Below are 56300 nucleotides of genomic sequence, written 5' to 3'. Positions count from 1 at the left end.
CGAGACCGACACCTGGCCGCGGGCGCCGTACGTCCCGGTGGCCGGGTCCCAGATCTCCGGCCCCTCCACCGTCACCCCGGTGGCCGCCCGCGCCTCGGTGGCCGGCCCGAGGCCGAGCGGCAGCACCGAGAGCGCGGCGACCACGGCCAGGGCGAGCGTCAGCGCAGGCAGCCTCCTCCGCCACCACCCCTGATGTCTCGGGTCTGGCTGGCGGACTCTCATGGCGGGCACCTCCGTGGAGCTGCGCACGGACGTGCGCGGGGCGATGGACGGATCTGTGGGCGTACCGACGGTTCCGGTGCGTCACTATTCGGCCAGCCGGACATGGCCGGTTCCGGTCGACAGGGTGTACGAGGCCACAACACGTCAGCGCTGCAAGCGTGTTGCGGATATCGACCAGCTGCTGAAGGGCACGCCGACGAGCCCACGCGCGTCGGCGCGTGGGCCCGCTGCGCATTCGTGGCAGGGCGGGGGATCCTCAGCCGGCCGGCGTGAAGGTGATCGAGAGCGAGCCGACGGACTGGCCGCCCTGGAAGAAGGTGGTGCCGAGCTTGCCGTCGACGTACTGGGCGCCCTGGGCGTCCACCTTGAGGTCGGAGGCCTCCAGCGACTGCGTGGTGCCGGTGCGGGTGATCTGGTTGTCACCGGCCGGGTCGAGCAGGTTGACCGGCGCGGTGGCGCCCAGCGGCACACCGGTGAGCTTCCAGGTGTCGGCCTGGAAGGCCAGCTGCTTGAAGATCGCCGTCTTGCCGGTGAGCAGGTTGACGAACAGCAGGCCGCCGCCCAGGTCGATCTTGTCGTAGTAGGCCTGCAGGTTGGCGTCGCCACCGGTCGCCGGGAAGGTCGCCGAGAACCCCGTGGCACTGTCGTAGCCGGGCTGGCCGGCGGGGAGCGGGACCACCACGACACCGGCCGCGGCCGTCTGCTGGATGAACGAGGTGCTCTCGTGGACCACGACGCTGCCGCTCGCCGCGGTGGCCGGGGCCGGGGTGGTGTCGGCGGCGGCCGCACCGGAGAGACCGGTGACGGCGAGGACCGCGGTGGCGGCGGTGGCGGCGAGGCGAACGCTGGTGCGGGACATGCTGGTCTCCTTGGGATGCGCTCTGGGCGGGGTGGAGCATGGGGCCGGCCGGCCACCGCGGGGCGGTGGCCGCGTCCGACCCCTGCCGTCAGGTGGTGCCGACGGACGATGAGTGGGCGGGAGGGTGCCGCACAGGGTCGGGGCGGCGCCAGGAAGCCGTGGCTCCGGATGTCGGCGGCGCCGTTCGCGCGGTTCCGGCCGGTCGGGCCGAAGATGTCCCGCGGCGCGGCGCCGTGGGCGTCGGCCCCGGACCCCTCTGCGGCGCGGACCACGTGGTGGACGTACCGGTGGACCTGGCCGACGTGGTGCCCGACCGAGAGCGCGCCCCGGCCCCGTGGCGGCGGGGGCGGAGCGCTCGGTGCGGCCCGTCGGCCGGGGGCGCGAGGCCCCCGGCCGACGGTGTGTGACGGTGGATCGGATGTGCGTGGTGGTGGATCAGATGTGCGTGGTGCTGCCGCAGCCGCCGATGGTCAGGAAGCCGTAGCTGGCGATGTCGGCGGCGCCGTTGGTGCAGATCCAGCCGCTGGTGCCGAAGATGTTGCGCAGGGCGATGCCCTTGGTGGTGGCGGCGGTCCACTCGGCGTTACGGACCACGTTGTACAGGGTGCGGCCGTAGGTCGGGTTGGCGAAGGTCGGGTTGATCGTGTTGCTCGCGGTGAGCGGGGCGACACCGTTGATCGAGCGCAGGCTCAGGACACCGGCAGCGTCCGTCCCGGAGGAGTGGCCGCCGTAGACCTGGCCGACGTAGTGACCCACCGAGTAGGGGAAGATCACGTTGGCGTCGTTGAGCGCCGCGTCGGTGCCCTCGTTCTCCTCGGGGCCGGTGACGACGTTGGCACCCAGGGTGGTGACGCCGATGGCCTTGAGGAAGAAGGAACGGGTGCCGGAGCTGGCCTGCGGCAGGTACGGCTTGATCGTGACGTTCGGGCCGGTGTAGCCCGCGATGTCGGTGATCTGGTTCCAGGTGGTGTAGGTGCCGTTGTAGATGTTCTTCAGGTCCGCCGTGGTCAGGTTGGCGGGGGCGTTGCTGCCGGTGGACTTGGCGGACCAGGTCACCGCGTCCTTGGCGAAGCCGACGAAGATGTCCGTCGTCAGGTCACCGGTCTGCGGGGCACGCGAGGAGCGCGCGAAGTCGATCGGCAGCACCGACGGGCTGGTCTGGTTCAGGGCGGTGATGCCGGCGCCGGAGCCGTTCGGGCGGGCGAAGGCGGTGGTGCCGGCCTTGGCGGTGATGGTCGCCGAGCCGGTCGCGTCGAAGCTGTAGAGGCGCGGGGAGGTGGTGTCGCCCAGGCCCGTGAGGTAGGCATTGTAGTCGGTCGAGAACTGGTTCAGAACGGTCTGCGTGGTGTCCGAGCCGACGCCCACGATGTCCTGGGTGGCCGGTACGACGGACGGGTCGGCCATCGCCGTGCCGCTCGCGACGGAGACGAGCGAGGTCGCGAGGGCGGCGGCGGTGAGCAGCTTGGCAGCGGTCTTGCGCATGTTCCGATTCCTCCGGTGGGAGAGACGTACATCGCTACCCGTGACCCTGATGAGGCCCGGGGCCGGAGTCCGCGGCGGCCGCTCCGGCAGACCTGATCCTGTCCGCCGGGCCGTTCCCCCGGAAGGGCCGGCCGGCCGGCGGCGGCGCCCGGCGCATCGGACGGCGCACGGGCGTCCGCGCAGGTCGCGGAGGGGACGGCGGGCGGCCGGGAGGCACCGGAGGCCTGTCGACGTTCTTCTCTCGGTGGCGGTTCGGGACCTTGCCGGAAACCTGCGATTCACCAGGGCCACCGGTCGCCCTGTCCGGTGCGGCGCAGCTCCCGGCCGAGGGCCTGGAGGGCGGTGAGGAAGCTGTCGACACCGCCCTGGCACTGGTCGCGGCGCAGGTAGCCGCGCGCGCTGCGGGCGATCGGCTCGGCCTCCTCGGCGCCCGGCCTGGTGCTGCGCGGGGGGAGGTAGGCCGTCCAGACCCAGAGCCGGGCCTCCGACTGCCCGACGGTACACCGCAGGGCGGCCCGTTCGATGAACAACTGTCTTATGGCGGAGGAGAGTTCCGCTTCGCCACGGTAGCTCCGGGCGCCGACGGCGAGCTGGCGGCCGTTGGCCGCGCGCATCGCCCAGCCGACCCCGCGATCCGCCCCGTGCACGGTCAGCAGTCGCGGCCCGCGTGCCTCAGCGGGCATCGGTGGGTCTCGAGCGTCTTCTGCCCTGGGGGAGTTGCGCCGGATCCTCGGTGGGATCGGCCAGCTTGCCGAGCAGCACGACGAACCGGCGGAAGGCGTTCTGGCAGGTCGCGTACCGCTCGTAGGGGCGGCTGGAGCGGATCTCGGGCAGGCCCCTGGCGCCCGGGACGACCCAGATCCAGCCGATGCCGTCCCGGACATGGGTGATCCGGGCGACCAGCTCCGGGGCGGCCGTCCGAAGGTTCTCGAAGCTCCGCTCGGCCTCGGCGGGCGTGTCGAAGGCGGCCGGTGACACCGCGACGAGCCGCCCGTTCGACGCCTTCAGCTGCCACCGGTACCGGCCGTCGGGCCCCCGCTCGGTCCGGAACCCACCCCTCGGCCCTGCTTTGCCTAAACCTGGTGATACGGCGCGACCGCGGGCCGACGCGTCCACTGCTCCCCCCGTCCGTTCAGCGAGACGAGGCAAAGCTATGTGTGCACACAAGCGCTCTGGAAGGGCAGCAAATGCACAACTTGCTCCGTTGGCCGGGAAGTTCTCCCTCGTTAAACTTTCACCAAGTGCACACTTCGCGTTGCCTGCGGCGTCGTCAGAGCCGGGCCGTCCAGCGCACCGAGGTGCCCTTGCCGTACGGCCCCGGCTCGTGCCAGGCGTCCCCTCCCAGCGCCTCCGCCCGGCGGGCCAGGTTGCGCAGCCCGCTGCGCCGGCCGCCCTCCGGGATCCCCACCCCGTCGTCCGTCACCGACAGCAGCACCCCCGGGCGCCCGGCCCGGTCCAGTGAGTCAGGATCACCGGAGACGGGCCGCCCCTCGTCGTCCAGATGCACGGTGGCGTCGACATCCACCCGCACCCGGGAGGCTCGCGCGTGCCGGGCCGTGTTGGAGAGCATCTCCCGCAGCGCCGCGAGCAGCTGACGGCCCGCCTTCTCCCCCACCAGGCTCTCCACCGGCCCGGTGAAGGCCACCGAGGGCTTGAACCCCAGCGCGGCGGCGGCCTGGCTGCCCTCCCGCAGCACCCGGGTCCGCAGGGTGTCCGGCTCGTCGCCCTGCCCGTCGTGCTGCAGGGCGTAGATGGTGGTGCGGACCTCCTGGATGGTCGCGTCCAGCTCGTCCACGGCCTTGCCGATCCCGGTCTGCACCTCCGGCACCACGGCCCGCCGGGCGGCGCTCTCCAGCATCATGCCGGTCGCGAACAGCCGCTGGATCACCAGGTCGTGGAGGTCCCGGGCGATCCGGTCGCGGTCCTGGAACACCGCGAGCCGCTGCCGGTCGCGCTGCGCCTCGGCCAGCCGCAGCGCCAGCGCGGCCTGCGAGGCGAAGGTCTGCGCGAGCTGCTTCTCCGCCTCCGTGAACGGCGCCGCGCCCTTGCTCCGCCACACCCCCAGCGCACCGAGCACCCGCCCGGCGGCCACCATCGGCACCGCCATCGACGGCCCGAAGGTCCGGGCGAGCCTGATCTCCACCGTGGGGTCGCCCGACATGTCGTCCAGGTAGACGCTCTCCCCCTCCAACAGCCGCGCCGCGAACCCGCTCTGCGGCACCAGCTCGCCGGTCACGAACTCGGCGGCCTCCCCCGAGGCGTGCGAGACCCGCAGCTGCCCGCCGCCGGTCGGCAGCAGGATCATCCCCAGCGCCGCCCCGGCGAGCTCGCGGACCTGCTCGGCCGCCACCGTCAGCGCCACCTGCGCCTCGTCGGTGGAGAGCAGCGCGGTGGTCACCGCGTTCGCCCCCGCGATCCACCGCTCGCGGCGACGGCCCTCCTCGTAGAGCCGGGAGTTCTCGATCGCCACCCCGGCCGCCGCCGCCAGCGCGTGCAGCACCTGCTCGTCCTCGGGCGTGAAGGCCCCGCCGCCCGCCTTCTCGGTCAGGTAGATGTTGCCGAACACCTCGCCGCGCACGCGGATCGGCTCGCCCAGGAAGGACGTCATCGGCGGGTGGTGCCGGGGGAACCCGGCGGAGCGCGGGTCGGCGGCCAGGTCGGTCAGCCGCAGCGGCTCCGGGCGGTCGATCAGCGCCCCGAGGATGCCCCGGCCGGCCGGCAGCTCGCCGATCCTGGCCGCCGTCTCCTCGTCCACCCCCACGTGGATGAAGTCGGCCAGCCCGTGGCCGGTCGGCGCGATCACGCCGAGCGCGGCGTACCGGGCGTCGACCAGTTCGGCCGCCCCGATCGCGATCCGCTGGAGCGTGGCGTGCAGGTCCAGCCCGGCGCCGACCGAGACCACGGCCTCCAGCAGCCGCTGCATCCGGTCGGTGACGGCGGCGGCCGACTGCAGCCGCTCGGCCACCTCGGTGACCAGGGTGTCCAGGCCGAGCGAGGCGATCTCGGGCACCCGGTGGGTGGCGGGGTGCGGCCCGGGGGTGAGGTCGCCGGCGGGGGCGGAGGCGCCGGCAGGGTCGCGGGCGGGGTCGGGGTCGGGGCCGGGGTGCTCGGGGGCGGGATCGCGGTCGGGGGTGCGGGCCATGGGACGAGCCTAGTTTGGGTGGATTTGGACGGCTGGACGGACGGGGGAGCGGCGCGTCGGCCGAGGTCGGCGCAGGAAGGAGGGGGCGGGAAAGGGCGGAGGGGCGGAGGCGAGGGCGGAGGGCGGGAAAGGGCGGAGGGGCGGAGGCGAGGGCGGAGGGCGGGAAAGGGCGGAGGGGCGGAGGCGAGGGCGGAGGGCGGGAAAGGGCGGAGGGGCGGAGGCGAGGGCGGAGGGGCGGAGGCGAGGGCGGAGGGCGGGGGGGTCAGTGCGCGTCGAGCAGGAGGAGGCCGTCGGCCTCCTGCTCGCGCTGCCACATCGCGTGCAGCCGGCTGCCGGGGTCGGCGGTCAGGTCCGCCCAGCCACCGCGTTCGACCACCCGGCCGCCGTCGAGGACGAGGATCTCGTCCACCGCCCCCGGGGCGGCCAGGCCGGCCAGCCGGTGGGTGATCAGCAGGGTGGTGCGGCCGGCCGTGGCGGCCAGCAGGTCGGCCGTGAGGGCGTCGGCGGTCGGCAGGTCGAGGTGCTCGGCGGGCTCGTCCAGCACCAGCACGGGGAAGTCCGCGAGCAGCGCCCGGGCCAGGGCCAGACGCTGGCGCTGGCCCCCCGAGAGCCGTCCGCCGTGCTCGCCGACCATGGTGTCCAGGCCCGCGGGCAGGGTCTCCACCCAGTCCAGCAGCCGGGCCGACGCCAGCGCCGCGCACAGCTCCTCGTCGGTGGCGCCGGGCCGGGCCAGCCGCAGGTTCTCGCGCAGCGAGCTGTCGAAGACGTGCGCGTCCTGGGCGCACAGGCCGATCACCCGGCGGACGTCGTCCGAGGCGGTCAGGGCACTGTCCACAGCCTGTGGACAGCCGTCGGCCAGCGTGACCGTCCCCGCCGTCCGGTCCAGGAACCGCAGCAGCGTCAGCGCCAGCGTGCTCTTGCCCGACCCGGACGGCCCCACCACGGCGATCCGGCGGCCCGCCGCCAGGGTGAGCGAGACGTCCGAGAGCGCGTCCCGCTCCCCGCCCGGGTACCGGGCGCTCAGCCCCCGGACGGCGATCGGCAACGGCTGCGCGGGCAGCGGCGCCGGGGCCGCAGGCTCGGCCACCGGCAGCGGGGACTCCAGCACGTCCGCCAGCCGGGCCCGCGCCGCCCTGCTCCGCTCCCGCGCCTGCACCGCGAGCGGCATCCCGGCCACCGCCTCGAATGCGGCCAGCGGCGTCAGCACCACCACCGCCAGGCAGACCGGCGCCAGCGCCCCGCTGGCGACGCCCCGCAGGCCGGCCGCCGCGGCCGCCGTCAACGTCAGCCCGGTCAGCAGGGCCACCAGCCCCGCGCCGAGCGCCGTGGTCGCGGCCGACCGCCCCGCCAGCGCGGTGAGGTCGGCGTCCGCCGCCCGGACCGCCGCCAGCCGGCGCGGCAGCGCGCCCGCGACGGTCAGCTCGGCGGTCCCCGTGAAGGTGTCCACCACGGTGTTGGCCAGCTCGCCCCGGGCGGGCGCCTGCCGGCGCTCCGTCCGCCCCGACAGCCGGGCCGCCAGGGCCGGGACGACCGCGCCCGCCAGCAGCAGGCCCAGCGCGAGGACCGCCCCCGCCGCCGGGAGGAACAGCCCGAGCCCGACCGCCGACACCACCGAGACGGCGGCGGCGATCGAGACGGGCAGCCGCCAGCGCAGGTAGTGGTCCTGGATCGCGTCCACGTCCGCCACCAGCCGGGAGAGCAGATCGCCGCGGCGGAAGGCCGGCAGCCCCGCCGGGGCCAGCTGTTCGAGGCGGGCGTAGACGGCGGTGCGGAGCGTGCCGAGGGTGCGCAGGACGGCGTCGTGCGAGACCAGCCGCTCGGCGTAGCGGAAGACGCTGCGGCCGATGCCGAAGGCGCGGACGGCCGTGACGGCCATCATCAGGTAGAGGACCGGGGGCATCTCGGAGGCGTACGAGATGAGGTAGCCGGAGGTGGCCATCAGGGCTACGGCGGAGAGGAGGGCGGCGGTGCCGAGGGTGGTGGCTGCTGTGAGGCGGGGTGCGCTGCGCGTGGGGCTCGGGCGGTGGTTGCTCTCGGGTGGGTGGTTGCGGGGCCGGCTCCCGGGGTGGGCACTACGGGGGGCTGCACGATTATCGGACTGCCGACCCTCGTGTGCCGGGTCCTCGCCGTTGGCAGTCCGATAATCGCGCACCACGCCCCCCTCCGTACCCACCCCGTCCGCCGCCCCCTCGCGCAGCGCACCCTCGGTGGGGGGAAGGGGGTGGGGGTGGGGGTGGGGGATGGGGAGGGTGGTGGGGCTCAGGGGGGTGGTGGGGGCGGTGGGGCTCAGGGGGGTGGTGGGGGTGGTGGGGCTCAGGGGGGTGTTCAGGTGGGTGTGGTGGTCGGCCACGGCCAGGAGGGCGGGGCGGTGGGCGATCAGCAGGACGGTGCGGGTGGGGTCCTCGGCGAGGGTGCGGACGGCGGCGACCACGGCGGCCTCGCTCTCGCCGTCCAGGTTGGCGGTGGGCTCGTCCAGCAGGACCAAGGGGCGGTCGGTGGCGAGCAGGGCGCGGGCCAGGGCGAGGCGTTGGCGCTGGCCCGCCGAGAGGCCGGTGCCGCCTTCGCCGAGGAGGGTGTGGATGCCCTGGGGGAGGCGGGTGGTGAAGTCCAGGGCGTGGGCGGCGGCCAGGGCGGTGCGGACGTCCTCGTCGGTGGCGGCGGGGGTGGTGAGGCGGACGTTGTCGGCGATGGTGCCGGCGAAGAGGTGGGGGTGCTGCGGGATCCAGGCGATCTGGCGGCGCCAGGTGGTGGGGTCCAGGTCGGCGAGCCGGTGGGCGGTCCCGTCCGGGGTGGTCACGGTGACGGTCCCGGCGTCCGGGGTGGTGAGGCCGAGCAGGACGGAGAGCAGGGTGCTCTTGCCGGCGCCGCTGGGGCCGGTGAGGGCGGTGGTGCTGCCGGGAGTGAGGGTGAGCGCGGCGTCCTGGAGGGCCGGTGCGGTGCGGCCCGGGTGGGTGACGGTGAGGCCGGTGACGGTGAGGGTGGCGCCCGCCAGGGCCGGGGCCGGGATGGTGCCGGTGGCCGGCAGCGGGGTCTCCAGGACCTGGAAGATCTCGTCGGCGGCCGTGAGCCCCTCCACGCTGGAGTGGTAGAGGGCGCCGACCTGCCGGATCGGGAAGTACACCTCGGGGGCGAGGATCAGGATCAGCAGCCCGGTCTCCAGGTCGAGCGTCCCGTCGACCAGCCGGAAGCCGATCGAGACGGCGACCAGCGCGACGGAGAGGGTGGAGAGCAGCTCCAGCGCGAAGGAGGAGATGAAGGCGATCCGCAGGGTGCGCAGGGTGGCCCGGCGGTACTCGGCGGTGATCCGCCCGATCGTCTCGGCCTGGGCCTTGGCCCGGTTGAAGACCTTGAGGGTGGGCAGGCCGGCCACCACGTCCAGGAAGTGGTGGGAGAGCCGGGACAGCCCCGCCCACTGACGGTCCATCCGGGCCTGGGTGGCCATCCCGATCAGCGCCATGAAGAGCGGGATCAGCGGGAGGGTGCCGGCGATGATCGCGGCGGAGGTCCAGTCGGCGCCGACGATCCGCAGCAGCACCACGACCGGGACGACCACGGCCAGCGCCAGCTGCGGCAGGTAGCGGGCGAAGTAGTCGTCCAGGGCGTCGACGCCCCGGGTGGCGAGGGTGGTGAGTTCGCCGGTGCGCCGGCCGGCGAGGTACGCCGGCCCGAGCGCCGTGGCGTGGTCGACCAGCCGGCGGCGCAGGGTGGACTTCACCCTGGCCACCGACCGGTGCGCGGTCAGTTCGGTCAGCCAGGCGACCAGCCCCCGGCCGACGGCGGTGAGGGCGAGCAGCAGCAGCGGGCCGGTCAGCTCGTCGAGCCCGGCCCGCTGCTGGAAGCCGCGGACGACGATCTCGGCGATCAGGCTCGCCTGGGCCACCACCAGGGCCGCGCCCGCCCCGCCGAGGATCACCGATCCGGCGAGGAAGGCACGGGTCGTGCGGGCGTAACCCAGCAGCCGTGGGTCGACGGGCTTCACGACGGTTCTCCTTGGCGGTGCGGCGGGAGAGGGAATGCGGCGGGAGGGGCGCGGACGGCGCTACGAGCGGCCGGGAGGAGCGTTACGGCCGGTCGAGCGCGGCCGCCGGGTCGTGCCCCGGGATGTGCTGGACGCCGATCCGCTTGCGGAACACCCAGTACGTCCAGGCCTGGTAGAGCAGCACGATCGGGGTGAAGATCGCGGCGACGATCGTCATCAGCTTGAGCGTGTACGGCGAGGACGAGGCGTTGCTGACGGTCAGGCTCCACTCGGGGTTCAGGGTGGAGGGCATCACGTCCGGGAACAGCGCCAGGAAGAGCATCGCGACCGCCGCCACGACGGTCAGCCCCGAGAGGCCGAACGCCCAGCCCTCGCGGGCCAGCTGGTTGGCCACCAGCGCCCCGACCAGCGCCAGCACCGCGACCACCAGGGCGGCCAGGCTCCAGCCGTCGCCGCTGTCGGCCTGCGTCCAGATCAGGAAGACCAGCGCGAGGACGGCCGTGGCCAGCCCCAGCTGGAGGGCCATCGCCCGGGCCCGGCCCCGGATGTCGCCGACCGTCTTGAGGGCGGCGAACACCGCGCCGTGGAAGGTGAAGAGGAACAGCGTCACCAGCCCGCCGAGGAGGGCGTACGGGTTGAGCAGGTCCCACAGGGTGCCGGTGTAGTTCTTCTGCTGGTCGATGTCGACGCCCGCCACGATGTTGGCGAACGCGACCCCCCACAGGAAGGCCGGGATCAGCGACGTCCAGAAGATCGCGTGCTCCCAGTTGCGCTGCCAGCGCTCACCGTCCCGCTTGTGCCGGTACTCGAAGGCCACGCCTCTGACGATCAGGCAGACCAGGATGACCAGCAGCGGGATGTAGAAGCCGCTGAACAGCGTCGCGTACCAGTCGGGGAAGGCCGCGAAGGTGGCGCCGCCGGCCGTCAGCAGCCAGACCTCGTTGCCGTCCCAGACCGGCCCGATGGTGTTGATCAGGACCCGGCGCTCGGTGGTGCCGCGGGCCAGCAGCTTGGTCAGGATGCCGATGCCGAAGTCGAAGCCTTCGAGGAAGAAGTAGCCGATCCACAGGACGGCGATGAGGATGAACCAGACGTCGTGGAGTTCCATGATCTCTCTGTCCTCAGTAGGCGAAGGCGAGTGGCTTGTCGGCGTCCTCGTCGGAGGACGGCCCGCCCAGCGTCGGGTCCTTCGCCGGGGGAAGCTCGGCGGTGTCCGGGCCGGCCTTGGCGTACTTGACCAGCAGCTTCACCTCGATCACGGCGAGGATCGCGTACAGCAGGGTGAAGGTGCTGAGGGCGATCACCTGCGTCGTCACGCTGACGTTCGGCGACACCGCGTCGGCCGTCTTCATCAGCCCGAACACGGCCCACGGCTGACGGCCCATCTCGGTGAAGATCCAGCCGAAGCTGTTGGCGATCAGCGGGAACCCGAGGGTGACGATGCCGATCCGCCAGCTCCACCGGGTGAGGAAGGGCCCGAGTTCACGGTGCGGGGTGAGCATCAGCTTCGGCACCTCGTCGTCGGCGGTGCGGTGCTCGGGCGCCAGGAATCTCCTCTTCCGGGTCGTCCAGAGGCCGAGCAGGCCGACCACGAAGGAGGTCATCCCGAAGCCGATCATGAGGCGGAAGCCCCAGTACGTGACGAAGATGTTGGGGATGTAGTCCTTGGGGTCGCCGCCGTACTTCGCGGCCTCGGCCGCGGCGGTGTCGTTGATGCCCGGCACCGGCGAGCTGAAGTTGCTGTTGGCGAGGAAGGACAGTATCCCCGGGATCTCCAGCTCGACCGAGTTGTGCCCCTCGTTCACGTTGCCGACCGCGAAGATCGAGAACGGCGCCGGGTCCTGGGTCTCCCAGAGCGCTTCCGCCGCCGCCATCTTCATCGGCTGCTGCCTGAACATCACCTTGGCCAGCTCGTCGCCGCTGAGCGCGCTGCCGAGACCGAAGATCACCGCCAGGACGAGCCCGAGCCGCAGCGAGGTCCGCATCACGGCGGTCCTCTTCGGGTCGGCCGTCTCCGGCTTGCGCTTGGCCCGCCAGAGGTGGAAGGAGGAGATGCCGATCACGAACGCCGCGCCGGTGAGGAAGGCTGCGGTGAGGGTGTGCAGGACGACGACCACGGTGGTGTCCTGGAAGAGCACCCGCGCGATGTCGTTGAGCTGGGCCTTCCCGGTGGCCGGGTTCACCTCGTAGCCGACCGGGTGCTGCATCCAGGAGTTCGCCGCCAGGATGAAGTACGCCGAGAGGGCGGTGCCGATGGCGACCATCCACATGCAGGCGGCGTGCAGCTTCTTCGGCAGCTTGTCCCAGCCGAAGATCCACAGCCCGATGAAGGTCGACTCGAAGAAGAAGGCGATCAGCGCCTCCATCGCCAGCGGGGCCCCGAACACGTCGCCGACGAAGCGCGAGTAGTCGGACCAGTTCATCCCGAACTGGAACTCCTGCACGATGCCGGTGACCACGCCCATGGCGATGTTGATCAGGAAGAGCTTGCCCCAGAACTTGGTGGCGTGGAAGTACTTGTCCTTGCCCGTCCGCACCCAGGCGGTCTCCAGCCCGGCCACGATCGAGGCCAGGCTGATCGTCAGCGGGACGAAGAGGTAGTGGTAGACGGTGGTGATGCCGAACTGCCATCGCGCAATGGTCTCGTGAGCGACTGCTAGGTCCACTTCGCCCTCTCTCCGGCAGGGTTCCTTTTGATCACATAGCGGACAAACTTCATCTATAGCGACAGAGCATCACGTTGCCACGCAAGCTTGTCCGCTTGTGAACGTGAATACATTCACAAGGGCAGTATCCATCATACTTATGGAGCTGCCGCAAGGGGGGTGGGGGTAGCCGGTGAAGCACCCGACGGAGAGCACCCGGCGAAGCACCCGTGGGACGACCGGGACACGGACGGACGTACGGGCGCGCGGGCCGGGACCGGGGCAGGCGCGCCCGGGTTCGCCGTCGCTGCTTCCCTGCCCCTGCCCTGCCGCTGTCCCGGCCAGTGTGCGCAGCGGCCTCCGCGCCCCACAATCAGCAGCCGGTCGGCCCCGGCGGACGATTTGGACGATCAGGCGCTTGACACCGCCCGCCCGTCGCCACGCCGACGCTCCCCCAGCAGCCCCAGAACCGGCCGGACGGGAAGTGCGCGCCCCAGCGCCGGGCCGTACCCAGTGCCGCCCAGGCGGCCACCTGACGGTGGGGATCCGGCGGCAGCCGGCCGCAGAGGTGGTGAGCCCGGCAGGACCACACCTCGGCCCCCAGCTCCAGGAGGAGACCGGCCGCCGCGCTCGGCACGCAGAGCCGGGCGCCCCCGGGACCCGCGGGCTCGCCGAGGCCGTCCCGGTCAGACGTGCGGGCCATCGATCCATCGGGGCTCGACGTCCCATTCCACCCCGCCGGACACCGGCCGGAGGAAGACCGCGTTGCCGAGGCGCCCCATGAAGACCCCCGGCCGCCCGCTGAGCACGTCGCGGACGGTCTCGCCCACCCGGCGCGGAACGTACGGCACCGCCGGCGGCCGCACCCGGGCGGCGTCCACGGACCCGATCGCCGGGTACGGGCTCACGAGTCTCAGCCCTGCCTCGGGCCGGCCGCCGCAGTCCATCGGGCAGCGGCACTCGGCCAGGTGCCGGTCGTTCAGCGGGTCCGGGGTCGAGTCGTCGGCCCCGGACTGAATGCTCGTCATGGTCGTTGCTCCTGGAAGTACTTGACGGTCATCACCGTCCGTACTCCAAGCGTCGCCCTGCGCAGCTACGCTGGGGAAGTCCGACCGTGTTCCACGACCGGACGGGGAACACGAAGGAGCCACCGGATGGTCTTCAAGGGACGTGACCTCCACCCGGAACGATCCGCCCGGGACCTGTACGGCGCCGAGATCCGCCGGCACCGCCTGAGAGCGGACGGGATGTCGTTGGCGAGACTGGCGGCGATTCTGAACTTCTCCAAGGCCCATCTGAGCCGGATCGAGACGGCCGAGTCAGCCCCGCCCCGGGGGCTGTCCGAGAAGCTGGACGCCGTCTTCGGCACCGAGGGCCTGTTCATCGGGCTCTACCCGCTGGCACGGGCGCAGGAGTTCCCGGACAAGTACCGCCGGTTCATGGAGCTGGCTGCTCAAGCGCTGATCCACGAGAGCTGCACGATCACCGTGCCGGGCTTGCTGCAGACGCCCGACTTCGCCCGGGCGTCTTTGCGTTCAGGTGCCCCGCATGCCACCGAACAGGAAATCGAGGACAAGCTCACCGCTCGCCTCAACCGCCAGCGGCGAGTGCACGGCGACGCCCCCGCACGCTACTGGTTCATCCTGGACGAGGCCGCCCTGCGCCGCCCGGTCGGCGGTCCGAGTACGACGGTCACGCAGCTCGCCGCCCTGCTCGACGCCGGACGTCCGTCTCATGTCACCGTCCAGGTGCTGCCCTTCTCCGCCGGAGAACACGGCGAGATGGGCGGCTCGCTCACCTTGCTCACGCTGCCGACCCGGGCCACCGTGGCCTATCTGGAAGGCAGCCGCTCAGGGGTACTTGAGGACGACCCGGAGAAGGTGGCGAAGCTCCGGGAGTCATACGATCTGCTCAGGGCCCAGGCCCTGTCGCCCCGGGACTCGGCGGTGATGATCAGAGCGGCGATGGAGGACCACGAACGCCATGCGACCTGACACCGAGCCCGCCCGCTGGCGCAAGAGCAGCCACAGCAACAACGACGGCGGCGACTGCATCGAGGTCGACGACGCCAACCCCGGCCGCGTCCGCGACTCCAAGGACCCGCACGGCCCCATCCTGGCCTTCAGTCCCGTGGCGCTGAACGCCTTCGTACGGGCCGTGGCGGCCGGGGAGTTCGACGGGGTGTGAGCCTCGGAAGGGCTTCCTGACCAAGTCTCACCTCGCTCGCCGGGGCGAACGGGGGCGTCCCGCCCTGCCGCTGCCGGCCGACCCGATCGGCGGCCATGACGGTCTTCCACTGCGCGCGCTGCGGTGCCCGACTCTCCGAGGACCTGACGGCGTTGGCCGCCGTGCCGGCGAAGCCCGCTCACCGGCACGTCGGCGGCGAGGCGCGGCGTGCGCCGTCCACCGTGCCGCGCGGGCACTACGCGGTCGACCCGGATCCGTGGGGAGCGCCCTACCTCCCGCTCGGCGGGCGGGCGGGTGCGCGGCCGGCCGGGGAGCAGGGGCTCCTGGTGGGCGGCGGATCGCTGACCTCGGCAGGCCCCCGGAACACCGTCCTCGTCCACCCCGAGGACGTGGTGGGGCTGGAGCCGCTGCCCGGCGGCGAGAACGGTGGCGGGTGCTGCGGACCGACCGGGACGGAGGGCCCCAACCGGGCCTGTTCCTGCGGCGTCCGCCTCGCCACCCTCTCGGCGGACTGTCTCGGCCCGTACGAGCTGCACCTGGATCCGGTCCGGGTGTACGCCGTCGAAGGGGCGGCGCCGCCCCCGGCCGACCTGGCGTGACATCACCCGGCGCGGATTGGCGCAGGACTGGTGCCACGTGGTGCCACATGGCACCACGGAAGGCCCGCAGGGCACCATCGACACGCATGGTGCCACATTTGGCCGAGCAGGCGCCATGCCGTTTCCGCAGGTCAGAGGCATCTCTGTTGAATCCGTGGCGATGATGCCACCGCGGGACTTGCGCATGGCACCACTGTGGTGCCACCATGGCGTCATGGACCTCACCCCGTATGTCGACACCCTTCGCCGTGAACTCGCGGTGGCCGCCGAGGCCGGCGGCGACGAAGCCCGCGAGCTGGCCGAGAGGCTCACCGCTCCGCTGGAGTCGGCAACCCGGTTGACCATGCTCAACGTGCTCTCCGCCGCCATGGACGAGATCACCCGGGAGCTGGCCCCCGGCTCGGTGGACGTCCGGCTGCGAGGGCTCGACCCGGACTTCGTGGTGACGCTGCCGCCCACCGAGGGCGGTGTCCCGGCGGGGCCGGCCGCACCCGTCGAACCGCTCCGGGCGCAGGCGCCCGCCGAGGGCGACGAGAGCGGCACCGCCCGGGTCAACCTGCGCCTGCCGGCCCATCTCAAGGCGCGCGCGGAGGAGGCCGCCGGCCACGAGGGCCTGTCGGTCAACGCCTGGCTGGTGCGGGCCGTGGCGACCGCGGTCGAGGGCGGCGCCCGGCCGCGCACGACGGAGAAGAGCCAGCAGCTCGGACAGAGCTTCACGGGCTGGGTGCGCTGACCGCACCCCCGCCCACCCCTTCACCACGTCCCACCAGCGGGGACGCCCCACGGACTCATGAGGACGGTACTGCCATGCCTTCTTTCGACACTCCAGACCCGATCTCGGCCATCGCGCACGTGGAGGCCGGCTCCATCCAGTTCACCGCGGGCGACCGCGCCGACACCGTCGTCGAGGTGCGGGCGCGCGACCCGAAGCGGGACCAGGACGTCCGGGCGGCCGACCAGACCGAGGTCACGTACTCGGGCGGCACCCTGACCGTCCGGACGCCCAAGCAGCGCTACCTGTTCGGCCGGACCGGCACCGTGGACGTGACGGTCGAGCTGCCCACCGGGTCACGCGTCGACGTGTCGGGCTCCTGGGCCCAGGTGCTCGGCGAGGGGCGGCTCGGCGAGGTCCGGGTGAAGACCTCGTCCGGTGACGTTCGCCTCGACACGACCGGCCCGCTGAAGCTGACCGCCTCGCACGGCTCCATCACGGTGGACCGGATCGAGGGCGCGGCCGAGATCACCACCAGCTCCGGCAGCCTGCGGGTCGGGCTGGTCGAAGGCTCCGCCGTCCTGAAGAACTCGCACGGCTCCACCACTGTGGGCGCGGCGTTCGGGGAGCTGCGGGTGAGCGGCGCCAACGGCGACATCAGCATCACGCGCGCCGAGGGCTCGGTCGTCGCCACCACCGCGCACGGCACCCTGCGGGTGGGCGAGGTGGCCCGCGGCACCGTCCAGCTGGAGACCTCCTACGGCGCCATCGAGGTCGGCATCCGCAAGGGCACGGCCGCCTGGCTCGACGTCAGCTCCGGCTCCGGCCAGGTGCGCAACACGCTCAGCGCCTCCGAGAGCCCGGAGGAAAGCGAGGACACGGTCCGGGTCCGCGCCCGCACCCGGCACGGCAACATCGACATCCTGCGCACCAAGGCCTGACCCCGGCAGCTCCGGATCGCCCGCTCCCCCCAGCCGCCCCAGCCTTCGAAAAGGGAGGGCCACATGCCTTCTTCTGTCATGCCCACGCCTAGAACGTCGGGCACTCACCTGACGCCCGCCGCCGTGTCCGCCGTCGGCCTGCGCAAGTCCTACGGCGACAAGACCGTGCTCGACGGGATCGACCTGCGCATCCCGGCCGGGTCCGTGTTCGCCCTGCTCGGCCCGAACGGCGCCGGCAAGACCACCGCCGTCAAGATCCTCTCCACCCTGATCACCACCGACGGCGGCCAGGCCCAGGTCGCGGGCCACGACCTCGCCACCGCTCCCCAGGCGGTGCGCGCCGCGATCGGCGTCACCGGCCAGTTCTCCGCCGTCGACGGCCTGATCACCGGCGAGGAGAACATGCTCCTGATGGCGGACCTGCACCACCTGTCCAAGGCCGAGGGGCGGCGGGTCGCAGCCGACCTGCTGGAGCGCTTCGACCTCACCGACGCGGCGAAGAAGCCCGCCTCCACCTACTCCGGCGGCATGAAGCGCCGCCTGGACATCGCCATGACCCTGGTCGGCGACCCGCGGATCATCTTCCTCGACGAGCCGACCACCGGCCTGGACCCCCGCAGCCGCCACACCATGTGGCAGATCATCCGCGACCTGGTCGCCGGCGGCGTCACCGTCTTCCTCACCACCCAGTACCTGGAGGAGGCCGACGAACTCGCCGACCGCATCGCGGTGCTGAACGACGGCAGGATCGCCGCCGAGGGCACCGCCGACGAACTGAAGCGGCTGATCCCCGGCGGCCACGTCCGCCTGCGCTTCACCGACCCAGCCGGCTACCGCACCGCCGCCCTCGCCCTCGGCGAAGCGACCCGCGACGACGAATCGCTGACGCTGCAGATCCCCAGCGACGGCAGCCAGCGCGACCTGCGCGCCGTCCTCGACCGGCTGGACTCCGCCGGCGTCGAGGCCGACGAACTCACCGTCCACACCCCCGACCTCGACGACGTGTTCTTCGCCCTGACCGGCGGCACCGCCGCGCCGGGCCCGACCGACCAGCCCGAGGAGAACGTCCGATGAGCTCCCTCTCCCTCGCCGTCCGCGACTCGTCCACGATGCTGCGCCGCAACCTCCTGCACGCCCGTCGCTACCCGTCGCTCACCCTGAACCTGCTGCTCACGCCGATCGTCCTGCTGCTGCTGTTCGTCTACGTCTTCGGCGACGTGATGAGCGCGGGCATCGGCGGCGGCGGCGCCGACCGCTCGGAGTACATCGCCTACCTCGTCCCGGGCATCCTGCTGATGACCATCGGCGGCACCCTGGTCGGCACCGCGGTGTCGGTCTCCAACGACATGACCGAGGGCATCATCGCCCGCTTCCGCACGATGGCCATCCACCGCGGCTCGGTGCTCGTCGGGCACGTGGTCGGCAGCGTGCTGCAGGCGCTCGTCAGCGTGGTGCTGGTCGGCGCCGTCGGCGTGGCCATCGGGTTCCGGTCCACCGACGCCACCGTCCTGGAGTGGGTCGCCGCGTTCGGGCTGCTCGCCCTGTTCGCCCTGGCGTTCACCTGGATCGCGGTCGGGATGGGCATGGTCAGCCCGAGCGCCGAGGCGGCCAGCAACAACGCGCTGCCGCTGATCTTCCTGCCGCTGATCTCCAGCGCCTTCGTGCCGGTCGACGCCATGCCGGGCTGGTTCCAGCCCGTCGCCCGGTACCAGCCGTTCACCCCCGCCATCGAAACCCTCCGCGGCCTGCTGCTCGGCACCCCGATCGGCAACAACTGGTGGATCACCGTCCTCTGGTGCCTCGGCCTGGCGGCGCTCGGCTACCGCTGGTCGAAGTCGGTGTTCGACCGCGACCCGAAGTGACCGCGGGCGCTGCTCCCGCGACTCGCCCGCCCCCGGGCGGCGTACCCCGGCACCCGCCGGCGGACGCCGCCCGTCGGCGTGCTCCGCCGCCCGTCAGCCGGCCCGGTGGTAGCTGCTGCCGTCCCTGGTGCGCACGAGCAGGTGCGCCTCGACCAGGTAGCGGCGCAGGGCCGAGTAGTCGTCGTGCACGGTGAGCAGGGCCTGGTTCACCTCACGCTCGGTGTAGTCCCGGCCGGGCTCGAAGAGGGTCCGGGCGAGGTGCGTGAGCAGTTGGTCGCGGCGGGCCGCCTTGCGGGGGATCGTGGTCAGCCGGCCCTGGCTGAAGAGGCTCTCCACCCCGCGTGAGCTGCTGTTCTCATGGTCGGACATGGTGGCAGCCTCCCCTGCCGGCCGGTCGGGGGCAAGGAGATTTCGGGCGGCGCCGGTCTCAGCGGGGGCCGCCGGTGACGTCGGGGCCGATCACGAATCCCTTGGCGGGCCCCTCCGGGACGATCGCCTCCTCGCCGTACGGGGTGCGCACCGAACTCGCGTAGCTGCCCCTGGCGGGGTCGGGGCCGGAGAGGACGGTGACCGAGCCGCCGTCGTCGAAGTCGTCGATGATCACGTAGACCGGGATGCCCGCCGTGGCGTACGCGCGGTGCTTGCGGACCAGGTCGCGCTTGCGGCTCTCGCTGCCCGGCGAGACGGTTTCGACGACCAGGACGACTCCGGAGGCGAGCACGCCCAACCCGTCGGGGTGCTCAACCTCCTCCAGGTCCTCGGGGGAGACGAAGACGTCCGGAACGAGGACCTTGAGGCCGTGGATGACGTTTCCGTCCTGGCCGGAGGTGTACCCGCTGCCTTGCAGATGCTCGTAGAGGGCATGCGAAAGGTTCCGATTGACGGTGAAGTGTCGGATCCCGCCGGTAGGTGACATCTCGATGGCCCCCTCGATGATCTCCGCCCGGAAGCCCTGCGGAACGTCCATGGCCTTCCACACCTGCCACAGCGCCTGGTCCAGGTCCACGACGGTCTCCTCAACTGCGAGCGCGATCATTGAGACACCCCTCTTCCGGTCCAGTGTGAGCAGGCGGCCCGATGTGACACAAGCCGTGGCCGTACCGTCGCACACGATCACCGGCCGACGGGTGCCGTCCGGGCCCGTTCACCCTCCCGGGTGGTCACCGCTGGCGCGGGATCTCCATCCGGAAGACCGCGCCGTCGCCCGGGGCGCTGTGCAGGGTGAGGGTGCCGCCGTGGGCGTGGGTGAGGGCGGTGGCGATGGCGAGGCCGAGGCCCGCGCCGCCGCCGTCGTTGCGACTGCGGGAGGCGTCGACCCGGTAGAACCGGTCGAAGACGCGTTCGGCCTGGTCGCGGGTGAGGCCCGGGCCGGAGTCGGCGACCTCCAGCAGGCAGTCGCCGTGGGCGGTGCCGACGCCGATCCGGACGGGGGTGCCGGGCGGGGTGTGCTTCACGGCGTTGCCGACCAGGTTGGTGACCACCTGCCGGAGCCGGGCCTCGTCGCCGAGGACGGGCGCGGCCCCGGGGGCGCCGTGGCCGGCCGGGCCGGTGAGCGCCACCGGGCGGGAGGGGTCGAGGGCGGTCAGGTCGTGCAGGGCGTCGGCGGCGAGCGTGCGCAGGTCCATCGGGGCCAGGTCGAGCGGGCGTTCCTCGTCGAGGCGGGCGAGCACCAGGAGGTCCTCGACCAGGGTGCCCATCCGGACGGCCTCGCTCTCGATCCGGCTCATGGTGCGGGTGACGTCGGCGGGGGTGGGCAGGGCGCCCATCCGGTACAGCTCGGCGAAGCCCCGGATGCCGGCCAGCGGCGTGCGCAGCTCGTGCGAGGCGTCGGCGACGAAGCGCCGCATCCGGGCCTCCGACTCGGCGCGGGCCGCGAAGGCCGCCTCGATCTGGGTGAGCATCCCGTTCAGGGCGGCGGAGAGCCGGCCGACCTCGGTGCGGGTGGAGAGTTCGGGCATCCGGTGCGACAGCTCGCCGGAGGCGATCCGGGCGGCGCCCTTCTCGATCCCGCGCAGCTGGCGCAGGCCGGCCCGGACGGCGAAGAAGCCGAGGGCGGCGATCAGCAGCAGGACGACCCCGCCGATCGCGAGGAAGGAGCCGCGCAGCTTGCCGACGGTGGCGTCGACCTCCTCGCGGGAGACCGCGACCAGCAGGTACGAGGCGTTCGGCGCGGCGAACTCGCTGCCGGCGGCCGGCCGCTGCAACGGCAGGACGACGGCCCGCCAGGAGCCGCGCCCCCGGGTGTCGGGCAGGTCGAAGGCGGCCTGCGGGGTGGTGGTCGCGGGATCGAGGCGGCCCAGCTCAGGGGCCGGGTCGGACTCGCTGACCGGCTGGCGGACGACCTGCTGCACCTTGCCCTCGGCGGACAGGTACAGCACGGTGTACTGGCTGGGCAGCGCGGCCAGCAGCGGTTGTGCCCGCTTCCCGGCCATGGCCGGCGGCTGGCCCTTGTCCGCCCAGGTCTGGCGTCCGGCGGCCCGGTGCGAGAGCGGCTCGGCGACCCGCCGGAGCTGCTCGTCCAGGCGCTGTTCCAGCTGGTGCCGGACGGTGCCGAGCACCACGGTGTCGCTGACCGCGAGACCGGTGGTGACCAGCAGCAGCGCGAGCACCAGCAGCCGGGCCCGCATCGAGAGCCGGGCCGTCAGGGAGCCGGGCCGCGGCAGCCGGAGCCGGCCCGGCAGGCGGGGGCGGAGCAGGTCGGGCCGGGGCATCCGGGGCGGTCAGTTCTGCGGCGGCCGGCGCAGAGCGTAGCCGATGCCGCGGACGGTGTGGATCAGCTTGGGCCCGTGCACCGGCCCGGAGTCGAGCTTGCGGCGCAGGTAGGAGATGTACGACTCGACGATGGAGAGGTCGCCGCCGAAGTCGTACGCCCAGACGTGGTCCAGGATCTGCGCCTTGGAGACCACCCGGCCGACGTTGGCCATCAGGTAGTGCAGCAGCTTGAACTCGGTCGGCGAGAGCGAGACCGGGGTGCCGGCCCGGGTGACCTCGTGGGCCACCGGGTCGAGGGTGAGGTCGGCGACGACCAGGCGGCCGTCCTCGGCGGGGCCGCCGGCCCGGCGCAGGATGGCGCGGATCCGGGCGATCAGCTCCTCCAGGCTGAAGGGTTTGGTGACGTAGTCGTCCGCGCCGACGGCGAGGCCCTGGACCTTGTCGCCGACGCCGTCCTTGGCGGTGAGGAAGAGCACCGGCAGGTGGTCGCCGGCGTGCGCGGGCCCGGCTATCCGGTCGCGTCCGGTCTGCTCGCGCAGCCGCTCGACGACGGTGAAGCCGTCGAGGTCCGGCAGCATCACGTCCAGGACGACCAGGTCGGGGCGCTCGGCGGCGACGGCGGCGAGGGCCTCCTCGCCGGTCGCGGCGGAGGAGACCCGGAAGCCGGAGAACCGCAGCGAGGCCGAGAGCAGCTCGCGGATGTTCGGTTCGTCGTCGACGACCAGGAGGAAGGCTTCACCCGGGGTACCGGCGGCGGCCGCGATCCCTGATGTCGACACGGTCCCTTGCACGACTGTTCCGCCTCCCGGTCGGACGATGACACTCATCGGACGATAGCCCTGGGAGGCTATGCGTGGTTGATGAATGTTGGATTAACCAGCTTAACCGGGGGGGGATTTCCCGGGACAAGGGCCCTTCGCCCTCGAACACCCTTCCGGTGCCCCGCCCCCGGAACGGAAGCGGCCCGGCCGGCGGGGCGCCGGCCGGGCCGTGGTCCGGAGGCCGCGGGGTCAGCCGCCGGACGGTGTGCGGGCGCCGCCGAAGCCGCCGAAGCCGCCGGCCGCCGCGCCCTCGACCAGCTGGGTGGCCGCGTAGCCACCGGAGGCGTCCGGGGTGCCGACCACCGTGACGCTCTGGCCGGGCTGCAGGTCGCCGACCTTGCCCTCCTTGTTGAGCTGCACCTTGGTCGAGTCGCCGGTCGTCACCTTGACGGTGTTGCCGTTCGCGTCGGTCAGGTAGACGGTGGTGCCGTCCACGACCTTCACGGTGCCGCGGGTGAAGCCGCCCGCGCCGCCCTGGGCGCCGGTACCGCCGGGCACGCCCGCACCGCCGGCCGCGCCGGTGCCGCCGGCCTGGCCGTTGCGGCGGCCGGTGCCCTGACCGGCGGCGCCCTGGCCGCCGTAGCCGCCGGGGGCCGCGGCCCGCTGCTGGCCGCCGCCGCCCGCCGCGGTCTTCGTGCTGCCGTGGTTCTGCTGGTACCAGACGCCGCCGCTGAACGCGGCCGCGGCGAGCACCCCGCCCGCCAGGGCGAGCGTCACCCAGGGCAGCCGGCGGCGCGGCGGAGCGGCCAGCTCGGCGGTGATGTCACGGGCGTCCGGCGCGCTGGAGAGCAGCTCGACCTGGGCGATCGGGCTGTTGTCGTCCTCGCGCGGCACCAGCGAGTGGTTGTCGTTGCTCATGATGGTCAGGGCTCCTTGTCACTCGTGCCGGAGGGCGTCGATGGGCCGCAGCGAAGCGGCCCGGTTGGCCGGGTAGCTGCCGAAGAACAGGCCGATGGCGACCGCGATGCCGAAGGCGGCCAGCACCGACTCCGGGATCACCACCGGTTTGATGCCGACGATGCTGAAGTGCGAACCGATCAGGCCCGCCAGCACCCCGAGACCGGCGCCGAGCACCGACAGCAGGGTCGACTCGGTCAGGAACTGCCCGAGGATGACCCCCTTCGGCGCACCGAGCGCCTTGCGGATGCCGATCTCCCTGGTCCGCTCGGTGACGGTGACCAGCATGATGTTGGTGATCCCGATCCCGCCGACCAGCAGCGAGATCGCCGCCACCGCGCCCAGCAGCACCGTGAAGGTCTTGCCGGTGCTCTCCCGGGCCGTCAGCAGCGAGGCCTGGTTGCTGATCCGGAAGTCCAGCTTGGTGGCGTCCGCCAGGGCGTGGGTACCCATCAGGATCTGGGTGATCTCGGCCTGCGCGGCGGTGGTCGTCTCCGCCGAGGTCGCCTGCACCAGGATCTGGTTGACCGAACCGAAGCCGGTGAAGGCGTTCTGGACGGTCGGCAGCGGGGCGATCACCAGGTCGTCCGGGTCGTTGAACCCGGTGCTGCCCTTGGTCTTCAGCACGCCGGACACCGTGAACGGCGTGCCGCCGATGGTGATCTGCTTGCCCACCGGATCCTCGGTGTCGAACAGCTGCTTGGCCGTGGTCGAGCCGAGCACCGCGACCTTGCGGGAGTTCAGCACGTCGTCGTTGCTGAAGTAGTCGCCCTTCTCGACCTTCTGGTTCGAGGTCTCGAAGTACGCCGGGTAGGTGCCGACGATCGAGCCCGGCGTGTACGAGATGTCCCCGTACAGCGCGGCGCCCGTGGTGGTGACCACCGGCGCCACGGACTTGATGTCCGGCGCCTGCGCCGAGGAGGCCAGCGCCTTGGCGTCCTCCACCGTCAGCTTCTTCGCGGTGGTCGCGCCACGGGCCCCGCCGAAGGAGGACCCGGCCGACACCGTCAGCGAGTTGGTCCCGAGCGCGGTGATCGAGTCCTTCACCGCGACCGAGGAGCCGTTGCCGACCGCGAGCAGCAGGATCACCGAGGCGACCCCGATCAGCACGCCCAGCATGGTCAGGGCGGAGCGCACCTTGTTGGCGGCCAGGCCGCCGAAGGCGAAGCGGAGCATCTGCCAGAGGATCACGACCGGCCTCCGACCAGCTCGGGGCGGATCGCCGGCGGCGGTCCGGCCACCGGACCCTGCCGGACGTCCGACACGATCGCGCCGTCCACCAGCCGGATCACCCGCTTGGCGTGCCGGGCGACCTCGTCCTCGTGGGTGATCAGCACGACGGTGCGGCCGATCGCGTTGAGTCCGTCGATGATGCCCAGGACCTCCTCCGTGGAGCGGCTGTCCAGGTTGCCGGTCGGCTCGTCGGCGAGCAGCATCGCGGGGGCGGTGACCAGTGCCCGGGCCACCGCCACCCGCTGCTGCTGGCCGCCGGACAGCTCGTTGGGCTTGTGCCCGGAGCGCTCGGCGAGGCCGACCAGCGAGAGCGCCGCCAGCGCCCGGCGCCGCCGCTCGGCCGCCCGCACGCCGGCGTAGGCCAGCGGGAGTTCGACCTGCGCGAGGGCCGTGGTGCGGGGCACCAGGTTGAAGGACTGGAAGATGAAGCCGATCTTGCGGTTGCGGACCAGCGACAGCTGCCCCTCGTCGAGGTGGCCGACGTCGGTGCCGTCCAGCAGGTAGCGGCCCCCGGTGGGGACGTCCAGGCAGCCGAGGATGTTCATCAGCGTCGACTTGCCCGAGCCCGAACTGCCCATCACCGCGACGAAATCGCCCTGCTCGATGTCCAGGGTGACGCCGAGCGGCTCCCCGCTCACCGGGTCGGACGGGCCGCGCAGCGCGTGCACGGTGGCGTCGCCGTGGCCGTAGGACTTGGTGACCCGGCGGATCTGGATCACCGGCGGGGCGGCCGGCCCGTCCGGGCCGGCGGCCGCCGCGCGGGTCGCCGGGCCGGTGTGCCGCGCGCCGCCCCGCGAACCGGAGTCGGTGCGGCCCATCAGCGGTTGCCGCCCCGCGCGCCGGTCCCGGCGCCGCCGGGGATCGCCGCGCCCTGGCCGCCCGCCGCACCGCCGAGCCCCGGGAAGTTCCCGCTCGGGAAGCCGTTGCTCGATCCGGAGGTGGTGGAGGCCAGTTCGACCTTGTCGCCCTCCTTCAGGCCCTCGGTCACCTCGACCGTGGAGTCGCCGACCACGCCGACGGTCACCGTCACCCGGGAGGTGGTGCCGTCCGTCGCGACCAGCGTCGCGGTCCGGCTGGCGCCGGTGCCGGCCAGTGCCGCGGCGGGCAGCGACAGGGCGTTGTCCGCCTCGCCGGTGACCACCGAGACGGTGGCGCTCAGGCCGGTCCGCAGCTTGCTGGTGTCACCGGTGATCTGCAGCGTCGCGCCGTACTGCACCGCGCCGCCGCTGCCGCTGCTGGTGGGCAGCGAACTCACGGACAGGACGGTGGCGTTGAGCTTGGTGTCGGACTGCGCGTTGAGCGTGACGGTGGCCGCCTCGCCCTTCTTCAGCTTGAGCGAGTCCAGCTCCGAGAAGGCCGCGGTGACCTGCATCCCGGTCGGGTTGGTCAGCACGATGAAGCCGCTCGGCGTCGCGGAGCCCGAGGTGCTCGTCGTCCCGGTCGACTTGCTGCTGGTGGAGCCGGTCGAGCCGGTGGTACCGCCCGAGACGGTGTCGCCGACCTTGCCGCCGACCGAGGCGACGGTGCCGTCCACGGAGGCGGTCAGCGTCGTACCGGCCAGCGTGGCCTGGGCGTTGGTGAGATTGGTCTGTGCCGTGTCGACCTGCTGCTGGGCCTGGGCCACCGCCGCGTCGTCCACCTTGGTGGTGGTGATCGTGGTGGTCTGCGGCGTCGGAGTGGCGCCGGCCGTGGCCGTCGCGCCGGCGGCCCGGCCACCGCTGCCGGACGAGCCGGAGCCGCCGCCCGAGGATCCCGAGCCGGAGGAGGCGGGCAGCTGGGAGGTGGTCGTGGTGGTGACGCCGGCCTCGGCCTTGGTCAGGTTGGCCTTGGCGGCGGTGAGCGCCGACTGGGCGGCGGCCACCTGCTGCTGGGCCGCCGTGGTGTCCACGGTGGCCAGCACCTGCCCCTTGGTCACCGTGTCGCCGACCGCGACCTTGACCGCGGTCAGCTTGCCACCGGTGACGAAGTCCTGCCCGGCGTCGGTCGGCGAGGCAAGGGTGCCGGTTCCGGACACGGTGGCCAGGACCGTGCCCTTGGCCACCGTCGCCGTTCGTACCTGGGCCTTGCCGGCCGCCACGCTGGTACCGCTGTCCAAGGTGGTGTACACCAGGGCGGCGCCCCCCAGGAGGGCCACGCCGAGTGCGGAGTTGACGAGGACGGCACCACGCCGTCGCGGGAACACCTTCATGGGGGCAAGCCTCACCCCGGGCTCTTGCGGAGTCCTGGGGCGCAACTGGGAGGTCCCTGAGCCCGGAAAACCGGACATTGCTGATCTTTTCGGTGCACCTTTGGGCCACCCGCACCAGCACCCTCATCAGCGGTTGACCGAACTCCCAGGGAGTTCCCAGCCATCCACAGTGATCCCGCAGTCCGGACCGGGCGCGCCCGCCGCACCCGCGAGCAGGCGCAGGGCCGCGTCCGAGGCCGACCCCGGCTCGGCGCTGTACAGCAGCATCCGGTGCCCACCGCCCTCCGGCATCGGCATGGCCTCGAAAGCCAGCTCCAGACGGCCGACCACCGGGTGGTGCAGCTCCTTGCTGCCGAACAGGCAGTCGTTGACCGGATGCCGGGCCCAGAGCGCCGCGAACTCCGGGCTGTTCATCGACAGTTCGCCGACCAGCGCGGCCAGCTCACGGTCGTCCGGGTGCCGGCCCGCGGTCAGCCGCAGGTAGGCGACGTTCGCCCGCGCCTCCTCCTCCCAGCGGCGGTAGAGCTCCCGGGTGTGCGGGTCGAGGAAGAGCATCCGGGAGAGGTTCGGCCGCTCCCCCCGGTGGTCCGGGGCGGCCGGGTCGAGATGCCCCGCCAGCAGCGCGTGCCCCAGCGGGTTCCAGGCCAGCACCTCGTTGCGGTGCCCCACCACCACGGCGGGCACCTCCCGCATCGCCGCGATCAGCTGCCTGGTCCCGGCCCTGGCCCGCTCGAAACGGTCCGCCGGGCGCGGCCGGGCCCGGCCCGGGCGGGCGATGTTGCGCAGGTGGGCGTGCTCGTCCGGGCTCAGCCGCAGCGCACGGGCCAGCGCGTCCAGCACCTCGTCCGAGGCGTTGAGGCTCTGCCCCTGCTCCAGCCGGGTGTAGTAGGTGACGCTCACCCCCGCCAGCTGGGCCAGCTCCTCCCGGCGCAGCCCCGGCACCCGGCGGCGCGCGCCGTACGCTACGAGGCCGACGTCCTCGGGCTGCAGGCGGGCCCTGCGGGTGCGCAGGAAGTCACTCAACTCCGGCGGTGTGTCCATGACTCCAGTGAACACCGGCCGGGCCCGCGCAGCCTGCCCCTGCCAGTGCTACCCACCGCAGGGGGCTGGGTCCGGGCGGCGGACGCGCGCAGGCTGCTGCCCGTACCCACCGCACCGCACTGATCCGGAGGAACCGCCGTGACCCTGCTCGACAAGTCCCCCGCACCGCCGGCCGGGCCGGCGCCCGCCGCCATGACCGGACGCCAACGGATCGTCCTGGTCGTCCTGTTGGCGGCCCAGTTCATGCTGGCCGTGGACTTCTCCATCCTGAACGTCGCCCTGCCGGTGATCGGCCGCGGCCTCGGCTTCCCGCTCGGCGGTCTGCAGTGGATCGTCACCGCCTTCGCACTCGGCGCGGCCGGGTTCAGCCTGCTGTTCGGCCGGGTCGCCGACCTGTACGGCCGCCGCCGGGTGTTCCTGCTCGGGCTCGTAGTGCTGGCCGCCGCCTCGCTGGTCGGCGGCCTGGCCACGACGCCGGGCGTGCTGCTCGCCGCCCGGGTCGTGCAGGGGCTGGCCACTGCCGCCGTCACCCCCGCCGGGCTCGCGCTGCTCACCACCGCCTTCCCCGAAGGGCCGCTGCGTGAGCGGGCCCTGGGGCTGAACGGGGCGCTGATGTCGGCCGGCTTCACCTCCGGCGCCGTTCTCGGCGGGCTGCTGACCGATCTGCTCAGCTGGCGCTGGGCGTTCTTCGTCAACGTCCCGGTGGCCCTGGCCGTGCTGCTCGTCGCGCCGCGCCTGATCCCCGAGTCCGCCGCGGCCGGCGGCGCGGGGCACAGCAGGATGGACCTGCCGGGCGCCGCCACCGTCACCGGCGGGCTGCTCGCCCTGGTGTACGGCCTCACGGCGGCCGGCGAGCACGGCTGGGGCGACCCGCTCGCGCTCGGCTCGCTGGCCGTCGGCGCCCTGCTGCTGGTGGCGTTCTGGTTCGTCGAGCGCGCCGCCGCCCACCCGCTGGTGCCCGTCCGGGTGCTGCGGCGCCGGACGGTGGTCTGGGGGAACGCCGCCGGGCTGGTCGCCTTCGCCACCGAGACCTCGCTGGTGTTCCTGATGACGCTCTACCTCCAGCGGGTGCTCGGCTGCTCCGCCCTCGCCACCGGCCTGGCCTTCGGGGTGCTCGGCGCCGGGACCGTCCTCGGCGGGATCCACGCGCCCCGGGTGATCCGCCGCCTGGGGACGCGGAACGCGCTGGTCACCGGCCTGCTGGTGCAGGCCGCCGCGACCGCCGCACTGCTGCTGCTCGGCACCGGCCACGGCTGGCTCACCCTGTTGCTGGCGGCCACCTTCGTCGGCGGCGTGGGCAACATGCTGGCGATCGTCGGCTTCATGGTGACCGCCACCTCGGGCCTGCCCGACCACGAGCAGGGCCTCGCCACCGGGGTCGCCACCATGACCCAGCAGGTCGGCATCACCCTCGGCACCCCGGTCATGAGCGCCGTCTTCACCGCCCGGACGGCCGCCCTCGGCGGCGGCACCGCCGCCGCCACGGTGCTCGGCGGCGTGGACCTCGCGGTCCTGGTCAACACCGCGCTGGTGCTGGTCGGCGCGGTGGCCTCGGCGGTCTTCCTGCGCCGGCGCAGCGGGTGACGGACGGCGACGGCGAGCAGGTCGACCGGCAGGCCGGGGGCGGGCGGGCGGCCCCCGGTCTGCCGGTCTCCCCGCCTTCGGCGCCGGGTGTCGGATGTCGGGTGTCGGGCGCCGGGCCGCGGGCACCGCGGCCGGACGCTCGGCGGTGCGCCTCACAGGCTCCGCAGGGCCGCCTCGCACTCGCGACAGCGCCGGGTGCGGTGCAGCGGCGGGTACCAGGGCTCCCCCGGTCCGGACGGGCGGTAGGGCTCGGGCTCCAAGGGCGTGGTGTCCAGGCCGCAGAACGTCCGCTCCCCCGGGTCGCCGGGAGCCTCCGGATCACCCGGTGCGGCGTGCACCCAGCGCACCCGGGCGCCGACGTCCACCTCGCCGGCGTCGAGCACCTCGGTGGACGGCTCCAGCTCCAGCAGGACGATGATCGAGGCCATACCCCGACCCTGCACCGCCGGGCCGCCGGCCGCATCCGGGCGGCGGCCACCGGTGCCGGAGCCCGGTGCGGGCGGCGGGCCCGGCGGTGCACGGGCTCAGTGCGGGATGGTGTCGATCAGCTCCCGCGCGCCCTGGCGCAGCAGCGCGACCGCGACCGAGGTGCCCAGGGTGGCGGGATCGAGCGGCCCGGCCCACTCGTGGGCGTCCAGCACGGTCTTGCCGTCGGGGGAGAAGACCCGGGCCCGCAGCGAGAGGCGCCCGTCCCGCTCGGCCTTGGCGTAGCCCGCGATCGGGCTGTTGCAGTGGCCCTGCAGCACGTGCAGGAACATCCGCTCTGCGGTGGTCTCCCGCCAGGCGTCGGCGTCGCCCAGCCCGGAGACGATGTCGATGGTGCGGGTGTCGTCCTCGCGGCACTGCAGGCCGAGGACGCCCGCGCCGATCGGCGGGCACATCGTCTCGACCGGCAGGACCTCGGTGATCAGGTCGGGCCGCCCGATCCGCTCCAGGCCCGAGACGGCCAGCAGCAGGGCGTCGGCCTCGCCGTCGGCGAGCTTCTCCAGCCGGCGGTTGGCGTTGCCGCGCATCGGCACGCACTCCAGGTGCGGGTGCGAGACGGCGAGCTGGGCCCGCCGGCGCACCGAGGAGGTGCCGATCCGGGCCCCGGCGGGGAGCTCGTCGAGGGTCCGGCCGGCCGGGTGGACCAGGGCGTCCCGGATGTCGTCCCGCTTGAGGAACCCGGCGAAGACCGTCCCGGCGGGGAGCGGCCGGTCGGCGGGCACGTCCTTGACGCAGTGCACCGCGAGGTCGGCCTCGCCGGCGAGCAGCGCGGCGTCGACCTCCTTGGTGAAGGCGCCCTTCCCGCCGAGCTGCGCGAGATCCCCCATCCAGCGGTCACCCGAGGTGGTGACCGGGACGACCTCCGTCCTGATCCCGGGGTGCAGCGCGGCCAGTTCGGCGCGGACCCGTTCCACCTGGGCGAGGGCCATGGGGGAGGAGCGGGAGACGATGCGGATCAGTTCGGCGGAGGACATACCGAAAACGATAGACCGTCAGATTCCCTCCGCCCCAACATCCCTGGTGGAGTCGGTACGGACACCCGAATGCGCCGCCGGCGGCGGGCGGGGACGGCACGAAGGGGCGCACCGCGTCGGCGGTGCGCCCCTTCGTGCCGGCGCGAGCCGGCCGGCAGAACCCGGGGCGGGCCGGGTGCCGCGGCGGCTACAGCGACTTGCGGAAGCTCTCGGCGGTCGCGAGGAAGATGTCGTTGCCGGCCACCTCGCCGATGGTGACCCGGACGCCCTCGCCCGGGAACGGGCGGACGATCACACCTGCCGCGCCGCAGGCGGCGGCGAAGTCCAGGGTGCGCTCACCGAGCCGGAGCCAGACGAAGTTGGCCTGCGAGTCGGTGACCGTCCAGCCCTGTCCGGTGAGGGCGGCGAGCACCCGGGCCCGCTCCTCGACCAGAGCCTCGACGCGGACCAGCAGGGCGTCCTCGGCGCGCAGCGAGGCGACCGCCGCGTCCTGGGCGAGCCGGCTGACGCCGAACGGGACGGCGGTCTTGCGCAGCGCGGTGGCGACCGGCTCGTGGGCGACGGCGAAGCCGACCCGCAGCCCGGCCAGGCCGTACGCCTTGGAGAAGGTGCGCAGGACGCAGACGTTCGGGCGGTCGCGGTAGAGCTCGATGCCGTCGGGCACCTCGGCGTCGCGGATGAACTCGATGTAGGCCTCGTCGACCACGACCAGGACCTCGGCGGGGACGGCGTCCAGGAAGCGCTCCAGCTCGGCGCGGCGGATCGCGTTGCCGGTGGGGTTGTTCGGGTTGCAGACGAAGATCAGCCTGGTCCGCTCGGTGATCGCGGCGAGCATCGCGTCGAGGTCGTGGTCCTCGGTGGCGGTGAGCGGCACCGGGACGGGGGTCGCGCCGGCGACCTGGGTGATGATCGGGTAGGCCTCGAAGGAGCGCCAGGCGAAGATCACCTCGTCGCCGGGGCCCGCCGTGGCCAGGATCAGCGACTGGGCCACGCCGACCGAGCCGGTGCCGGTGGCGATGTGCTCGGCCGGGACGCCGAAGCGTGCCGCGAGCTCCTCGGTCAGCTCCGACACCGCCATGTCGGGGTACCGGTTGAACGAGCCGGCCGCCGCCACCGCCGCGTCGAGCACGCCGGGCAGCGGCTCGTACGGGTTCTCGTTGGAGGACAGCTTGTAGGCGTCGGCTCCGGCGGGCTTGCCGGGCTTGTAGGTGGGGATGCCGTCCAGGGTCGGCCTCAGCCGGGGGCCCTGCGCTGCCGTACCGCTCACGCTCGTCTCCTTCTGTGCTCTGCTGCCGCGCGGCCTGTTTGCAGGTGCGCAGTGCTGATCATGTCCGCCGCGTGCCGGGATCGCCGTACGCGGGGTACCGGGGTGCGCACCCGCCCCGGCCGGGTTCGTTGAACGATACCGACCGCGCTCACCCGTAGGAGTGACATGCCCGGCGGGCCGAGGGGTGCAGATCAGCCATTCTGCCGGGTTCCAATGGCACATGTCAGAGGTAAGACGGCTGATTTCCGCCGGGTATCGAAGGGACCGCCACCGCCTCGTTCATGGAGAAACGTATCTTCTCCGCTTCCGACCGCCCCGGTCACAGGGAGCCGTCATGAGCCATACGATCGGTCCGCCATGACAGCAGCAGCCAACCAGAGCGGTCGGCGACCCACCACCTCACGACGTCTGGAGCGGGCCGGCATCCGGGATGTGGCAGCAGCCGCCGGAGTGTCGATCACCACGGTCTCCGACGCGTTGAACGGTAAGGGGCGCCTGCCCGACGAGACCAGAAGCCGGGTCCGCGAGGTCGCCGAGCGCCTCGGCTACCGCCCCTCGGCCGCCGCCCGTACCCTGCGCACCGGCAGGTCGGGCCTGATCGGCCTGACCGTCACCACCTACGGCGAGGAGCCGTTCACCTTCACCGAGTTCGCCTACTTCGCCGAGATGGCCAGGGCCGCCACCAGCGCCGCGCTCGGCCGCGGCTACGCCCTGGTGGTGCTGCCGGCCTCCTCCCGGCACGACGTCTGGGGCAACATCGCCCTGGACGGCACCGTGGTCATCGACCCGCCCGACCAGGACCCCCTGGTCAGCGAGCTCTACCGGTCCGGCGTCCCGGTGGTCAGCGACGGCAAGCCCGGCAACTGCCCGGTCACCGCCTGGGTCGACAACGACCACGAGGCCGCCGTCCTGGGCATCCTCGACCACCTCACCGAGTCCGGCGCCCGCCGGATCGGCCTGCTCACCGGCACCAGCACCGACACCTACACCCGGCTCTCCACCGACGCCTACCTCGGCTGGTGCGACCGGGTCGGCCAGGAGCCGGTGTACGAGACCTACCCCGCGCACGACCCGGCGGCCGGCGCGGTGGCGGCCGACCGGCTGCTCGCCCGCCCGGACCGCCCGGACGCCGTCTACGGCCTCTTCGACCCGAACGGCACCGACCTGCTGGCCGCCGCCCGCCGGTACGGCCTGCGGGTGCCCGACGACCTCCTGCTGGTCTGCTGCAGCGAGAGCGACGTCTACGCCGGCACCGAGCCGCCGATCACCACCCTCTCGCTCAAGCCGCGCCGGATCGGCACCACCGTGGTCAACCTGCTGATCGACGCGATCGAGGGCGTCGACTCGGGCACCGGGGTGGACGTCGGACGGCTCTTCCCGCCCCGCTTCCGGACCGCCGGGACGGGACCGCCGCCCGGCACCCTGATGCCCACCGAGCTGATCGTCCGGGCCTCCTCCCAGCGCCGCAGCACCCGAACCACCGTCAGCCCGCCCCGCTCCCCCGGCGAGGTCTAGTCCACTCAGTCCGGGACAAAACGGACCTCACGGGCCCCTCGGCTGACGCTCCGGAGAATTGGATACCCACCAGGTGAGGACGGCGGGAGAGTGGTCTTCCTATGATGGGCGGATGACACCCGAGGACCGCTTCCCCGGGCCTGAACAGCCGGACTCAGGCCCCCGCCATCACCCGGACCTCGACGTGCTGCCCTACGGCTCCTACTTCGAGCCCGCGGAACCCACCGGCTACACCGACGGCTACTCCGAGACGTACAGCGCCTACGGCGGCGCCCGGTACCTCGAACAGCACTGGCCCTCCGCCCCGCAGCAGAGCGCCCCGCACCACGAGGAGCAGCACCAGCCGCTCTTCCAGGAGCAGGCCTTCCAGGAGCCCGGCTTCCAGGACGCGGGCTTCCACGAGCCCGGCTTCCAGGACCCTTCCTTCCAGGCGCAGGTCCCGCACGAGCCCACCCTGCACGACCGTGCCGCGCACCCGGCGCCGCCGCGCGAGGACCCGCCGACCATCGAGCTGGGCCCGCCGCTCACCGAGGACGGCCTGCCCTACTCCACCCCGTACCCCGCGCCCGACCCCAGCGAGCCCCCCGGCCCGCTGTACGTCGTCGGCGACGTCCACGGCTACCTCGACGAGCTGGTCGCCGAGCTGCGCCACCAGGGCCTGATCGACGCCGACGGCCACTGGTCCGCCGGCCGCTCCCGGATCTGGTTCCTCGGCGACTTCACCGACCGCGGCCCCGACGGCATCGGCGTCATCGACCTGGTCATGCAGCTCGCCGCCGAGGCCGCCGCCGCCGGCGGCTACTGCCGCGCCCTGATGGGCAATCACGAGCTGCTCTTCCTCGGCGCGCACCGCTACGGCGACGAGCCCGTGCAGTCCACCGCCGGCACCGCCTCCTTCCTCGCCGCGTGGCGGCTCAACGGCGGCCAGCAGCACGACCTCGACCGGCTGGAGTCGCACCACATCAGCTGGCTGTCCCGGCTGCCCGCGATGGCGCTGGAGGACGGCCACCTGCTGCTGCACTCCGACACCACCGCCTACCTGGAGTACGGCGAGTCGATCGCCGAGGTCAACGACGCCGTCCACGACCTGCTCGCCGACGAGGGCGCCGACGAGTGGTGGGACGCCTTCCGCCGCTTCACCAAGCGGTTCGCCTTCCGCGGCAACGCCGGCCCGACCGCCGTCCACGAGCTGCTCGACGCCTACGGCGGCCGGCGCGTGGTGCACGGCCACAGCCCCATCCCGTACCTCACCGGCGCGGCCCACGCCGACGACGGCGTGCCGCCGCACATCCCCGGCCCGTACGTCTACGCGGACGACCTGGCCATCGCCATGGACGGTGGCGTCACCATGGAAGGCCGCCTGCTGATCGCCCGACTGCCCGTCAACTGAACCGGCCCGGAACGGACGCCCGGGGGCTTTGTGCACGCCCCCGGCGCTGAAATTCCGGAAACCGACTGTCTGCGCGCCCCCACCCGCCCCTACCATCGAGGCACACCGCACCAGGCCGCCCCGGCCCCACCCTCCGAAGGCGCATCCCCGGTGCGGAAATCCACCTCCGTGACGGAGCGAACGGGGTCCGCATGAACAACGCCCCGCACCTGCTGGCCGAGGACCGCCCGGACTTCGAGCGCCTCCTCGACGAAGCACTGCGCGACGGAACCATCCTGGCGGCGCTGCGCGAGCGCGAACCGGGCACCGGTGCCGGCAGCACCGGCACCGGCAACACCGCCCGCCTCACCTCCGAGCAGCTGCGCACCAAGGCACTGCTCGCCGCGAGCGCCATCGCCTCCGGCGCCGCCGTCGAGTACGAGCACTACACCCGGCTGCGCGACAACCTGCGCGCCGAGGCCGGGCGGCCGCGGCGCGCCCCCGTCCACGAGTCCACCCCGCGCAGCACCGGCCCGCGGAACATCGGCGAACTCGCCGCCCAGCTCAGCTCCGAGGACGGCGCGGGCCTCTTCCCCGTGCTCACCGTCCTGGCGCCGATCCTGGCCGGCGCCGCCGGGCTGGTCTTCCTGCTGCTCGGGTACGTGCTGAGCACCGCCGCCCCCGAGCTGGTGCTGGGGCGCTCGCTGCTCACCGCGGGCTGGCTGGCGCTGGCCATCGGCACCGGCGCGATGGTCATCGGCATCGTCGGACTCGTCCTGACCGCGCTGCGCGACGGCGCCGGACCGCCGGACGAGACCGACCCCGAGCTGCGCGCCGAGGTGGCCGACGCCCGCCGGGCCTGGCAGCTCGCGCTGCGCGACCGCGCCCTGCTGCCGTACCTGCGGGCCAACCTGGACTCGGAGCCGGCGCTGCCGCCGTTCACCCCGGCGCCCCGGGCCGCGCCGGCCGCCGAGAGCACCGGCGAGCACCGCGACCCGCCGACCCCGCCGGACTTCAGCAGCCCCGGGTACACCGGCGCGAGCTTCAGCAGCCCCGGCTTCTCCAGCCCCGGCGTCGAGGGCGTCACCGACCCGGAGGGCCGCACCCCGCGCCCGGCCGAGTTCAGCAGCCCGGGCTACAGTCCGCCCGCCTTCACCAGCCCCGACGACGTCTGACCCGGCCGGGGGGCCGGCCCGGGCCCACCGCCCGGCGGCGGCGGGAACGCCGAACGCCGTCCCGGTGGGCGGACGGGCCCCCGGGACGGCGTTCGACCGTCATGTCTGCGACCTGCCCGGGGCGGGCGCCCCGGGCAGCCGGTTCAGCCGGCCTGGTTGCCCGGGACGGACTGCTGCGCGGGCGCCGGCTGGACGGGCTCGCTCGGCTGGAAGGGCTGGGCGGGCGCGGCGGCCGGCTGGGCCGGGGCCTGGGCCGGCTGGAAGGGCTGCGGCGCCGGCGTGTTGCCGCGGCTGGCCAGCGAGCGGACGAAGTTGAAGATCAGCACGCCGGGCAGGATGAACGCCTTGAAGAACAGCAGGTACTCGCCGCCCTCGAAGATGAATCCGAGGTAGATGCCGTAGCCGAGGAAGCCGACACCGGCGACCGCGTTGAATATGCGCCAGCCGATGCTCAGGGCACCGAAATTGACGGCACCGATGGCGACCATCGCGACACCGCTGATGCACAGCAGCACGACGTACCAGGAGAAGAGGGGCTCGGCGCTGAAATCGAGATCCAAGGGAAATCCTGTGGGTATATCGGTCAAGCAGTCGACGGGGACGACGGCGTACGCTACTGGACCGCGACGGTCCGCGTCTCCTCCGATATTTATCCGTGACTTCCCGCGCCAGAAGATGTCCTGACAAATCGTTTCGAATTCAGCGGCCGGACCCTTCACCGGCCCCGCCGGAGCCCCGCCGCCGGGCCCGCGCATCGCGGCGACCCCGGTCCCGGTCCGGGAACGCGGTCAGGCCGAGAAGGTGACGACCCGGGTCGGGACCACCCGGACCACCAGCCGGACCACCTCGTCCCCCTCGGCCGGCGGGTCCACCCCCAGGTACTTCTGCGACAGCACCCGCGGCAGCTCCCGCCGAGGGTCCTCCCGCAGCTCCGCGACACCCCGGATCTCCACCGTCGCGTACGGGTTCGCGCTGTCGAAGAGCGTGAGGCTGACCCGCGGGTCCTTCCGCAGGTTCCGCGCCTTCTGCCGTCCGGCCGTGGTGGAGAGCACCACCGTGTCGCCGTCCCGCATCACCCAGACCACCGAGGTCTGCGGCCCGCCGTCCGGATTGAGGGTCGCCAGCGTCGCGACGTTCCTCCCGTCCAGCAGCCGGCGGGTCGCCTCGTCCAAGGTCACCGCCTCTGTCCGTGCCCGTTCCACCGCCACCGCCCGGCCTGCCCAGCGCTCACGACCCACCGCGGGGCCGACCCGCCGGGGCGGCCTCCGGCGGCCGCTCGGTCCTGTGACCGGAAACGCTACGTGCCGGGAGCAGTTGACGGACCGTCCGGGTGGCGATCTCCCCCGATCAGGTGAACCGAGGAGCCGGCCGGCCCGCCGATCAGCCCGCCCGTCACCGCGCTGCGGCGTCCGCCGCGGCCCGGACGAACTCACGGACCCGCCCGGTGCCGTTCCCCTCCAGCCAGACCGGACCGCGCTCGATCGGCGGGGCGTCCCGGATCGGCACGTAGGCGACGTCCGGGCGCGGGTAGTACTGCCGCGAGTGGGCGCCGACCGGCAGGACGCCCCTGCCCATGGCGACCAGGGTGAGCATCTCCGAGAAGGTCCCGCCGGCCGGCCCCTTCGGCACCGGGCGCCCGGACGGGGTCCGCTCGGGCGTCCGGTCCCGCTTGAACCCGGCGGAGGTCACCGCCGGATACTGGATCACCGGGTGCTCCGCCAGCACCTCGACGGACACCGACTCCTCACCGGCCAGCGGATGCCCGGCGGCCACCGCCAGCACCCTGGGCTCGGTCAGCAGCACCGGCCCGCGGGCCATGCCGTCGAAGGGGTAGGAGGCGATCAGCACGTCCACCGAGCCGTCCAGCAGGCTCGCCCGGGAGTTGGACAACTGCACCTCGCGCACGCCCACCCGGCAGTCGGGGTGGCGCTCGGCGAACAGCGCGACCGCCTTGAGCAGCACCGGCGCCGTCCACTCGCCGAGGAAGGCCACCCGCAGCTCCCCCGTGACGCCCCGGGCCGCCTCGGCGGCCCGCCGCAGGGCCTGCTCCATCCCGGCCACCAAGGGGGTCAGGTCGTCCGCCAGCTGCCGGCCGACCGCACTGAGCCGGACGCTGCGGCTGGTCCGCTCGAACAGGGTGCCGCCGATCCGGCGTTCCAGCTTCCCGATCACCTGGCTGACCCGGCCGGTGGTGATCCCCAGCCGTTCGGCGGTCCGGCCGAAGTGCAGCTCCTCGGCCAGGGCCAGGAAGATCTCGGTCTCCAGCCGCTCCAACATGTCGCCCCCGTCGTTGAATCCTGCTCAACGATCGTATTCCGATCATGCCTTGATGCCGGATTCCCCCCGGCGAATCATGGACGTCAGCAGGCCGGACACCCTGCCCCACCCCACCACCACCACTTGGAGCACCGATGCCGAACCTTCGCGTGAAGGCCTTCGACCACCTCGTCCTCAACGTCCGGGACGTCGAACGGGCCCTGGACTTCTACCTCGGCCCGCTCGGCCTGGAGCCCGTCCGGGTGGACGAGTGGCGCGCCGGCAAGGCGCCGTTCCCCTCGGTCCGGATCACCCCGGAGACCATCATCGATCTGGTGGACGGCCCCCGGGGCGACTCCAACGTCGACCACATCTGCCTCACCGTGGAGCCGCTGGACTGGCAGGAGGTCATCGACTCGGGCGTCTTCACCGTCCTCGAAGGGCCGGTCGGCCGCTACGGCGCCCGGGGCAGCGCCACCTCCGTCTACGTCCAGGACCCGGACGGCAACACCGTCGAACTCCGCTGGTACCCGCAGGACGCCGGCGCCTGAAGCACCGGCCGCCGCGGACGCCCGAGGCGTTCCCCGCGGGCGCCCCGCGACCGCCCCGCCGGAGCGCTCAGGCCGGGTAGGGAACCGCCGCCCGGGCCGACCGCAACGCATCCGCCCACCACGCCAGCTGGTCCAGCAGCGTCCTGGCGTACCCAGGGGCCGCCGGATCGAGCGGACGACCGTCCTGCCACGCCGTGAAGTAGTTCGGGAAGGCCAGACCGTCCCGGACCGTCACCGCGTGCAGCTCGGTCAGCACGTTCTCCAGGTGCAGGACGGCATGCCGGCCGCCGGCCGCGCCGCCGTAGCTGACGAAGGCGACCGGCTTGGCCGTCCACTGGGTGAAGTGCCAGTCCACCGCCGCCTTCAAGGACGCCGGATAGCTGTGGTTGTACTCCGGTGTGACCACCAGGAACGCGTCGGCGCCCTCCAGCGCCGAGGTCAGCGGCGCCATCCCGGCCGGCCGGGGGTACGCCTCACCCGCGTACTTCGGCGACTGCGCCGGCAGCGCCAACGGGATGTCGATCCCGGCCAGATCGACCACCTCCACCTCGAACCCGCCATGGGTCCGCGCCTGCTCGGCCACCCACGAGGCGACGACCGGGCCGAACCGGCCCTCCCGGACACTTCCGACGATGATCACCAGCTTGCTCTTCTTCTCCATGCCCACCACGATCGGCCCGGCCGGCGACGGCAACCAGACCGTGCCCAGGCTGGCCCCCGCAGGGCCACCCTGAGCACTCCACGGCCCGCCGGGCCGCCGCTAACCTCGAAGCATGGGAACGCCGTTGGGAGACTTCATCCGGGCCAGGCGCGACCGCATCCAGCCGGAGTCCCTCGGGGTGCCGGACCACGGGCGCCGCAGGTCACCCGGTCTGCGCCGGTCGGACCTGGCGACCCGGGCCGGGATCAGCGTCGAGTACCTGACCCGGCTGGAGCAGGGCCGGGACCGCAACCCCTCGGTCGCGGTGGTGAACGCGCTGGCCGACGCCCTCAGCCTGGACCCCTCCGAGCGCACCCACCTGCGCTACCTCACGAAGATCACCGGTGGTGAGTGCACCGCGCACCCCCGCCCGGAGCCGCCGCGCCGCGAGGTCCGGCCCGCCGTCCGGGAGACCCTGCGCCTGCTGGAACCGGGGATCGCCGTCCTGACCAACCGGCTGGGCGACGTCCTCGCCCGGACCAGCGGCTACGAGCTGGTGATGGACGGCGGCGGACTGCTCGACGCCGACACCCCGAACCTCACCCGCTACGTCTTCACCGACCCCCGGGCCAGGACCTTCTTCGCCGACTGGGACGACGTCGCGGACGAGCAGGCCTTCGACCTCTGGCTCGGCCCCTCCGTCGAGAACACCGAGTGGCTCACCGCCGAACTCGCCCCCACCGCCGGCCCCGAGTTCACCCGCCGGCTCAACCGCCACCTGGTGCCGGCCCGGGGCGTCCTGCGGATCGACCACCCGTCGGGGCACGGGCTCCGGCTCCTGCGCGAGACCCTCGAACTCACCGCCGACGCCCAGCAACTGGTCGTCCTCCTCCCGGCCGACGACGCCACGGCCCAGGCCCTCGACCGGCTCCGCCGGCGGACCCCCGGCCGGCTGCGGGCCATCTCGTGAGACACCCCCCGGCCGCCGCAGCCGCCCCGGGCGCACGACTGCGGAACGCACGAGCCGAGGCGTCCGTGGTCACCGGCCGTACCGCATACGAGTGAAATTGCGCATCCGTATCCGCCGACCAGGTGAATCGTTGGACGGGGCATGACGACGCAGAGCAGTGCCCTCGCCCGGTTCGACTTCCAGGGCCACGAAGTCCGTGTGGTGACCGTCGACGGGGATCCCTGGTGGGTGGCCGCGGACGTCGCCGCGGTGCTCCAGATCGCCCGCGTGCACAGTGCCGTACGCGGGCTCGACGACGACGAAAAGGGTGCGCATACTATGCGCACCCCTGGCGGTGACCAGCAGGTTTCCATCATCAGCGAGTCCGGGCTGTACTCGCTGATCCTTCGCTCCAGGAAGCCCGATGCCAAGCGGTTCCGCCGCTGGGTGACCCACGAGGTGCTCCCCGCGATCAGGCGGACCGGCCGCTACCAGGCCGAGGACAGCCCGGCGTCGGATCTCCCCGCCGAGACCGCCGTGATCTTCAGGTCGGTCGCGCGAGCCGGCCTGGAGGCCCTCCTCGCCCTGGCCAGGACCGACCCCGGGACGCCGCCGCCGTCATCGCCGAGGCACTGTCCCGGGCGAGTCCGGAGCAGGCTTCGGGCGTCCTCGCCGGCCTTCGGGCCGACCACGACGCCACGCCGGCCGCCGTACCTGCCCAACGGGCGCCCTCGGCCCCCCTGTGGCATCCGCGGATCCCCGAGGGCGCCGTGTCCTTCAGCGCGATGGCCGAGGTCCTCAGCTGCGAGTTCGACCGCCCCGACCTCAGCCGCGACCACCTGTTCACGATCGCCCGGGACGCCCGGCTGCTGCAACCGCCGGCGGCCCCCTACAGCGGCAACACCCTCACGGACCTGCGCCTCTCGACGCTCTTCGTGATCCGCCGCATCGCCGGAGCCTCGCACGGCTGGCCCTGCACGCACCACTACCAGCCGCTCGCCCTGCCACCGGGCCTCATGATCATGCGTCAGCTGGTGGCCCAGGACATCGACCGCGGAGTCCTGTAGCGCGACCGCGGCCCGGCCCTTCCCGGCGCGGCATGCGGCCGGGGAGGAGACCGGCCGGTCTCGCCTTGCGCACACGGCCCGGCCGGCGACCGTGCCGAGTCCTGCCCGCGCCTTCCCCTGCGAGGCACGGGCCGGGGCTCGGTGCTCGGGGCGGTGATCCGAGTCCTCAGGGCATGCCCGTCCCTCCGCGCCGAGAACGACAACGCCGCGGGCGCCGCGCCGGGAAGCCCCCTCCTGCCTCCCGGTGCGGCGCCTCGGTGAGCCGCGTCGTCAGTCCGCCAGCGGCAGGTACACCCGGTTGCCCTTGGCTGCGAACTCGGCGGACATCGCGGCCATGCCGGCCTCCGCCTCACCGTCCAGGGCCGAGGCGACGGCGGTGGAGCCGTCGCCGTGCTCGTCGCGGATCTTCTGGGAGATCTTCATCGAACAGAACTTCGGGCCGCACATGGAGCAGAAGTGGGCCGTCTTGGCGGGCTCCGCCGGCAGCGTCTCGTCGTGGAAGGCGCGGGCCGTCTCCGGGTCGAGGGCCAGGTTGAACTGGTCCTCCCACCGGAACTCGAACCGGGCGTCCGAGAGCGCGTCGTCCCAGTCGCTGGCGCCGGGGTGGCCCTTGGCGAGGTCGGCGGCGTGCGCGGCGATCTTGTAGGTGATGACGCCGGTCTTCACGTCGTCCCGGTTCGGCAGGCCCAGGTGCTCCTTGGGCGTGACGTAGCAGAGCATCGCCGTGCCCCACCAGGCGATCATCGCCGCGCCGATGCCCGAGGTGATGTGGTCGTAGCCGGGGGCGACGTCGGTGGTGAGCGGGCCCAGGGTGTAGAAGGGCGCCTCGTCGCAGATCTCCTTCTGGAGATCCATGTTCTCCTTGATCTTGTTCATCGCGACGTGGCCGGGGCCCTCGATCATCACCTGGACGTCCCGGTCGCGGGCGATCCGGCCGAGCTCGCCGAGGGTCTGCAGTTCGGCGAACTGCGCCTGGTCGTTGGCGTCCGCGGTGGAGCCGGGGCGCAGGCCGTCACCGAGCGAGAAGGTGACGTCGTAGCTCGCGAGGATGTCGCAGAGCTCCTCGAAGTTGGTGTAGAGGAAGTTCTCCCGGTGGTGGGCCAGGCACCAGGCCGCCATGATCGAGCCGCCGCGCGAGACGATGCCGGTCTTGCGCCGGGCGGTCATCGGCACGTACCGCAGCAGCACGCCGGCGTGCACGGTCATGTAGTCGACGCCCTGCTCGCACTGCTCGATCACGGTGTCGCGGTAGACGTCCCAGCTCAGCTCCTCGGCCTTGCCGTCGACCTTCTCCAGCGCCTGGTACAGCGGCACGGTGCCGATCGGGACGGGCGAGTTGCGCAGGATCCACTCGCGGGTGGTGTGGATGTTGCGGCCGGTGGAGAGGTCCATCACGGTGTCGGCGCCCCAACGGGTCGCCCAGGTCATCTTCTCCACCTCCTCCTCGATCGAGGAGGTGACCGCGGAGTTGCCGATGTTGGCGTTGATCTTCACCAGGAAGTTGGTGCCGATGATCGCCGGCTCGACCTCCGGGTGGTTCACGTTCAGCGGGATCACCGCCCGGCCGCGGGCCACCTCGGAGCGGACGAACTCCGCCTCCAGGCCCTCCCGCAGGGCGATGAACTCCATCTCCGGCGTGACGGTCCCGCGCTTCGCGTAGGCGAGCTGGGTGACGGCCGCGCCCGCCCGGCCGCGCAGCGGACGGCGCGGGCGGCCGGGGAAGACGGCGTCGAGGTTGCGCAGGTCCCCGCCGCGCGGCGAGGTGTGCTTGATCCCGTCGTCCTCCGGGCGGGCCTCGCGGCCGTCGTACTCCTCGACGTCGCCGCGCTGGCGGATCCACGCGTCGCGCAGGGCCGGCAGACCGCGCCGGACGTCCGGCTCGTACGAGGGGTCGGTATACGGGCCGGAGGTGTCGTACAGCGGGACGCTCCCGCCGTTGGTGAGGATCACTTCGCGGTACGGCACCCGCAGGTCAGGGCGGGATCCCTCACGGTAGGCCTTGCGCCACGCCGGGGTCGGGTAGCCGCTGGCGGCGCTGCTGACCGGGCTGCCGGCCGCACCGCCCGCCGGGCTCTGGGCAGACTTCTCCGGTGTTTCGAACATGGTCATTCGACCTTCTACTCCCTACGCCGGCATTACCCGGTCCAGGTTCCTGCGGTCGACGCAGCGGTCGGTACGCGTGATGGCGTACCGTTCAGCGCCCTCTCAGCCCGGTGCTCCGAGCTCCCGTGTCCACGGACGGTTTTGTCCGCAACAAGACCTCAACACCGTAGCGGGCACCGCGGGCGCGGTCCAGAGGGGGTCCGGGAAGCGGCCGCGCGGGCAGACTGGGAGCCGACGGAGAGGGGGCCGCGGTGGTCGGCAGCACGGGACGGGTGACGGGGACGGTCGGCGAGGGCCTGGTCGGCGAGGTGATGATCCACGTGGCGGCCCGGCAGGGGACGGAGGCGTTCCTCGCCCACCCGGCTTTCCCGGGGGAGCGGTTGGCGGTCGGCACCAGGGTGGTCGTGGTCGAGTACCAGCCGCCACGGACGGTGTACGTAGCACCGGCCTGACCGGCTGATACAGAATCAGGACATCAACTGCTTCCCAAGTGATCGGAACAGGCGCAGAATCTCCGCTGCCACCGCGTTCCGCGCCATCCTGCACAACAGAGCGCAGCCACGGGACCGGTGTGCCCTGAAGGGGGAATCAGCCGATGCTCATCGGCATCGCAGGGGCGGCCGTCGCCTCGATCGTCATCCTGATCGTGCTCTTCAAGCTCATGTGGCGGGTCGCCGAGCCCAACGAGGCACTGATCATCTCCGGGTCCAAGCACCGCGCCGAGGGAGTCGGCGAGGGGCTGGGGTTCCGGGTCGTCACCGGCCGCGGGACGCTCGTCACCCCGGGCGTCCAGGTCGTCCGCAAGCTGTCGCTGGATCTCAACGAGGCCGACCTCGACGTCGAGTGCGTGACCTCGCAGGGGATCCCGGTGCACGTCAAGGGCGTTGTGATCTTCAAGGTCGGCGACGACACGGTGTCGATCGCCAACGCCGCCCGCCGCTTCCTGGACCAGCAGGCGATGATGGGCCACCGCGTCCACAACGTCTTCGCCGGCCATCTGCGCTCCATCGTCGGCGGGCTGACCGTCGAGGACATGATCCGCGACCGCGAGCGGCTCACCGGGGAGACCCGGGCCGCCTCCGGCACGGAGATGGAGAAGCTGGGCCTGATCATCGACTCGCTGCAGATCCAGGAGATCCTGGACCCGACCGGGTACATCCAGAACCTCGCCGCCCCGCACGCCGCGCGGGTCATGCGGGACGCCCGGATCGCCCAGGCCGAGGCGGACCGCCAGGCCACCGAGGCCGAGCAGGAGGCGTTCGCCCGCAAGGCCGAGGCGACCCGCAACAGCGGTATCCAGCAGGCCGGTTACCAGGCCGAGATGGAGACCGCGACGGCCCGCGCCATGCAGGCCGGACCGCTCGCCCAGGCCGCCGCCCGCCAGGAGGTCGTGGTCCAGGAGACCAAGGTCGCCGAGCTGGAGGCGCACCGCAAGGAGCAGCAGCTGCAGGCGGACGTCCGCAAGCCCGCCGACGCCCGCGCGTACGAGACCCGGACCAAGGCCGACGCCGACCGCGACGCCCGGATCTCGGCGGCCCAGGCGCAGGCCAAGGAGACCGAGCTGAAGGCCGGCGCCGAGGCGAACCGGGTGAAGATCGCGGCGCTCGCCGAGGCCGAGGCCACCAAGGCCAGGGGCCTGGCGTCCGCGGAGGCCACCCGGGCCACCGGCCAGGCGGAGGCCGCCTCGGCCGAGGCCAAGGGCCTGGCGGCGGCGGAGGCCGCCCGGGCGCTCGGTCTGGCCGAGGCCGAGGCGATCAAGGCCCGCGCGGCCGCCCTGGCGGAGAACCAGGAGGCCGTGGTCGCCCAGCAACTCGCCGAGAACTGGCCGGAGATCGTCCGGGCCGGCGCCGAGGCGTTCGGCAACGTCGAGCACATGGTGCTGCTCAACGGCGCCGAGGGGATGGGCGAGATGTTCGCCAAGGCCCTGACCATGGGCGGGACGGGCCTCGGCCTGGCCCGCCAGCTGCTGGGGACGATGAACGGGGCCGCGGGCAGCGCCGGCGCCGAACTCCCCGCGCAGCCCGGCTCCGAGCGCCCCCGGGCGCAGTCCGTCCCGGTCCAGGACGCCTGACCGAAGCCGGGTGCGGGGCTCGTGCCGACCGGCGCGGGCCCCGCACCCGGTTGTTCCCGGCCCCGTATCCCGTGGCGCACGGGATCTTCACGGCGATAGTCTGATCTTCACTCAGAACCGGTTCGGTCCGGGATCGTCGCCGCCCCGCCGGTCAGCAGGTCGCGCAGCTCCACGGGCGGCGCCTTCCAGGGGGACACACACCATGCCCATTCGTCACGCCGTCGCTCTGGCGGCCGCCACGGTCTCCGCCGTCCTCGGTCTGCCCGCCGTCACGGCGCACGCCGACGCGGGCGCCGTCCTGAACGTCGACAACCGGGCCGCCGCCAACTGCAGCGACGCGGGCACCGGCACCGCCGCCCGGCCGTACTGCACCCTGCAGGCGGCCGTCGACGCGGCGCAGCCCGGCCAGACCGTCCAGGTCGCGCCGGACACCGACCTCACCGGTGAGGTCCGGGTGACCCGCTCGGGCACCCCCGGGCATCCGATCGTGATCGACGGCGCGCCGCTCGCCATGTACCTCTACAACCACCAGCCCTCCCTGACCAGCACCACCGGGCACCTCTTCACCCTGGACGGCGTCTCCGACGTGGTGATCCGGGGCTTCCTCGCCTACGACACCGCGCAGCCGGTCGTCATCAAGGACTCCAATCGGATCCAGGTCGACCAGCTGATGACCGAGTGGGACCGGAGCAAGGCCCTGCCGGCCGGCTCGGCCGCGCTGCGGGTGACCGGTCACAGCGACCAGGTCGCCGTCACCCGGTCGGTGTTCTACGCCTCCGGGGGCGTCGTGGTGGACGCCGGCTCGCAGCGGACCACCATTGTCGGCAACGACATCGGCACCTCCCAGGGCGGCGGTCTGAGCATCACCGACGGGCCCGGGACGGTCGTCGCCAACAACACCGTGGTCGGCAGCAACGGCCCGGGCATCGCCCTGCTGGGCGCCTCGGCCGGCTCGGTGGTCGAGAACAACATCGTCGTCTCCGAGGGCACGGTCCCGCGCGGCGCGCCGATCTCGGTGGCGGCCGGCTCCACCGCCGCGACGAAGGTCGACTACAACATCGTCCACCCGCTGAGCGGGACCGAGGCCTACACCTGGGGCGGCGCCGGGCACCCGACCCCCGCGGCCTTCACCGCGGCCACCGGCCAGGGCGGGCACGACGTGGACGCGGCGATCACCTTCCACGACAGCATCTTCCACCGGCCCGGCAACGACGACACCGCGGCGATCGACTCCGCCGACCCGGACGTGCCGGGCCTGCCCGACACCGACCTGTACGGCAGCGCCGTGGTCGACGATCCGCTGGTCGCCGGCACCGGCCCGCACGGCAGCCTGCGCGACCGCGGCGCGGCCGAGGTGCAGGGCCTGAACGAGGTCGGGCTGACCGCGCGCGGCGTCGACCACCCCGCCGGCCCCAGCCTGCGGGGCGCGCTCCCGTTCGCCGTCGAGTTCACGGCGACGCCGTACAACACCTGGCCGACCGCCGTCACCTACAGCTACGACTTCGGTGACGGCTCCGCCCCCTCGGTGACCACCGCGACGAAGGTGCAGCACACCTACACACGGGCCGGCGTGTTCGCCGCGTACGTCACGGCGACGGACAGCACCGGCCACCAGGTCGGCTCGTACCCGAGCTACGTCGACGCCCGGCCGGACGCCCCGTTGACGCCGGTGCTCGGGGCGACGCCCAGCCGCACCAACCCGCTCGGCTTCGACCTGAACGCGGCGGGCACCACCACCCCGTGGCAGATCAAGAACTACCAGCTGGACTACGGGGACGGCACCTCCTCCTCCACCCCCTACGAGGGCTTCGGGCACACCTACGCACGGCCCGGCACCTACACCGTCACGCTGACCGCCACCGACTGGGCCGACCGTACGGCCAGCACCACCCTGCAGGTGACCGCCGCCTACGAGGCGGCCGGGTTCACCGCGATCGCGCCCGTCCGGGTGGCCGACACCCGGGTGACCAACAGCCGCTACGCCCAGCGCGGGGCCTGGAGCTCCCTCGACGTCTACGTGCGCGACAACCAGGTCGAGTACAACAACGTCCGGATCCCGGTGGTGCCGGAGGGCGCCACCGCGGTCGTGCTGAACCTGACCGCCACCGGCGCCACCGGCAAGGGGTTCCTCAGCGCGACGCCCAACAAGGGTGAGCGGCCGGCCACCTCGAACGTCAACTACGGCCCCGGCCAGGACATCGCGAACGTGGTGACGGTGCCGATCGGCGAGAACGGCAACGTCACCATCGCCAACACCGGCGGCGCGGTGGGCGCGGTGGTGGACGTCCTCGGGTACTACAAGGCCGGCAGCACCGGGAAGTTCAGCAGTGTCGCGCCCGCCCGGCTGCTGGACACCCGCAAGCCCGGCGACGCCCCGGTCGGCCAGGACGCGGTACGCCCGCTGAAGGTCACCGGGACGGGCGGCGTGCCCGCGAACGCCACCTCGGTGGTCCTCAACGTCACGGCCACCGATGCCACGGCCGAGAGCTTCCTGACGGCCTACCCGGCGGGCACCAGCCGCCCGTCCGCCTCGAACCTGAATGTGCGTCCCGGGCAGATCGTCCCCAACCAGGTGATCGTCCCGGTCGGCGCCGACGGCACCGTCAACCTCTACAACCACCTGGGCAGCACCCAGGTGATCGTGGACGTCTTCGGCTACTACAGCCCGGACGGCAAGGGCCTGTTCACGCCCGTCGTACCCGCCCGGCTGCTGGACACCCGGCAGGGCGGCGGCCCGCTCGGCCAGGGCGGCTCGCGGACCGTCGGCGGCGTGCCGGCCGGCGCCTTCGCGGCGGTCGCGAACGTCACCTCCACCGAGGCGACCGCCGAGACCCACCTGATCGTGCACGCCACCGGCACCGGCCTCCCCGGGACCAGCAACCTGAACCCGGTGCCCGGCCGCGACGTGCCGAACCAGGTCACCACACCGGTGAGCGCCGACGGCAGGTTCGACGTCTTCAACCACATGGGCAGCACCCACGTGATCGCCGACCTGTTCGGGTACTTCACCAACGGCTGATCGGGCCGGGCCGCCCCGTCGCCGTGCCCGTCCGCCGCAACGGCGGGCGGGCACGGCCGGTCCAGGCCCGTACCAGGGGCGATCTGAGTACCCGTACTCATGATTTCGGGCCGCCGCTGCCGCCACCATGAGGGTATGGACCTCCCGATACCGCGAGTCGGCATCACGGCCGTCGGCTCGTACCTGCCCGCCCGACGGTTGACCTCACAGCAGCTCCAGGACGAGGTGACGGCCGGACTCCGGCTGCCGGAGCGGATGTTCGAGAAGGCGACCGGCATCGTCACCCGGCACTTCGCCGCCGAGGGCGAGTACGCCTCCACCCTCGCGCTGGGCGCCGCCCGCCGGGCCCTGGACGCCCGGGGGATCGACCCTCTCGACATCGACCTGCTGCTCTACGCCTCCGCCACCCGCGACGTCTGCGAGCCCGCGACCGCTCATCTGGTGCAGGCCGAACTCGGCTCCCAGGCAAACGCGTTGGACGTCAGCAACGCCTGCAACAGCTTTCTCAACGGGATCGACCTGGCCCGCGCCATGATCCTGGCCGGCCGGGCCCGCCGCGCGCTGGTGGTGACCGGCGAGACGCCCAGCCGGGCCATGCGGCGCGACCCCGGCGCTCTCGCCGACTTCCGGGAGGGGTTCGCCGGCTACACCTTCGGAGACGCCGGCGCCGCGGTGGTCGTCGAGCCGGTGGAACGCGGCGGCATCCTCGACGTCGAGACCGAGACGGCCTCCGAACACTGGGCGGTCGGCGGCATCCCCGGCGGCGGGTCCCGGCACCCGCGCGGCGACGAGTACAGCTACTTCCGCGGCGGCGGCAAGGAGTTGCGCGGCGTCTTCGAGAAGATCGGCGGCGACATCCTGACCCGGGTCGCGGCCCGGACCGGCCTCGGCTGGGACGCCTACGCCCGCGTCCTGGTCCACCAGGTGACCGTGCCCTACCTGGAGCGCTTCGTCGAACTCACCGGCGTCCCGGCCGGGAAGCTGGTGCTCACGGTGCCGGACCTCGGGAACATCGCCAGCGCCACCCTCGGGGTCCAACTCGACCGGGTGAAGGGCGAACTGAACCCCGGGGACAAGGTCCTGCTGGTGGGCCTGGGCGGCGGCGTGAGCCTGATGACCATGGTCTGGGAGGCATCGTGAGCACCGCCCACGCCACCGGCCCCGCCCCCGGCCGGGCCCCGCTCTGGGTGATCGTCCCGGCCTACCAGGAGGAGGCCAGGATCGGCGACACCCTGACCGCCCTCGCCCGCCAGCACGACCGGGACTTCACCCTGCTGGTGGTCGACAACGGCTCCACCGACCGGACGGCCGAACTCGCCCGCGCCTTCGCCGCCTGCGCGCCCTTCCCGGTCGAGGTGCTGGTCGAGCCGGAGAAGGGCGTCGGCTGCGCGGTCGACACCGGGTTCCGGCACGCCGTCGCCCGGGGCGCGCGGCTGCTCGCCCGCACCGACGCCGACTGCGTACCGCAGCCCACCTGGACGGCCGCCGCCCGGATCGCGCTGACCGAGGCCCCCGGCCTGGTCTGCGGCCGCGTCCTCGCCCGCCGGGACGAGCACGGCCCGCTCGGCCGGGCCGGCTTCCGCCTGCTGGTGGCCACCGCCGCCGGCTTCGGACGGATCCGCCCGGCCCACCGCCGGCGGCACGGGTTCCTGGCGCCGTACCGGATGCACGCCGGCAACAACATGGCCGTCAGCGCCGAGCTGTACCTGGCGGTGGGCGGCATGCCGCGGCGCCCGTCACCGACCGACCGGGCGTTCCTCAACCGGGTCCGCCGGCACACCACCGCCATCAGCCGCTGCCGGGCGATGGTGGTGCACAACTCCACCCGCCGGCTCAAGGCGTACGGCGTGCTGACCACCGCCCGCTGGTACCTGGACCGGGGCAGCGGCCGGCACTCCACCGATCCTCGCTGACGGCGCCGCGCCCGCACCACACCGCCGCCCGCAGCCCCTGCGTTCCCGCCCGCGCCCCTGCCGTCCGCACAGAAAGGTCCTCCCGTGCTGGAAACCCTCGTCCCGGCGCTGCGCGCCGCCGGCACCCGCCCCGCCGTCCTGCACCGGACCAGGACCGGCGCGGTGCGGACCCGGATCCGCGCGGCCGACCTCGCGGACCTCGCCGAGGCGTACGCCGCCGCCCTACACCGGCGCGGCCTGGCCCCCGGCGACACCCTCGGGGTGGCCGTCCGCCCCGGCCCGCGCGCCCTGGCCGTGATGCTGGCCGCGCACCACCTCGGGGTGCGGATCGCGGTACTGGACCCGTCCGCCGGGCCCGACGTGCTGCGGGCCCGGCTGTCGCTGGCCCGGCCCACGCTGGTGCTGGCGGACGCCACCGCGCAGGCGGTGGCCGGCTGGGCCCGGCCGCTGGCCCGCCGGGCCCGGCTCGCGCTGCCGCCGCTGGCCGCCCTCGGACCGGTCGCCACCCTCGGACCGCGGCTGCCCGGCTGCGCGCCCCGGCTGCGGCCGGCCGCCGGCGGCCCGCCACCCGCCGCCGACCCCGGCCCCGACGCGGACGCCGTGATCGTCTTCACCTCCGGAACCACCGCCAGCCCGCGTGCCGTGGTGCACAGCCGGGCCGGCCTGGCGGCGGGCCTGCGGACGGTCGCCGGACTGGTCCGCCCGCAGCCGGGGTCCACCGTCCTCGGCGGCACCTTCTTCGTGCTCGTCCCCGCGCTCGCCGCCGGCGCCACCGTCGCCCTGCCGGCCCGCTCACCGGGGGGCCTGGCCGGCCAGCTGCACCGGCTGGCACCGTCCGACACCTACCTGACGCCACCGCAGCTGCGCGCCGCACTGACCGCCGGGGCGCGCTTCTCCGGCCGGGTCTGGACGGGCTCCGCCCCGGCCGGCGCCGACCTGCTCGGCCGGGTCAAGCAGGCCGGCGCCGCCGAGGCCTGGAGCGTCTACGCACTGACCGAACTCTTCCCCGCCGCGGCCGTCGAGGAGGCCGAGAAGGCCGCCTGGACCGGGGACGGCGACCTGGTCGGCCACCCGCTGCCCGGTGTGCGGGCCGCACTCTCCCCGGACGGCGAACTGCTGCTCACCGGGCCCGGCGCCCGCCACCGCTACCTCGGCGAGGACCCCGACCCCTGGATCCGCACGGGGGACCGCGCCACGCTCACCCCGGACGGCCGGATCGCGCTGGCGGGCCGCTGCAAGGACATGGTGCTGCGCCGCGCCGAGAACATCTACCCCGGCCTGTACGAGCCTGCCCTGCACCTGCCCGGGGTCGAACTGGCCGTACTGGTCGGCGTCCCGGACGGGGACGGCGACGAGCGGCTGGTGGCTCTGGTCCAGCCGCGCTCCGGGACGGACGAACGGCGGCTGCGCTCCGCCCTGGAGGCACCGCTGGCCCGGATGGGCAGCGCCCGGCCGGACGCCGTCCTGTTCGCCGAAGTCCCGCTGGCCGGGCGCTCGCGCAAGCCCGACCGCGGCGCCGCGTCCCGGTTCTGCGCCGAGGAGCTGGCCCGGTGACCGCGCCGCTGGTGGGGCCGTACGCCACCCCCCGCAGGGCGCAGCGCACCGCCCGCCGCCGCGACCGCAAGGTCTACCTGCGCAGCCACCCGGTGCTGTTCGCGCTGCTCGCCGCCACCCGCCGCCGCCCGGTGGTCCGGATCGGCCGGACGGTCCTGGTGCACGGCGCCGAGGCCTACCGCGAGGTGCTGACCCGCGTCCCGCTGGACCGCACCGCCGCGGGCACCACGGGCGGCGCCGCGGCCCGGCTCACCGACGGCGGACTGCTCTTCGACCAGGACGGCGCCGGGCACCGGGCCGCCCGCCGCACGCTCGCCACCGACCTCGGCAGCGGCGCGGTCGCGCGGCTGCGCCCGATCTGGCAGGGCCTCCTCGGCGAGCGGCTCGCCGTCCTGGGCCCCGGCGGCCACGCCACCGTCGACCTGGTCGAACTGGCCGCGGAGCTGGCCGGTGCCACCACCGCCGCGCTGACCGCCTGCCCCGCCGATCCGCTCCTGCTCGCCCGGGCCGCGACCGACGCGGCCGCCGCCACCGCCCGGGACCACCTGCCCGGCCGGCGCCGCCCCGGCAGCGCCGACGCCGCCGCGCGGGCCGCCGCCGAACTCACCGCGCTGCTCCCCGACAGCCTGGACGCGATGCTCGCGGTGGCCGCGGTCAACACCACGGTGGCCGCCCTCCCGCGGGCCGCCGCCTGGTGCGCCGACGCCGGGCTCTGGGCGGGCCTCACCCCCGTCACCGCGCCCGGGCTGGCCGCCGAACTGCTCCGGCTGACCGCGCCCTCCCCGCTCCTGCCCCGGGTCGCCGCCGCCGACGCGACCGTCGCCGGCTGTCCCGTCGGCCGCGGCGACCGGCTGATCCTGGTCGCCCGGCACGCCGCCCGGGCCCAGGACGACACCCCGGCCGACCCGGCCTCCGCCAACCAGGCCGTGTTCGGCGCCGGCCCGCACGCCTGCCCGGGCGCCGGGCTGGCCCGCGCCCAGCTCGCCGACCTCCTGCTGGCCCTGGCGCCGTACCGGCCCGTCGTGGTGCGCGCCCGGGTGGACCGCCGCTCCGCCCTGCCCGGGTACGCCGAACTGCGGATGCGGGCCGGACCGCGGGCCGAACCACCGGCCGGGCCCGGACCGCGGGTGCGGAAGTGCGCGCCGTGATGCGGATAGCCGTCACCGGCGCGAGCGGCTTCTGCGGCTCGCAGGTGGCCCGCGCGGCCGCCGCGCAGGGCGCCGAGGTGCTCTGCCTGGGCCGCAGCCCGGGCCCGGTCGGCCGGCACGTCCCCTGGGACGCCACCGCCGGCCGCCCCGACCTGGCCGGCGCCCACCTGGTGATCCACTGCGCGGCGGCGGTCGGCGACCCGGCCCCCGGCTCCCCCGACGAGGCGCGGCAGTACGCCGTGAACGTCGAGGGCACCGCGCGGCTGCTCGAAGCGGCGGCCGGACGGCCGGTGGTCTGGGTGAGCAGCGCGAGCGTCTACGACCCGAGGCCCGACCGCTCGCTGGTGGGCGAGGACCACCCCACCACGGGCGGGCACCTGAACGCGTACGGGCGGAGCAAGGCGGCGGGCGAGCGGCTCGCGCTGGCCGCCGGCGCCGTGGTGCTGCGCCCCCGCGCGGTGTACGGGCCGGGGGATCCGCACCTGGTGCCACGGCTGCTGGAACGGGTCCGCCGGGGGCGGCTGCTGCTGCCCGGACCGGACGTCGCGCTCAGCCTCACCGCCGTGCAGAACCTCGCGGACGCCTGCCTCGCCGCCGCCGACTGGGCGCCCGGCGCGTACAACATCGCCGACGCCCGGCCGTACCGACGCGACGAGGCCGTCCGCCGGGTGCTGCGCGCCCACGACCGGGAGGCCCGGATCGGCCACCTGCCCGTCCGGCTGGCCGAGTTCGCGGCCCGCACCGGCCGGGTGCCGGGCCTGACCCCGTACGCGGTCGACCAGTTGGCCCGCAGCGTGGTGCTGGACATCGGCCGGGCCCGCGCCACCGGGTGGCGGCCCCGCTGGGACCTCGACACCGTCCTGCTGCGGGAGCGGCGGGAGCGGCTCGAACGCCGGGCCCGGCAGGAACGGCCGGAGCGGCGGGACCGGCCGGAGCGGCCGGAGCGGCCGGGCGCCTGAACCCGGCCCGGGCAGAGGCGGACCGGCGCCGGGCCGGGGAACGCCCGAGCGCCCGCACCCCCGGCCGGGGGTGCGGGCGCTCGGGCGTCGAGGTCAGCTCTTGGCGGCCTTCTTCACCAGGATCACCACGGCCGCGGCGATGCCCACCACCACCAGGGCCTTGAGCAGCAGTCCGATCAGGGCTCCCACCACGCCCACCACGAACCACAGGATGTTCCAGGCCAGGATCAGCACGATGATCGGGACGACGATGTTCCGCACCCACGAGGGCAGCGACTTCCAGAGCTCAGCCATGTCGGTTCCTTACTCTCCCCTCGGGCCGGCTGCCTTCTGGTGCCGCATCCCGTCTGCTTCGGTACTTCGATCGTACGGGTGCCGATGCGGCGGAACGAGGGGCTGCGGCCCCGAGAGAACCCGGAGATCACCCCGAGCCGCAACCCCGACGCCCGACCCCGAGTCCGGGTCGGATCCACGCCGGATCCGGGCCCGGCGGCCGGCCCGGAAGCGCGCGGGAATCCCCAACCCGCCCGCCGCGGACAAAGTTTCGAGACCCGTGCAACCCCGGCGGTCCGCCGGGGGTCTATCAGGTACGCGCGGCTTCACGGAGGCAGGCCGCCGGGCACCTCTGCGCTCCGTCCTCCTGGGGGAATCCACACCATGCTCCTGCGCCGCCCGGCAGCCGCCCTGGCCCTGCTCACGGCCCTCGCCCTGCCACTCTCCGCCCTCGCCACCGGAACGGCCACGGCCGCACCCGCCGTCGCACCCGCCGTCGCCCCGGCTCCCACCGCGCCGGCCGGCTACGTGCCGGTGAACCCGATCCGCGCCTACGACACCAGGAACTCGTTCCTCACCACGTGGGCGAGCTACTCGCCGATGGGCCCCGACGAGAACCTCACCGTCCCGCTCGCGCCCTACACCGGCCACATGCCGCCGGCCCGGGCGAACGTCGTCCCGGCGGACGCCACCGCCGTGGTGGTCAACGTGACCGCCACCGCCCCGACCACCGACGGCTACCTCAGTCTGAGCGCGATGGCGGGCGCCCCGCGGACGGTGCCGACCACGTCGAGCGTGAACTTCACCGTCGGGCAGACCGTGTCCAACCTGGTCACGGTGCCGGTGGCGCAGAACGTCTCCGTGCCCGGCTCCGGGGGGGACCAGCACCTGCCGACGATCAACGTCTACAACCACACCGGCGCGACCCATGTGGTGATCGACATCCTCGGCTACTACCAGCCCGGTGCCGCCGCCAAGTACGAACCCACGACGCCGACCCGGCTGCTGGACACCCGCGAGGGCTCCGGCACCAAGCTCGGGCCGGACACCAGCCGCGGCCTGGTCGTCGGGCGCGAGGACCTCGGCACGCGCGGCGCCACCGCCGTGGTCCTGAACGTCACGGTCACCGACCCCGACGCGGACAGCTTCCTGACCGTCTTCCCGCCCCTGCAGTTCGTGCCCAGCACCTCCAACATCAACTTCGCCCCCGGCCGGACCGTTCCCAACCAGGTGGTCGTGCCGCTGAACTACGGCGACAAGATCAACCTCTACAACCACGTCGGCAGCGTGCACGTCATCGTCGACCTGGTGGGGTACTACGGCCCCACCGGCCACGGGCTCTACTCCGCCATGGCGCCGGCCCGGCTCCTCGACACCCGGACGAGCGGGGGCAAGCGCCCGCCGTACAGCTCGACCACCGTGCCCGTGGCGGGCGCCGCGGGCATCCCCGCCGAGGCCACCGCCGCCACCCTCAACGTGACCGCGACCGAACCGGACACCGCCGGGCACCTGGTCGTGCACCCGGCGGGCACTCCCCTGCCGAACACCTCGAACGTCAACTTCACCGCGGGCGGGACCTCGGCCAACGGCGTCACCGCCAAGCTCGGGGGCGGCGGGGTGGAGGTCGACAACCGCAGCGGCGCCACCCACGAGATCGTCGACGTGACCGGCTGGTTCACCAACGGCTGAGCCGCCGCAGGGCCGCCGACGGCACCGTCCGGGCCGCCGGCACGACGGATGACGGCCCGGACGAAGGACGGTGGCCGGCCCGCGCTCGCGTCGCGGGCCGGCCACCGTCCATCCACCGGTCGCCGGACCGGCTCGGACCGGCTCGGACCGGCTCATGCCGGCTCAGACCGGCCAGGTCTCGCCGCGCCAGGCCGCGTCCCAGAACATCCACTCGTA

The 56300-nt window shown here is 73.6% G+C and carries 52 protein-coding genes and 1 pseudogene (2 of these 53 only partly in view); 24 read left to right on the top strand and 29 right to left on the bottom strand.

Features of this window, described 5'->3' with window-relative positions:
• The 10 genes from J2S46_RS21595 to J2S46_RS21550 form a co-directional block, all read right to left on the bottom strand.
• A protein-coding gene (locus J2S46_RS21595) for a hypothetical protein (RefSeq protein ID WP_191288423.1) crosses the window boundary here: on the bottom strand, nt 1-222 show its 5' portion. It extends 2391 nt beyond the left edge of the window; the window shows 222 of its 2613 coding nt (coding positions 1-222); the start codon lies at nt 220-222; its stop codon lies off the left edge, out of view.
• Nucleotides 223-478: 256 nt separating this feature from the next.
• Nucleotides 479-1081, bottom strand: a complete 603-nt coding sequence (locus J2S46_RS21590; RefSeq protein ID WP_191288424.1) for a hypothetical protein — start codon at nt 1079-1081, stop codon at nt 479-481.
• A 435-nt stretch (nt 1082-1516) separates the two neighbouring features.
• Nucleotides 1517-2563: a substrate-binding domain-containing protein gene (locus J2S46_RS21585; RefSeq protein WP_191288425.1), complete on the bottom strand. Its 1047-nt coding sequence runs from the start codon at nt 2561-2563 to the stop codon at nt 1517-1519.
• A gap of 278 nt (nt 2564-2841) precedes the next feature.
• Nucleotides 2842-3246, bottom strand: coding sequence for a hypothetical protein (locus J2S46_RS21580; RefSeq protein WP_191288426.1), 405 nt, complete (start codon nt 3244-3246; stop codon nt 2842-2844).
• The gene (locus tag J2S46_RS21575; RefSeq protein ID WP_191288427.1) at nt 3236-3541 is read right to left on the bottom strand and encodes a hypothetical protein; all 306 of its coding nucleotides are present in this window, start codon (nt 3539-3541) and stop codon (nt 3236-3238) included. Before J2S46_RS21575 ends, J2S46_RS21580 begins: the two co-directional genes overlap by 11 nt.
• A gap of 292 nt (nt 3542-3833) precedes the next feature.
• The gene (locus J2S46_RS21570) at nt 3834-5705 is read right to left on the bottom strand and encodes a sensor histidine kinase (RefSeq protein ID WP_370882219.1); all 1872 of its coding nucleotides are present in this window, start codon (nt 5703-5705) and stop codon (nt 3834-3836) included.
• 262 nt (nt 5706-5967) lie between these two features.
• Entirely contained in the window at nt 5968-9684 is a 3717-nt protein-coding gene (gene cydD / locus J2S46_RS21565; protein WP_191288428.1) for a thiol reductant ABC exporter subunit CydD, read from the bottom strand.
• An 82-nt stretch (nt 9685-9766) separates the two neighbouring features.
• Nucleotides 9767-10792, bottom strand: coding sequence for a cytochrome d ubiquinol oxidase subunit II (gene cydB / locus J2S46_RS21560; protein WP_191288429.1), 1026 nt, complete (start codon nt 10790-10792; stop codon nt 9767-9769).
• A gap of 13 nt (nt 10793-10805) precedes the next feature.
• Nucleotides 10806-12350: a cytochrome ubiquinol oxidase subunit I gene (locus tag J2S46_RS21555; protein WP_191288430.1), complete on the bottom strand. Its 1545-nt coding sequence runs from the start codon at nt 12348-12350 to the stop codon at nt 10806-10808.
• Between the two features lie 665 nt (nt 12351-13015).
• Nucleotides 13016-13357: a hypothetical protein gene (locus J2S46_RS21550; protein ID WP_191288722.1), complete on the bottom strand. Its 342-nt coding sequence runs from the start codon at nt 13355-13357 to the stop codon at nt 13016-13018.
• A 126-nt stretch (nt 13358-13483) separates the two neighbouring features.
• Here J2S46_RS21550 and J2S46_RS21545 point away from each other — a divergent pair, with 126 nt between their 5' ends.
• The 7 genes from J2S46_RS21545 (at nt 13484) to J2S46_RS21515 (ending at nt 18630) form a co-directional block, all read left to right on the top strand.
• Nucleotides 13484-14323 (top strand): helix-turn-helix domain-containing protein, encoded by an 840-nt coding sequence (locus J2S46_RS21545; RefSeq protein WP_191288431.1) that lies wholly within the window; start codon nt 13484-13486, stop codon nt 14321-14323.
• Nucleotides 14313-14516 carry a DUF397 domain-containing protein gene (locus J2S46_RS21540; protein WP_191288432.1) on the top strand — a complete coding sequence of 68 codons (204 nt, stop codon included), beginning with the start codon at nt 14313-14315 and terminating at the stop codon, nt 14514-14516. Before J2S46_RS21545 ends, J2S46_RS21540 begins: the two co-directional genes overlap by 11 nt.
• Before the next feature lie 95 nt (nt 14517-14611).
• Complete coding sequence (locus J2S46_RS21535; protein WP_191288433.1) at nt 14612-15115, top strand: hypothetical protein; 504 nt, start codon at nt 14612-14614, stop codon at nt 15113-15115.
• Between the two features lie 214 nt (nt 15116-15329).
• The gene (locus J2S46_RS21530) at nt 15330-15848 is read left to right on the top strand and encodes a toxin-antitoxin system HicB family antitoxin (protein ID WP_190211463.1); all 519 of its coding nucleotides are present in this window, start codon (nt 15330-15332) and stop codon (nt 15846-15848) included.
• Nucleotides 15849-15922: 74 nt separating this feature from the next.
• The gene (locus J2S46_RS21525) at nt 15923-16768 is read left to right on the top strand and encodes a DUF4097 family beta strand repeat-containing protein (RefSeq protein ID WP_191288434.1); all 846 of its coding nucleotides are present in this window, start codon (nt 15923-15925) and stop codon (nt 16766-16768) included.
• A 78-nt stretch (nt 16769-16846) separates the two neighbouring features.
• Complete coding sequence (locus tag J2S46_RS21520; RefSeq protein ID WP_307350845.1) at nt 16847-17842, top strand: ATP-binding cassette domain-containing protein; 996 nt, start codon at nt 16847-16849, stop codon at nt 17840-17842.
• On the top strand, nt 17839-18630 hold the full coding sequence (locus tag J2S46_RS21515; RefSeq protein WP_307350842.1) for an ABC transporter permease: 792 nt from the start codon (nt 17839-17841) through the stop codon (nt 18628-18630). The genes J2S46_RS21520 and J2S46_RS21515 overlap by 4 nt, the downstream gene beginning before the upstream one ends.
• Nucleotides 18631-18723: 93 nt before the next feature.
• Here the strand turns inward: J2S46_RS21515 and J2S46_RS21510 are convergent, their stop codons facing one another.
• The 9 genes from J2S46_RS21510 to J2S46_RS21470 all read right to left on the bottom strand — a co-directional run bounded on the left by J2S46_RS21510 (nt 18724) and on the right by J2S46_RS21470 (nt 27522).
• Nucleotides 18724-18999, bottom strand: a complete 276-nt coding sequence (locus tag J2S46_RS21510; protein ID WP_191288437.1) for a DUF2087 domain-containing protein — start codon at nt 18997-18999, stop codon at nt 18724-18726.
• A 58-nt stretch (nt 19000-19057) separates the two neighbouring features.
• Complete coding sequence (locus J2S46_RS21505; RefSeq protein ID WP_073929285.1) at nt 19058-19666, bottom strand: Uma2 family endonuclease; 609 nt, start codon at nt 19664-19666, stop codon at nt 19058-19060.
• A gap of 124 nt (nt 19667-19790) precedes the next feature.
• A complete protein-coding gene (locus J2S46_RS21500; RefSeq protein WP_191288438.1) occupies nt 19791-21341 on the bottom strand; it encodes a sensor histidine kinase in 1551 nt (516 codons plus the stop codon).
• Between the two features lie 9 nt (nt 21342-21350).
• The gene (locus tag J2S46_RS21495) at nt 21351-22121 is read right to left on the bottom strand and encodes a response regulator transcription factor (protein WP_229912192.1); all 771 of its coding nucleotides are present in this window, start codon (nt 22119-22121) and stop codon (nt 21351-21353) included.
• Between the two features lie 231 nt (nt 22122-22352).
• Nucleotides 22353-23021, bottom strand: coding sequence for a hypothetical protein (locus tag J2S46_RS21490; RefSeq protein WP_191288439.1), 669 nt, complete (start codon nt 23019-23021; stop codon nt 22353-22355).
• Nucleotides 23022-23039: 18 nt separating this feature from the next.
• Complete coding sequence (locus tag J2S46_RS21485; RefSeq protein ID WP_191288440.1) at nt 23040-24251, bottom strand: ABC transporter permease; 1212 nt, start codon at nt 24249-24251, stop codon at nt 23040-23042.
• Nucleotides 24248-25111: an ABC transporter ATP-binding protein gene (locus tag J2S46_RS21480; RefSeq protein WP_191288441.1), complete on the bottom strand. Its 864-nt coding sequence runs from the start codon at nt 25109-25111 to the stop codon at nt 24248-24250. The genes J2S46_RS21485 and J2S46_RS21480 overlap by 4 nt, the downstream gene beginning before the upstream one ends.
• Nucleotides 25111-26481: a permuted SH3 domain-containing protein gene (locus tag J2S46_RS21475; protein ID WP_191288442.1), complete on the bottom strand. Its 1371-nt coding sequence runs from the start codon at nt 26479-26481 to the stop codon at nt 25111-25113. The genes J2S46_RS21480 and J2S46_RS21475 overlap by 1 nt, the downstream gene beginning before the upstream one ends.
• A 126-nt stretch (nt 26482-26607) precedes the next feature.
• On the bottom strand, nt 26608-27522 hold the full coding sequence (locus tag J2S46_RS21470; RefSeq protein WP_191288443.1) for a helix-turn-helix domain-containing protein: 915 nt from the start codon (nt 27520-27522) through the stop codon (nt 26608-26610).
• Nucleotides 27523-27660: 138 nt separating this feature from the next.
• Here J2S46_RS21470 and J2S46_RS21465 point away from each other — a divergent pair, with 138 nt between their 5' ends.
• Entirely contained in the window at nt 27661-29106 is a 1446-nt protein-coding gene (locus J2S46_RS21465; RefSeq protein WP_370882218.1) for an MFS transporter, read from the top strand.
• A gap of 152 nt (nt 29107-29258) precedes the next feature.
• Here the strand turns inward: J2S46_RS21465 and J2S46_RS21460 are convergent, their stop codons facing one another.
• The 3 genes from J2S46_RS21460 to hisC form a co-directional block, all read right to left on the bottom strand.
• Nucleotides 29259-29534 (bottom strand): hypothetical protein, encoded by a 276-nt coding sequence (locus J2S46_RS21460; RefSeq protein ID WP_191288444.1) that lies wholly within the window; start codon nt 29532-29534, stop codon nt 29259-29261.
• Between the two features lie 96 nt (nt 29535-29630).
• Nucleotides 29631-30566, bottom strand: a complete 936-nt coding sequence (gene hemC / locus J2S46_RS21455; protein ID WP_191288445.1) for a hydroxymethylbilane synthase — start codon at nt 30564-30566, stop codon at nt 29631-29633.
• A 187-nt stretch (nt 30567-30753) separates the two neighbouring features.
• Nucleotides 30754-31833: a histidinol-phosphate transaminase gene (gene hisC / locus J2S46_RS21450; protein ID WP_191288446.1), complete on the bottom strand. Its 1080-nt coding sequence runs from the start codon at nt 31831-31833 to the stop codon at nt 30754-30756.
• Between the two features lie 357 nt (nt 31834-32190).
• On the opposite strand from hisC, the gene J2S46_RS21445 reads away from it, so the two are divergent.
• The 3 genes from J2S46_RS21445 to J2S46_RS21435 all read left to right on the top strand — a co-directional run bounded on the left by J2S46_RS21445 (nt 32191) and on the right by J2S46_RS21435 (nt 35892).
• Nucleotides 32191-33348: a LacI family DNA-binding transcriptional regulator gene (locus J2S46_RS21445; protein ID WP_073929275.1), complete on the top strand. Its 1158-nt coding sequence runs from the start codon at nt 32191-32193 to the stop codon at nt 33346-33348.
• Nucleotides 33349-33460: 112 nt separating this feature from the next.
• Nucleotides 33461-34738, top strand: a complete 1278-nt coding sequence (locus tag J2S46_RS21440; RefSeq protein WP_191288447.1) for a metallophosphoesterase — start codon at nt 33461-33463, stop codon at nt 34736-34738.
• 191 nt (nt 34739-34929) lie between these two features.
• Nucleotides 34930-35892, top strand: coding sequence for a phage holin family protein (locus J2S46_RS21435; RefSeq protein WP_191288448.1), 963 nt, complete (start codon nt 34930-34932; stop codon nt 35890-35892).
• Nucleotides 35893-36035: 143 nt separating this feature from the next.
• On the opposite strand, the gene J2S46_RS21430 is transcribed toward J2S46_RS21435, so the two are convergent.
• The 3 genes from J2S46_RS21430 to J2S46_RS21420 form a co-directional block, all read right to left on the bottom strand.
• The gene (locus J2S46_RS21430) at nt 36036-36452 is read right to left on the bottom strand and encodes a hypothetical protein (protein ID WP_229912194.1); all 417 of its coding nucleotides are present in this window, start codon (nt 36450-36452) and stop codon (nt 36036-36038) included.
• 228 nt (nt 36453-36680) lie between these two features.
• Nucleotides 36681-37070, bottom strand: coding sequence for a PPOX class F420-dependent oxidoreductase (locus J2S46_RS21425; protein ID WP_229912196.1), 390 nt, complete (start codon nt 37068-37070; stop codon nt 36681-36683).
• A 214-nt stretch (nt 37071-37284) separates the two neighbouring features.
• Nucleotides 37285-38169 (bottom strand): LysR family transcriptional regulator, encoded by an 885-nt coding sequence (locus tag J2S46_RS21420; RefSeq protein WP_191288450.1) that lies wholly within the window; start codon nt 38167-38169, stop codon nt 37285-37287.
• Between the two features lie 134 nt (nt 38170-38303).
• On the opposite strand from J2S46_RS21420, the gene J2S46_RS21415 reads away from it, so the two are divergent.
• A complete protein-coding gene (locus tag J2S46_RS21415) occupies nt 38304-38699 on the top strand; it encodes a VOC family protein (protein ID WP_191288451.1) in 396 nt (131 codons plus the stop codon).
• 67 nt (nt 38700-38766) lie between these two features.
• Here J2S46_RS21415 and J2S46_RS21410 read toward each other — a convergent pair whose 3' ends face one another.
• On the bottom strand, nt 38767-39360 hold the full coding sequence (locus J2S46_RS21410; RefSeq protein ID WP_191288452.1) for an NADPH-dependent FMN reductase: 594 nt from the start codon (nt 39358-39360) through the stop codon (nt 38767-38769).
• Nucleotides 39361-39472: 112 nt separating this feature from the next.
• On the opposite strand from J2S46_RS21410, the gene J2S46_RS21405 reads away from it, so the two are divergent.
• From J2S46_RS21405 to J2S46_RS21400, 3 genes and pseudogenes are all read left to right on the top strand, one after another.
• On the top strand, nt 39473-40309 hold the full coding sequence (locus tag J2S46_RS21405) for a helix-turn-helix domain-containing protein (protein WP_191288453.1): 837 nt from the start codon (nt 39473-39475) through the stop codon (nt 40307-40309).
• A gap of 141 nt (nt 40310-40450) precedes the next feature.
• Nucleotides 40451-40744: pseudogene (locus J2S46_RS40895) on the top strand (BRO-N domain-containing protein); the annotation flags it as partial.
• A gap of 329 nt (nt 40745-41073) precedes the next feature.
• Nucleotides 41074-41355, top strand: a complete 282-nt coding sequence (locus tag J2S46_RS21400; RefSeq protein WP_307350831.1) for a hypothetical protein — start codon at nt 41074-41076, stop codon at nt 41353-41355.
• A gap of 270 nt (nt 41356-41625) precedes the next feature.
• Here J2S46_RS21400 and thiC read toward each other — a convergent pair whose 3' ends face one another.
• Complete coding sequence (thiC, locus tag J2S46_RS21395) at nt 41626-43464, bottom strand: phosphomethylpyrimidine synthase ThiC (protein WP_191288455.1); 1839 nt, start codon at nt 43462-43464, stop codon at nt 41626-41628.
• Between the two features lie 245 nt (nt 43465-43709).
• On the opposite strand from thiC, the gene J2S46_RS21390 reads away from it, so the two are divergent.
• From J2S46_RS21390 to J2S46_RS21355, 8 genes are all read left to right on the top strand, one after another.
• A complete protein-coding gene (locus J2S46_RS21390; protein ID WP_073929266.1) occupies nt 43710-43910 on the top strand; it encodes an NfeD C-terminal domain-containing protein in 201 nt (66 codons plus the stop codon).
• Between the two features lie 143 nt (nt 43911-44053).
• Nucleotides 44054-45529, top strand: coding sequence for a flotillin family protein (locus J2S46_RS21385; RefSeq protein WP_191288456.1), 1476 nt, complete (start codon nt 44054-44056; stop codon nt 45527-45529).
• A 202-nt stretch (nt 45530-45731) separates the two neighbouring features.
• Complete coding sequence (locus tag J2S46_RS21380; RefSeq protein WP_191288457.1) at nt 45732-48548, top strand: right-handed parallel beta-helix repeat-containing protein; 2817 nt, start codon at nt 45732-45734, stop codon at nt 48546-48548.
• Nucleotides 48549-48683: 135 nt separating this feature from the next.
• Nucleotides 48684-49688 (top strand): 3-oxoacyl-ACP synthase III family protein, encoded by a 1005-nt coding sequence (locus J2S46_RS21375; RefSeq protein ID WP_191288458.1) that lies wholly within the window; start codon nt 48684-48686, stop codon nt 49686-49688.
• Entirely contained in the window at nt 49685-50461 is a 777-nt protein-coding gene (locus J2S46_RS21370; RefSeq protein WP_191288459.1) for a glycosyltransferase family A protein, read from the top strand. The genes J2S46_RS21375 and J2S46_RS21370 overlap by 4 nt, the downstream gene beginning before the upstream one ends.
• A gap of 84 nt (nt 50462-50545) precedes the next feature.
• Entirely contained in the window at nt 50546-52015 is a 1470-nt protein-coding gene (locus tag J2S46_RS21365) for an AMP-binding protein (RefSeq protein ID WP_229912197.1), read from the top strand.
• Nucleotides 52012-53163, top strand: a complete 1152-nt coding sequence (locus J2S46_RS21360) for a cytochrome P450 family protein (RefSeq protein WP_191288460.1) — start codon at nt 52012-52014, stop codon at nt 53161-53163. Before J2S46_RS21365 ends, J2S46_RS21360 begins: the two co-directional genes overlap by 4 nt.
• Nucleotides 53151-54122: an NAD-dependent epimerase/dehydratase family protein gene (locus tag J2S46_RS21355; RefSeq protein ID WP_307350821.1), complete on the top strand. Its 972-nt coding sequence runs from the start codon at nt 53151-53153 to the stop codon at nt 54120-54122. The genes J2S46_RS21360 and J2S46_RS21355 overlap by 13 nt, the downstream gene beginning before the upstream one ends.
• Before the next feature lie 93 nt (nt 54123-54215).
• On the opposite strand, the gene J2S46_RS21350 is transcribed toward J2S46_RS21355, so the two are convergent.
• Nucleotides 54216-54416 (bottom strand): DUF5326 family protein, encoded by a 201-nt coding sequence (locus J2S46_RS21350; protein ID WP_073929259.1) that lies wholly within the window; start codon nt 54414-54416, stop codon nt 54216-54218.
• 363 nt (nt 54417-54779) lie between these two features.
• Here J2S46_RS21350 and J2S46_RS21345 point away from each other — a divergent pair, with 363 nt between their 5' ends.
• Nucleotides 54780-56084: a hypothetical protein gene (locus J2S46_RS21345; RefSeq protein ID WP_191288461.1), complete on the top strand. Its 1305-nt coding sequence runs from the start codon at nt 54780-54782 to the stop codon at nt 56082-56084.
• Between the two features lie 162 nt (nt 56085-56246).
• On the opposite strand, the gene tenA is transcribed toward J2S46_RS21345, so the two are convergent.
• Nucleotides 56247-56300, bottom strand: the end of a protein-coding gene (gene tenA / locus J2S46_RS21340) for a thiaminase II (protein ID WP_191288462.1). It continues 633 nt past the right edge of the window; the window shows 54 of its 687 coding nt (coding positions 634-687); its start codon lies beyond the right edge, outside the window; it ends in the stop codon at nt 56247-56249.

Origin of the sequence: Kitasatospora herbaricolor, assembly GCF_030813695.1 — a bacterium.
GTDB lineage: Bacteria > Actinomycetota > Actinomycetes > Streptomycetales > Streptomycetaceae > Kitasatospora > Kitasatospora herbaricolor.
This window is presented reverse-complemented; position numbering and strand designations above follow the sequence as displayed.

Excerpts from the sequence above, each read along its gene's own strand:
- J2S46_RS21520 (WP_307350845.1), top strand. The coding sequence starts at position 16,847 with ATGCCCACGCCTAGAACGTCGGGCACTCACCTGACGCCCGCCGCCGTG.
- J2S46_RS21540 (WP_191288432.1), top strand. The coding sequence starts at position 14,313 with ATGCGACCTGACACCGAGCCCGCCCGCTGGCGCAAGAGCAGCCACAGC.
- J2S46_RS21510 (WP_191288437.1), bottom strand. The coding sequence starts at position 18,999 with ATGTCCGACCATGAGAACAGCAGCTCACGCGGGGTGGAGAGCCTCTTC.
- J2S46_RS21525 (WP_191288434.1), top strand. The coding sequence starts at position 15,923 with ATGCCTTCTTTCGACACTCCAGACCCGATCTCGGCCATCGCGCACGTG.
- J2S46_RS21505 (WP_073929285.1), bottom strand. The coding sequence starts at position 19,666 with ATGATCGCGCTCGCAGTTGAGGAGACCGTCGTGGACCTGGACCAGGCG.
- J2S46_RS21550 (WP_191288722.1), bottom strand. The coding sequence starts at position 13,357 with ATGACGAGCATTCAGTCCGGGGCCGACGACTCGACCCCGGACCCGCTG.
- J2S46_RS21545 (WP_191288431.1), top strand. The coding sequence starts at position 13,484 with ATGGTCTTCAAGGGACGTGACCTCCACCCGGAACGATCCGCCCGGGAC.
- J2S46_RS21440 (WP_191288447.1), top strand. The coding sequence starts at position 33,461 with ATGACACCCGAGGACCGCTTCCCCGGGCCTGAACAGCCGGACTCAGGC.
- J2S46_RS21580 (WP_191288426.1), bottom strand. The coding sequence starts at position 3,246 with ATGCCCGCTGAGGCACGCGGGCCGCGACTGCTGACCGTGCACGGGGCG.
- J2S46_RS21570 (WP_370882219.1), bottom strand. The coding sequence starts at position 5,705 with ATGGCCCGCACCCCCGACCGCGATCCCGCCCCCGAGCACCCCGGCCCC.
- J2S46_RS21460 (WP_191288444.1), bottom strand. The coding sequence starts at position 29,534 with ATGGCCTCGATCATCGTCCTGCTGGAGCTGGAGCCGTCCACCGAGGTG.
- J2S46_RS21345 (WP_191288461.1), top strand. The coding sequence starts at position 54,780 with ATGCTCCTGCGCCGCCCGGCAGCCGCCCTGGCCCTGCTCACGGCCCTC.
- J2S46_RS21375 (WP_191288458.1), top strand. The coding sequence starts at position 48,684 with ATGGACCTCCCGATACCGCGAGTCGGCATCACGGCCGTCGGCTCGTAC.
- J2S46_RS21420 (WP_191288450.1), bottom strand. The coding sequence starts at position 38,169 with ATGTTGGAGCGGCTGGAGACCGAGATCTTCCTGGCCCTGGCCGAGGAG.
- thiC (WP_191288455.1), bottom strand. The coding sequence starts at position 43,464 with ATGACCATGTTCGAAACACCGGAGAAGTCTGCCCAGAGCCCGGCGGGC.
- J2S46_RS21480 (WP_191288441.1), bottom strand. The coding sequence starts at position 25,111 with ATGGGCCGCACCGACTCCGGTTCGCGGGGCGGCGCGCGGCACACCGGC.
- J2S46_RS21500 (WP_191288438.1), bottom strand. The coding sequence starts at position 21,341 with ATGCCCCGGCCCGACCTGCTCCGCCCCCGCCTGCCGGGCCGGCTCCGG.
- J2S46_RS21380 (WP_191288457.1), top strand. The coding sequence starts at position 45,732 with ATGCCCATTCGTCACGCCGTCGCTCTGGCGGCCGCCACGGTCTCCGCC.
- J2S46_RS21400 (WP_307350831.1), top strand. The coding sequence starts at position 41,074 with ATGGCCGAGGTCCTCAGCTGCGAGTTCGACCGCCCCGACCTCAGCCGC.
- J2S46_RS21475 (WP_191288442.1), bottom strand. The coding sequence starts at position 26,481 with ATGAAGGTGTTCCCGCGACGGCGTGGTGCCGTCCTCGTCAACTCCGCA.
- J2S46_RS21385 (WP_191288456.1), top strand. The coding sequence starts at position 44,054 with ATGCTCATCGGCATCGCAGGGGCGGCCGTCGCCTCGATCGTCATCCTG.
- J2S46_RS21415 (WP_191288451.1), top strand. The coding sequence starts at position 38,304 with ATGCCGAACCTTCGCGTGAAGGCCTTCGACCACCTCGTCCTCAACGTC.
- cydB (WP_191288429.1), bottom strand. The coding sequence starts at position 10,792 with ATGGAACTCCACGACGTCTGGTTCATCCTCATCGCCGTCCTGTGGATC.
- J2S46_RS21405 (WP_191288453.1), top strand. The coding sequence starts at position 39,473 with ATGGGAACGCCGTTGGGAGACTTCATCCGGGCCAGGCGCGACCGCATC.
- J2S46_RS21350 (WP_073929259.1), bottom strand. The coding sequence starts at position 54,416 with ATGGCTGAGCTCTGGAAGTCGCTGCCCTCGTGGGTGCGGAACATCGTC.
- J2S46_RS21445 (WP_073929275.1), top strand. The coding sequence starts at position 32,191 with ATGACAGCAGCAGCCAACCAGAGCGGTCGGCGACCCACCACCTCACGA.
- J2S46_RS21585 (WP_191288425.1), bottom strand. The coding sequence starts at position 2,563 with ATGCGCAAGACCGCTGCCAAGCTGCTCACCGCCGCCGCCCTCGCGACC.
- J2S46_RS21535 (WP_191288433.1), top strand. The coding sequence starts at position 14,612 with ATGACGGTCTTCCACTGCGCGCGCTGCGGTGCCCGACTCTCCGAGGAC.
- J2S46_RS21590 (WP_191288424.1), bottom strand. The coding sequence starts at position 1,081 with ATGTCCCGCACCAGCGTTCGCCTCGCCGCCACCGCCGCCACCGCGGTC.
- J2S46_RS21515 (WP_307350842.1), top strand. The coding sequence starts at position 17,839 with ATGAGCTCCCTCTCCCTCGCCGTCCGCGACTCGTCCACGATGCTGCGC.
- J2S46_RS21530 (WP_190211463.1), top strand. The coding sequence starts at position 15,330 with ATGGACCTCACCCCGTATGTCGACACCCTTCGCCGTGAACTCGCGGTG.
- J2S46_RS21410 (WP_191288452.1), bottom strand. The coding sequence starts at position 39,360 with ATGGAGAAGAAGAGCAAGCTGGTGATCATCGTCGGAAGTGTCCGGGAG.
- J2S46_RS21435 (WP_191288448.1), top strand. The coding sequence starts at position 34,930 with ATGAACAACGCCCCGCACCTGCTGGCCGAGGACCGCCCGGACTTCGAG.
- J2S46_RS21470 (WP_191288443.1), bottom strand. The coding sequence starts at position 27,522 with ATGGACACACCGCCGGAGTTGAGTGACTTCCTGCGCACCCGCAGGGCC.
- hemC (WP_191288445.1), bottom strand. The coding sequence starts at position 30,566 with ATGTCCTCCGCCGAACTGATCCGCATCGTCTCCCGCTCCTCCCCCATG.
- J2S46_RS21490 (WP_191288439.1), bottom strand. The coding sequence starts at position 23,021 with ATGAGCAACGACAACCACTCGCTGGTGCCGCGCGAGGACGACAACAGC.